At 65.9% G+C, this 56160-nt stretch carries 55 protein-coding genes (2 of these 55 only partly in view); 22 read left to right on the plus strand and 33 right to left on the minus strand.

Annotated features, from left to right (window positions below; all coding sequences use genetic code 11):
• The 8 genes from EMQ25_RS10230 to EMQ25_RS10265 form a co-directional block, all read right to left on the minus strand.
• Positions 1-127, minus strand: partial view of a carbohydrate ABC transporter permease gene (locus tag EMQ25_RS10230; RefSeq protein WP_192895659.1) — the 5' portion only. It extends 875 nt beyond the left edge of the window; the window shows 127 of its 1002 coding nt (coding positions 1-127); the start codon lies at positions 125-127; its stop codon lies off the left edge, out of view.
• An 86-nt stretch (positions 128-213) separates the two neighbouring features.
• Positions 214-1530 (minus strand): ABC transporter substrate-binding protein, encoded by a 1317-nt coding sequence (locus EMQ25_RS10235; RefSeq protein WP_127188476.1) that lies wholly within the window; start codon positions 1528-1530, stop codon positions 214-216.
• A 304-nt stretch (positions 1531-1834) separates the two neighbouring features.
• The gene (locus EMQ25_RS10240; RefSeq protein WP_127188477.1) at positions 1835-3142 is read right to left on the minus strand and encodes a GH1 family beta-glucosidase; all 1308 of its coding nucleotides are present in this window, start codon (positions 3140-3142) and stop codon (positions 1835-1837) included.
• A 65-nt stretch (positions 3143-3207) separates the two neighbouring features.
• On the minus strand, positions 3208-4284 hold the full coding sequence (locus EMQ25_RS10245; protein ID WP_127188478.1) for an Mrp/NBP35 family ATP-binding protein: 1077 nt from the start codon (positions 4282-4284) through the stop codon (positions 3208-3210).
• Positions 4285-4288: 4 nt separating this feature from the next.
• A complete protein-coding gene (gene fsa, locus EMQ25_RS10250) occupies positions 4289-4942 on the minus strand; it encodes a fructose-6-phosphate aldolase (RefSeq protein WP_127188479.1) in 654 nt (217 codons plus the stop codon).
• A gap of 42 nt (positions 4943-4984) precedes the next feature.
• Entirely contained in the window at positions 4985-6178 is a 1194-nt protein-coding gene (locus tag EMQ25_RS10255) for an amino acid aminotransferase (RefSeq protein WP_127188480.1), read from the minus strand.
• A gap of 70 nt (positions 6179-6248) precedes the next feature.
• Positions 6249-7193 (minus strand): electron transfer flavoprotein subunit alpha/FixB family protein, encoded by a 945-nt coding sequence (locus tag EMQ25_RS10260; protein ID WP_127188481.1) that lies wholly within the window; start codon positions 7191-7193, stop codon positions 6249-6251.
• The gene (locus EMQ25_RS10265; protein ID WP_127188482.1) at positions 7193-7951 is read right to left on the minus strand and encodes an electron transfer flavoprotein subunit beta/FixA family protein; all 759 of its coding nucleotides are present in this window, start codon (positions 7949-7951) and stop codon (positions 7193-7195) included. Before EMQ25_RS10265 ends, EMQ25_RS10260 begins: the two co-directional genes overlap by 1 nt.
• Before the next feature lie 213 nt (positions 7952-8164).
• On the opposite strand from EMQ25_RS10265, the gene EMQ25_RS10270 reads away from it, so the two are divergent.
• From EMQ25_RS10270 to EMQ25_RS10280, 3 genes are read left to right on the plus strand one after another with little or no spacing between them, the layout of a single operon-like run.
• The gene (locus EMQ25_RS10270) at positions 8165-9334 is read left to right on the plus strand and encodes a M20 aminoacylase family protein (protein ID WP_127188483.1); all 1170 of its coding nucleotides are present in this window, start codon (positions 8165-8167) and stop codon (positions 9332-9334) included.
• An 11-nt stretch (positions 9335-9345) separates the two neighbouring features.
• On the plus strand, positions 9346-10413 hold the full coding sequence (locus tag EMQ25_RS10275) for an AbrB family transcriptional regulator (RefSeq protein ID WP_127188484.1): 1068 nt from the start codon (positions 9346-9348) through the stop codon (positions 10411-10413).
• On the plus strand, positions 10410-10736 hold the full coding sequence (locus EMQ25_RS10280; protein WP_127188485.1) for a hypothetical protein: 327 nt from the start codon (positions 10410-10412) through the stop codon (positions 10734-10736). Before EMQ25_RS10275 ends, EMQ25_RS10280 begins: the two co-directional genes overlap by 4 nt.
• 63 nt (positions 10737-10799) lie before the next feature.
• Here the strand turns inward: EMQ25_RS10280 and EMQ25_RS10285 are convergent, their stop codons facing one another.
• Positions 10800-11729: a 2-hydroxyacid dehydrogenase gene (locus EMQ25_RS10285; RefSeq protein WP_127188486.1), complete on the minus strand. Its 930-nt coding sequence runs from the start codon at positions 11727-11729 to the stop codon at positions 10800-10802.
• Positions 11730-11920: 191 nt separating this feature from the next.
• On the opposite strand from EMQ25_RS10285, the gene EMQ25_RS10290 reads away from it, so the two are divergent.
• Genes EMQ25_RS10290 through EMQ25_RS10300 form a run of 3 tightly spaced genes read left to right on the plus strand, consistent with a single transcriptional unit; the run spans position 11921 to position 15139 of the window.
• Positions 11921-13342 carry a circularly permuted type 2 ATP-grasp protein gene (locus EMQ25_RS10290; protein WP_127188487.1) on the plus strand — a complete coding sequence of 474 codons (1422 nt, stop codon included), beginning with the start codon at positions 11921-11923 and terminating at the stop codon, positions 13340-13342.
• 2 nt (positions 13343-13344) lie between these two features.
• Positions 13345-14289 (plus strand): alpha-E domain-containing protein, encoded by a 945-nt coding sequence (locus EMQ25_RS10295; protein WP_127188488.1) that lies wholly within the window; start codon positions 13345-13347, stop codon positions 14287-14289.
• Positions 14290-14296: 7 nt separating this feature from the next.
• Positions 14297-15139 carry a transglutaminase family protein gene (locus tag EMQ25_RS10300; RefSeq protein WP_127188489.1) on the plus strand — a complete coding sequence of 281 codons (843 nt, stop codon included), beginning with the start codon at positions 14297-14299 and terminating at the stop codon, positions 15137-15139.
• A gap of 6 nt (positions 15140-15145) precedes the next feature.
• Here EMQ25_RS10300 and EMQ25_RS10305 read toward each other — a convergent pair whose 3' ends face one another.
• From EMQ25_RS10305 to EMQ25_RS10315, 3 genes are all read right to left on the minus strand, one after another.
• Positions 15146-16081 carry an AEC family transporter gene (locus tag EMQ25_RS10305; RefSeq protein ID WP_127188490.1) on the minus strand — a complete coding sequence of 312 codons (936 nt, stop codon included), beginning with the start codon at positions 16079-16081 and terminating at the stop codon, positions 15146-15148.
• Positions 16082-16164: 83 nt separating this feature from the next.
• On the minus strand, positions 16165-16716 hold the full coding sequence (locus EMQ25_RS10310; RefSeq protein ID WP_158626033.1) for a CAP domain-containing protein: 552 nt from the start codon (positions 16714-16716) through the stop codon (positions 16165-16167).
• Positions 16703-17557 (minus strand): aminoglycoside phosphotransferase family protein, encoded by an 855-nt coding sequence (locus EMQ25_RS10315; protein ID WP_127188492.1) that lies wholly within the window; start codon positions 17555-17557, stop codon positions 16703-16705. Before EMQ25_RS10315 ends, EMQ25_RS10310 begins: the two co-directional genes overlap by 14 nt.
• A 162-nt stretch (positions 17558-17719) precedes the next feature.
• Between EMQ25_RS10315 and EMQ25_RS18050 the strand changes: the two genes are divergently transcribed.
• The gene (locus EMQ25_RS18050) at positions 17720-17884 is read left to right on the plus strand and encodes a hypothetical protein (protein WP_158626034.1); all 165 of its coding nucleotides are present in this window, start codon (positions 17720-17722) and stop codon (positions 17882-17884) included.
• Here EMQ25_RS18050 and EMQ25_RS10320 read toward each other — a convergent pair.
• The 4 genes from EMQ25_RS10320 to EMQ25_RS10335 form a co-directional block, all read right to left on the minus strand.
• Positions 17878-18834 carry an MraY family glycosyltransferase gene (locus EMQ25_RS10320; RefSeq protein WP_127188493.1) on the minus strand — a complete coding sequence of 319 codons (957 nt, stop codon included), beginning with the start codon at positions 18832-18834 and terminating at the stop codon, positions 17878-17880. The two genes, EMQ25_RS18050 and EMQ25_RS10320, sit on opposite strands and share 7 nt — an antisense overlap.
• 62 nt (positions 18835-18896) lie before the next feature.
• On the minus strand, positions 18897-19499 hold the full coding sequence (locus tag EMQ25_RS10325; RefSeq protein ID WP_127188494.1) for a DNA-3-methyladenine glycosylase: 603 nt from the start codon (positions 19497-19499) through the stop codon (positions 18897-18899).
• A gap of 17 nt (positions 19500-19516) precedes the next feature.
• Positions 19517-20227, minus strand: a complete 711-nt coding sequence (locus tag EMQ25_RS10330) for a Crp/Fnr family transcriptional regulator (protein WP_244606551.1) — start codon at positions 20225-20227, stop codon at positions 19517-19519.
• Positions 20228-20355: 128 nt separating this feature from the next.
• Positions 20356-21144, minus strand: a complete 789-nt coding sequence (locus EMQ25_RS10335; RefSeq protein ID WP_244606552.1) for a Crp/Fnr family transcriptional regulator — start codon at positions 21142-21144, stop codon at positions 20356-20358.
• A 371-nt stretch (positions 21145-21515) separates the two neighbouring features.
• Between EMQ25_RS10335 and EMQ25_RS10340 the strand changes: the two genes are divergently transcribed.
• Entirely contained in the window at positions 21516-21980 is a 465-nt protein-coding gene (locus EMQ25_RS10340; protein ID WP_127188495.1) for an Hsp20/alpha crystallin family protein, read from the plus strand.
• Positions 21981-21983: 3 nt separating this feature from the next.
• On the opposite strand, the gene EMQ25_RS10345 is transcribed toward EMQ25_RS10340, so the two are convergent.
• Positions 21984-23093, minus strand: coding sequence for a mandelate racemase/muconate lactonizing enzyme family protein (locus EMQ25_RS10345; protein WP_127188496.1), 1110 nt, complete (start codon positions 23091-23093; stop codon positions 21984-21986).
• A 150-nt stretch (positions 23094-23243) separates the two neighbouring features.
• Between EMQ25_RS10345 and EMQ25_RS10350 the strand changes: the two genes are divergently transcribed.
• The 11 genes from EMQ25_RS10350 to EMQ25_RS10395 all read left to right on the plus strand — a co-directional run bounded on the left by EMQ25_RS10350 (position 23244) and on the right by EMQ25_RS10395 (position 35516).
• Positions 23244-23978, plus strand: a complete 735-nt coding sequence (locus EMQ25_RS10350) for a gamma-glutamyl-gamma-aminobutyrate hydrolase family protein (protein WP_127188497.1) — start codon at positions 23244-23246, stop codon at positions 23976-23978.
• 56 nt (positions 23979-24034) lie between these two features.
• A complete protein-coding gene (locus EMQ25_RS10355; protein ID WP_127188498.1) occupies positions 24035-25468 on the plus strand; it encodes an aminobutyraldehyde dehydrogenase in 1434 nt (477 codons plus the stop codon).
• Between the two features lie 326 nt (positions 25469-25794).
• A complete protein-coding gene (locus tag EMQ25_RS10360; RefSeq protein WP_127188499.1) occupies positions 25795-26538 on the plus strand; it encodes a GntR family transcriptional regulator in 744 nt (247 codons plus the stop codon).
• Positions 26539-26551: 13 nt separating this feature from the next.
• Positions 26552-28252, plus strand: a complete 1701-nt coding sequence (locus EMQ25_RS10365; RefSeq protein ID WP_127188500.1) for a M28 family peptidase — start codon at positions 26552-26554, stop codon at positions 28250-28252.
• A gap of 28 nt (positions 28253-28280) precedes the next feature.
• On the plus strand, positions 28281-29849 hold the full coding sequence (locus EMQ25_RS10370; protein WP_158626035.1) for an ABC transporter substrate-binding protein: 1569 nt from the start codon (positions 28281-28283) through the stop codon (positions 29847-29849).
• 18 nt (positions 29850-29867) lie between these two features.
• The gene (locus EMQ25_RS10375; protein WP_127188502.1) at positions 29868-30812 is read left to right on the plus strand and encodes an ABC transporter permease; all 945 of its coding nucleotides are present in this window, start codon (positions 29868-29870) and stop codon (positions 30810-30812) included.
• Positions 30796-31674 carry an ABC transporter permease gene (locus EMQ25_RS10380; protein WP_127188503.1) on the plus strand — a complete coding sequence of 293 codons (879 nt, stop codon included), beginning with the start codon at positions 30796-30798 and terminating at the stop codon, positions 31672-31674. Before EMQ25_RS10375 ends, EMQ25_RS10380 begins: the two co-directional genes overlap by 17 nt.
• 10 nt (positions 31675-31684) lie before the next feature.
• Complete coding sequence (locus EMQ25_RS18055; protein ID WP_158626036.1) at positions 31685-32389, plus strand: aspartate/glutamate racemase family protein; 705 nt, start codon at positions 31685-31687, stop codon at positions 32387-32389.
• Positions 32386-33495, plus strand: a complete 1110-nt coding sequence (locus tag EMQ25_RS10385; protein ID WP_158626037.1) for a mandelate racemase/muconate lactonizing enzyme family protein — start codon at positions 32386-32388, stop codon at positions 33493-33495. Before EMQ25_RS18055 ends, EMQ25_RS10385 begins: the two co-directional genes overlap by 4 nt.
• 15 nt (positions 33496-33510) lie before the next feature.
• Entirely contained in the window at positions 33511-34524 is a 1014-nt protein-coding gene (locus EMQ25_RS10390; protein ID WP_127188505.1) for an ABC transporter ATP-binding protein, read from the plus strand.
• On the plus strand, positions 34521-35516 hold the full coding sequence (locus EMQ25_RS10395; protein WP_127188506.1) for an ABC transporter ATP-binding protein: 996 nt from the start codon (positions 34521-34523) through the stop codon (positions 35514-35516). Before EMQ25_RS10390 ends, EMQ25_RS10395 begins: the two co-directional genes overlap by 4 nt.
• A gap of 4 nt (positions 35517-35520) precedes the next feature.
• On the opposite strand, the gene EMQ25_RS10400 is transcribed toward EMQ25_RS10395, so the two are convergent.
• The 14 genes from EMQ25_RS10400 to araD all read right to left on the minus strand — a co-directional run bounded on the left by EMQ25_RS10400 (position 35521) and on the right by araD (position 51508).
• Complete coding sequence (locus EMQ25_RS10400) at positions 35521-36354, minus strand: substrate-binding periplasmic protein (protein ID WP_127188507.1); 834 nt, start codon at positions 36352-36354, stop codon at positions 35521-35523.
• A 78-nt stretch (positions 36355-36432) separates the two neighbouring features.
• Positions 36433-38196 carry a pyrroloquinoline quinone-dependent dehydrogenase gene (locus tag EMQ25_RS10405; protein ID WP_127188508.1) on the minus strand — a complete coding sequence of 588 codons (1764 nt, stop codon included), beginning with the start codon at positions 38194-38196 and terminating at the stop codon, positions 36433-36435.
• 88 nt (positions 38197-38284) lie between these two features.
• Positions 38285-38902, minus strand: a complete 618-nt coding sequence (locus EMQ25_RS10410; protein WP_158626038.1) for a c-type cytochrome — start codon at positions 38900-38902, stop codon at positions 38285-38287.
• A 316-nt stretch (positions 38903-39218) separates the two neighbouring features.
• Entirely contained in the window at positions 39219-40400 is a 1182-nt protein-coding gene (locus EMQ25_RS10420) for an OpgC family protein (RefSeq protein WP_127188511.1), read from the minus strand.
• Positions 40393-42180, minus strand: a complete 1788-nt coding sequence (gene mdoH / locus EMQ25_RS10425; protein WP_127188512.1) for a glucans biosynthesis glucosyltransferase MdoH — start codon at positions 42178-42180, stop codon at positions 40393-40395. Before mdoH ends, EMQ25_RS10420 begins: the two co-directional genes overlap by 8 nt.
• Before the next feature lie 4 nt (positions 42181-42184).
• Positions 42185-42346: a hypothetical protein gene (locus EMQ25_RS18060; RefSeq protein WP_158626039.1), complete on the minus strand. Its 162-nt coding sequence runs from the start codon at positions 42344-42346 to the stop codon at positions 42185-42187.
• Positions 42347-42356: 10 nt separating this feature from the next.
• Positions 42357-43919, minus strand: coding sequence for an OpgD/OpgG family glucan biosynthesis protein (locus EMQ25_RS10430; RefSeq protein WP_127188513.1), 1563 nt, complete (start codon positions 43917-43919; stop codon positions 42357-42359).
• Positions 43920-44084: 165 nt separating this feature from the next.
• The gene (locus tag EMQ25_RS10435; RefSeq protein WP_127188514.1) at positions 44085-45062 is read right to left on the minus strand and encodes a hypothetical protein; all 978 of its coding nucleotides are present in this window, start codon (positions 45060-45062) and stop codon (positions 44085-44087) included.
• 102 nt (positions 45063-45164) lie between these two features.
• Positions 45165-46655 carry a tripartite tricarboxylate transporter permease gene (locus tag EMQ25_RS10440; RefSeq protein ID WP_127188515.1) on the minus strand — a complete coding sequence of 497 codons (1491 nt, stop codon included), beginning with the start codon at positions 46653-46655 and terminating at the stop codon, positions 45165-45167.
• 3 nt (positions 46656-46658) lie between these two features.
• Positions 46659-47144 carry a tripartite tricarboxylate transporter TctB family protein gene (locus EMQ25_RS10445; RefSeq protein WP_158626040.1) on the minus strand — a complete coding sequence of 162 codons (486 nt, stop codon included), beginning with the start codon at positions 47142-47144 and terminating at the stop codon, positions 46659-46661.
• A 54-nt stretch (positions 47145-47198) separates the two neighbouring features.
• On the minus strand, positions 47199-48140 hold the full coding sequence (locus EMQ25_RS10450; RefSeq protein ID WP_127188517.1) for a tripartite tricarboxylate transporter substrate binding protein: 942 nt from the start codon (positions 48138-48140) through the stop codon (positions 47199-47201).
• A gap of 34 nt (positions 48141-48174) precedes the next feature.
• Complete coding sequence (locus tag EMQ25_RS10455) at positions 48175-48567, minus strand: cupin domain-containing protein (RefSeq protein ID WP_127188518.1); 393 nt, start codon at positions 48565-48567, stop codon at positions 48175-48177.
• Between the two features lie 11 nt (positions 48568-48578).
• Positions 48579-49787, minus strand: a complete 1209-nt coding sequence (locus tag EMQ25_RS10460) for a mandelate racemase/muconate lactonizing enzyme family protein (protein ID WP_127188519.1) — start codon at positions 49785-49787, stop codon at positions 48579-48581.
• Entirely contained in the window at positions 49787-51508 is a 1722-nt protein-coding gene (gene araD, locus EMQ25_RS10465) for an L-arabinonate dehydratase (RefSeq protein WP_127188520.1), read from the minus strand. Before araD ends, EMQ25_RS10460 begins: the two co-directional genes overlap by 1 nt.
• A gap of 124 nt (positions 51509-51632) precedes the next feature.
• Between araD and EMQ25_RS10470 the strand changes: the two genes are divergently transcribed.
• Positions 51633-52559: a dihydrodipicolinate synthase family protein gene (locus EMQ25_RS10470; protein WP_127188521.1), complete on the plus strand. Its 927-nt coding sequence runs from the start codon at positions 51633-51635 to the stop codon at positions 52557-52559.
• A 28-nt stretch (positions 52560-52587) separates the two neighbouring features.
• A complete protein-coding gene (locus EMQ25_RS10475) occupies positions 52588-53313 on the plus strand; it encodes a FadR/GntR family transcriptional regulator (protein ID WP_158626041.1) in 726 nt (241 codons plus the stop codon).
• Positions 53314-53315: 2 nt separating this feature from the next.
• Here the strand turns inward: EMQ25_RS10475 and EMQ25_RS10480 are convergent, their stop codons facing one another.
• Positions 53316-54683, minus strand: a complete 1368-nt coding sequence (locus EMQ25_RS10480) for a cytochrome P450 (RefSeq protein ID WP_192895655.1) — start codon at positions 54681-54683, stop codon at positions 53316-53318.
• A gap of 158 nt (positions 54684-54841) precedes the next feature.
• Here EMQ25_RS10480 and EMQ25_RS10485 point away from each other — a divergent pair, with 158 nt between their 5' ends.
• A complete protein-coding gene (locus EMQ25_RS10485) occupies positions 54842-56017 on the plus strand; it encodes a coiled-coil domain-containing protein (protein ID WP_127188523.1) in 1176 nt (391 codons plus the stop codon).
• Between the two features lie 64 nt (positions 56018-56081).
• Here EMQ25_RS10485 and EMQ25_RS10490 read toward each other — a convergent pair whose 3' ends face one another.
• On the minus strand, positions 56082-56160 hold the 3' end of the coding sequence (locus tag EMQ25_RS10490) for an acetamidase/formamidase family protein (protein WP_127188524.1). It continues 833 nt past the right edge of the window; the window shows 79 of its 912 coding nt (coding positions 834-912); its start codon lies beyond the right edge, outside the window; its stop codon occupies positions 56082-56084.

Below are 56160 nucleotides of genomic sequence, written 5' to 3' on the forward strand. Positions count from 1 at the left end.
TCGCGCCGCCGTTCGGCCCCTCGCCGCTCAAGGTCCTGTCAAGCACCCAATTGGTGCCCCAGAAGTAGAGGACGCAGGCCGCAACGCCGATCACCACGGTCAGCGCCGCATTCAGAAGCTGCGGAATCATCGAGCCCTCCCCGACCTCGACTGTGCAATCAAAGTGCGGCGGCGCGGGCGCATTGCCCGCACCGCCAGATCATCTGGCGATCCTTATTTGATCGCGTCCCAGCTCTGCTGGATGGTGTTGGCCACGTCTTCGGCCGAAGCACCGCCGACATAGTCCACCATGCCGGTCCAGAACGAGCCGGCACCCACTGCGCCGGGCATCAGGTCCGAGCCGTCGAAGCGGAAGGTCGTCGCGTTGAGCAGGATTTCGCCCTGGCCGCGTGCGGCCGCCGAAGCATAGGCGTCCGGATTGACACCGGTATGAGGGGTCAGCATGCCCGCGCGGCCCATCCAGATCTCGTTGGCTTCGACGGTCTTGAGGTAGTCGATGAAGGCGCGAGCGCCTTCGCTGTCCTGGGTGATGGCAAAGAGCGTGCCGGCGCCCAGCACCGGCTGGCCCAGATCGCGCTCGGCAAAGGCGGGCATGTAGAAGAAGTCCGCATCGACGCCGAGTTCAGTGCCTTCGGGGAAGAAGGACGGGATGAACGATGCCTGGTGGTGCATATAGCAGCGCGGGGGCACCGTGAAGAGGCCGCCGGGGCTGTCGCGGAAATCGGTCGAGGCCACTGCGGCGCTGCCGCCGTCGACCCAGTCTTCATTGCGCGCGAAGGTGCCGAAGAGTTCGATCGCCTCGATCACCTTGGGATCGTTGAAGGGCAGTTCGTTCGAGACCCAGGCATCGTAGTCTTCCGGGGTGTTGATGCGCAGCATCAGGTCTTCCACCCAGTCGGTGGCCGGCCAGCCCGTGGCCGCGCCCGAGCCGAGCCCGATGCACCAGGGCGTGCCGCCATCTGCGACGATCTGCTCGGAGAGCGCGAGGAGATCCTCGAGAGTCTCGGGGATCTCGTAGCCGGCATCCGCGAAATTGTCGGGCACGTACCAGACGAGCGACTTCACATCGACCTTGTAGAAGAAGCCGTAGAGGTCATCCTCGCCGGCCGAGTTGGCATAGGTGCCGAGATCGACCCAGGACTGTCCGGCGGCGTAGTTCTCGAGCACCCATTCACGCGTCTCGTCCCCGAGCGGGACCAGCAGGTCGCGGGCGGCGAGATCGGCGGCGAGGCCCGGCTGCGGGAAGATCGCGATATTAGGGGGCGAGCCGGCCTGGGTATCGATGACGATCTGCTGCTCGAAGCTGTCCGAACCGGCATATTGCACGTCCGCGCCGGTCGCTTCCTCGAAAGGCGCGATCACGGCCTCGAAATGCTCCTGATCCTCGGTCAGCCACGGACCGAAGACGGTGATCGTCTGCCCGCTGAGATCCATCGCCTCAAAGTCGGCCATGGTCTGCGCCGAGGCGGCGTTCGCCATACCCAGGACGAGCGCTGCGGCCGAGACACCGGCCAGCATAGTTTTGTGCATATAGTCCTCCCATCGCACAGTTGAGCCGCACTTTGGCGGCCTGTTTGGAGCGGCCGGGCCTGCCCTTGGACGGACGCGGCGCGAATGCCCGTTTCCGCGACCCGAGCCGCGGGGCCCACAACGCAGGCTCCCAAAACGTTTTGGGAGCTGCTTGCCGCCCCGAAACCGGGAGCCAGCGTGGTGGACATGACCGTACGTTGACACAAGAACGGGGACTTGCCAAGCCGGGTCACCCGGCGCAATCCCCCGGTTAAATCGATTTCATTGAGCGGCCCGGCACGGGCGAACCTCGGAGGACTGGCGGTCAGCGCGTGTTGTGAAGGAGACCGCGAAAGGCCGAATAGCTGGGCTTCGGGGTGCGGGCCTGCGTTTCATAATCGACATGCACAAGCCCGAACCGGCTCTCATAGCCTTCGGCCCATTCGAAATTGTCCAGCAGCGACCAGGCGAAATAACCGCGCACATCCGCGCCTGCCTTCCTCGCATCCAGCACTGCACGCAGATGCGCGTCGTAAAAGGCGACCCGCCGCGCATCATTGCTTTCGGACATGCCGTTCTCGGTGACGTAGAGCGGCAGGTTCGTATGGTCTTTCGCAACCCGGACAAGCAGGTCCGTCAGGCCCTGGGGGTAGATTTCCCAGCCCAGATCCGTCTTGTCGAGGTCGCCACGGGACTGCGAAAAGCCGAAGACCGGCGCAGTCGGATCGTCCGCATAGAGGCCGCGGGTATAGTAGTTGATCCCCAGCCAGTCGATGGGACGCGAAACGAGCGCCATGTCGTCCTCGAACCGCTCGGGCAGATAGGGGGCGAGGAGCGAGACGAGCTCTTCAGGATACCGCCCGGCAAAGAGGCCCTCAAGATACCAGCGATTGAAGAGCGCGTCGCCGAGCCCCGCCGCCTTTTCGTCGGCCGGGCTCGCCGTCTTCGGTTCCGCCTTTTCGAGATTGATCACGATGCCGAGGTTCCGCGCGCCCTCGACACGCAGCGCGTCGATCGCGGTGCCATGGGCGAGCAGCACGTGATGCATGGCGCGCGCGGCGGCCCTCAGGTCCCGATAGCCCGGAGCATGGGCGCCCAGATAATGGCTGAGCCAGGCAACGCACCAAGGCTCGTTGAGCGTCGCGATGGTTTCGAGCCGATCACCGAACCGGTGGGCGACGATGGCTGCGTAGTCGGCGAACCAGTTCGCGATGTCCCGGTTCATCCAGCCACCGCGATCCTGCAGCGCGCTCGGCAGGTCCCAGTGGTAGAGCGTGGCAAAGGGCTTGATGCCCCGCTCGAGCATGCCGTCGACCAGCCGGTCGTAGAAGGCGAAGCCCTTTTCGTTGAGTGCGCCACGACCCTCGGGGATCAGCCGGGGCCAGGCAAAGGAGAACCGGTAGGCGCCGAAGCCGGCGTCGCGCACCAGATCGAGATCCTCGGACCAGCGCGTGTAGTGGTCGCATGCGATCGCGCCGGTGGCGCGTCCGCGCACATTGCCCGGGGTTGCCGAGAAACTGTCCCAGATGCTGGCCCCGCGTCCGTCGCCCTGCCCGCCCTCGATCTGATAGGCGGATGTGGCGGTGCCGAAGACGAAGTCGGGTCCGAAGTCCTTGCGCTCGACGGAAAACATGGTGCAGCCCCCTCTTTTTCGGAGGCGTTGGCTTAGCAGCGCCAGGGCTGCTTGTCATCCGGGCCTCAAGGGCGAAGGTGAGGATGCTGCTCGAGCAGTGTGCGGGCGGCCGCGCGATAGGCTCCCGCCTCGGCGCTCTGCGGTGCGGACGCGACGACGGGCCGTCCGGCGTCGGAGGTCTCGCGGATCGCCATCACCAGCGGCACGCCGCCGAGGAAGGGAATGTCGAGCCGATGGGCCGCCAGCTCCGCTCCGCCATGCCCGAAAATGTCGTAGCGGGTGCCGGTATCCGGAGCGATGAAATAGCTCATGTTTTCGACGAGGCCGAGCAGCGGGATATCGAGGCGGCGCAGCATGTCGATCGCCTTCTTGGCGTCGATCAGCGCGAGATCCTGCGGCGTCGAGACGATGACGGCGCCGGTGAGTTCAGTCTGCTGACAGAGCGAGATCTGGATGTCGCCGGTGCCGGGCGGCAGGTCGACGACCAGCACATCGAGACCGCCCCAATTGGTCTCGCGCAGCAATTGGCGCAGCGCCGAGGTCGCCATCGGGCCGCGCCAGACGACGGCTTGGTCGGCGGTCAGCATCGAGCCGATGGAGATGACCCGCAGCCCATGGGCCTCATGGGGCTGGAAAATTCCGTCCGAACGCATGGCCGGCTTGCCTTCGATGCCCATCAGCTTGGGGATCGAGGGCCCGTAGAGATCGGCGTCGAGGAGCCCGACCTGCAACCCTTCGGCTGCAAGCGCGAGGGCGAGGTTGACCGCGGTCGTCGACTTGCCGACGCCGCCCTTGCCCGAGCCTACCGCGATGATGTGCCTGACCCCCGGCACGCCTTCCCGACGCGGGCCCGGCGCGCGCTGGGCGGCTGGCTGGCCCTGGGACGCCTGGGCGCGGTCGGAGGTCACCGAGACCATCACCTTGCGCCCTTCGCCAACCGCTTCGGCGGCGGCCTGGGCGGCGGTGCGGGCGGGGCCGAAGGCGGCTTCCATGCCCGGTGCAACGGCGATCGCAAAGGCGATGGCGCCGGGCGTGACGATGATTTCCGACAGGCCGGCATAGCCCGCAAGGTCGCCACCGCCGGGGATTTCGACGGCGCCGAGCGCGGATTTCACCGCGCCGGCAATGCGTTGGTCGGCCATCGGCTTAGAGGATCGACTGGCCGGTCGACTTCCAGTCCTTGACGAAGTTCTCGAGGCCGCTCGTGGTCAGGGGGTGTTCGGCAAGCTTGCGGATGACGGCGGGCGGCATGGTCGCGACGTCGGCACCGGCGAGCGCAGCCTGGGTGACGTGGTTCGGGGTACGTATAGATGCGGCTAAAATTTCAGTCGAAAAAGCATAATTGTCGTAAATTGCACGAATGTTTTCGATCAGTTCCATGCCATCGAGATTGATGTCGTCGAGCCGGCCGATGAAGGGCGACACATAGGTCGCGCCGACCTTGGCGGCGAGCAGCGCCTGGTTGGCCGAAAAGCAGAGCGTGACGTTGGTCTTGATGCCCTTATCGGTGAAATGCTTACAGGCCTTGAGGCCGGCGAGCGTGAGCGGCAGCTTGATCACGACGTTGTCGGCGATCTGGGCGAGGCGTTCGCCCTCGGCGACCATGCCGTCGAAATCGGTCGAGGCGACTTCGGCCGAGACCGGGCCGGGCACGAGGGCGCAGATTTCCCCGATCAGTTCCTTGAAGTCACGACCGGCCTTGGCCACGAGCGAGGGGTTGGTGGTGACGCCATCGAGCAGGCCGGTATCGGCCAGATCCCTGATCTCGTTGAAATCGGCAGTGTCTACGAAGAACTTCATGTTCCCCTCCTCGATTGCGGTGCGGCTCGCGCCGGGAAAGTCTCAGGCCGACTGACGGGTCGCGGCCAGCAAATGGCTGGCCAGCGCGTCGACGCGGTCTTCGGGAATGCCGGCCACGTTGATGCGGCTGTCATTGATCATATAGACGCCGTCCTCGGTTTTTAAACGCTCGACCACATCACGTTCGAGCCCGAGGAGCGAAAACATGCCCGAATGCTCGGCGATGAAATCATAGTCGGTGGCGTTCGACTGCTTGCGGATCGCTTCGGCGAGCTTGACGCGGAGCCGCTTCATGCGCTCGCGCATCTGGGCGAGTTCGGCTTCCCATTCGGCACGAAGCGCGGGATCCTCGAGGATGACGCGGATGATCTCGGCGCCATGATCGGGCGGCTGGGAGAAAGAGGCGCGGATGACGTTGGACATCTGCGAGCCCACGATGTCGGCCCCGGCCTCGTCACGCGCGATGGCGATGGCGCAGCCGGCGCGCTCGCGATAGAGCCCGAAATTCTTCGAGCCCGAGAAGGCGATCATCATCTCGGGGACGGACGACGCGAGCTTGCGGGCAGCATAGGCATCGGCCTCGAGCCCGTCGCCGAAGCCGAGATAGGCAAGATCAAGCAGCGGGAAGGCACCGGTGCGGGCGAGCGATGCCGCAACCTGATCCCACTGGGCCTCGGTGAGGTTGGCGCCGGTCGGGTTGTGGCAGCAGGCATGGAGCAGCACGATGTCGTCGGGCCCGAGCGTGTCGAGCGTGGCCAGCATGGCATCGAAATCGACCGCACGGGTCTTGGGGTCGAAATAGGGGTAATGCTCGGGCGTGAGGCCGGCCAGTTCCATCATCGGCCAGTGATTGGGCCATGAGGGATCGGAGATCATCACCCGCGCGCCGGGCTTGGCCCGGTTGAGCAGCTGGATCAGGATCCAGAGCGCGCCGGTGCCACCCGGACCCTGCGCGGTGCGGACACGGCTGCGATCGACGCTGTCGGCAAGCACGAGATCGACGATGGCATTGCAGAAGCCGCGATTGCCCGAGACCCCGACATAGGTCTTGGTGCGGGCATTTTCGTGGATGCGCGCCTCGGCCTTGCGGACGGCGCTCATGATGGGCGTGTTGCCGGTTTCATCCTTGTAGACGCCGACACCCAGGTCGATCTTTTCGGAGCGCGGGTCGGCGGCGTACTCGGCCATCAGCACGAAGATCTTGTCGAGCGTGGCCTTGTGGAGGGTCTCAAACATCAGGACGGTTCCGGCGATAAAAGGTCGCCGCCTTTATAGGCGGAAAAAACCCTTTTGCAATCGGCCAAGTCTAGCCCTGCGTTGCCTCGATCCGCGCCGTCAGCAGAGGCACGATTTCAAAGAGATCGCCCACGAGCGCATAATCGGCAAGCTTCATCAGCGGGGCTTCGGGATCGGTATTGATCGCGATGATGCGACGCGCGCCCTGGATGCCGGCGAGGTGCTGCAAGGCTCCCGAAATGCCGATGCCGATATAGAGGTCGGGCGCTACGATCTTGCCGGTCTGGCCCACCTGCCAGTCATTGGGCGCATAGCCGGCATCGACTGCGGCACGGGTAGCGCCGACCGCCGCGCCGAGCGCGCGGGCCAGGGCCTCGATCATCTTGAAGCCCTCGGCAGAGCCGACCGAAATGCCCCCGGCAACCACGATACGGGCGGTGGCGAGATCGGGCCGGTCCCCTTCGGTCCGGGCTTCGGAAAGCTGACGCACCAGCGCCGGCAGGCCTTCGGGCTCGAGCGGCTCGACGGACGCCGAAGTAGCGGCGCTGCCGGCGGGACGGAACGCGGAGGCCCGCACCGTCAGGACCTGGAAGGGCTGCGGGGCATGAACGGTCTGGATCGCGTTGCCCGCATAGATCGGGCGCTCGAAGCGGTCGGGCCCCAGGATGGCGATGATGTCGGTCACCGGCATGAGGCCGAGCTTGGCCGCGAGGCGCGGCGCCACGTCCCGTCCGACTGCGCCGGCAGAGAGGACGATGTGCGTGTAGTCCCCGGCCAGCCGCAGCAGAAGCGGCGTCAGCGTTTCGGCAGGCTGGGCCCGGAGCGCGGCCGCATCGGCGAGCCGCACACGCGCGATGCCATTAAGGGACGCTGCAGCACGCGCGACGATCTCCGCCCCCTCCCCCGCAACCAGCACGTCGACGGGCGCGCCGAGGGCGGCAGCGGCCGAAACCACCCGCGCGGTCGAGGGCGCGAGCATTCCCCGGTCATGATCGGCAACAACGAGAATGGCCATCAATTGAGCTCCAGTTCGGCCCGCTCGCGGACGATGATTGCAGCAAGCGCATCGGCATCGGCCACGCGCTGCCCGGCAGCACGCTCTGGGGGAGCGGTAACCTTCTCGATGGTGAGGCGTGGCGCCAGATCGAGCCCGTAGCTCTCGGCCGGGCGCGTCTCAAGAGGCTTCTGGCGGGCCTTCATCACCATGGGCAGCGCGGTATTGCGCGGGGTGTTGAGCCGCAAATCGGCAGTGACCACTGCCGGCAGGGCGAGCGCGACCGTATCCTGGCCGAAATCGCGTTCGCGCGTGACCTCGAGCCCCTCTTCGGTGCGCGCGATGGCAGAGGCGAAACAGGCCTGCGGCCAGTCGAGAAGCCCTGCAAGCATCTGTCCCACATGATTGGAATCATCGTCGACCGCCTGCTTGCCGAGCAGCACCAGATCGGGCGCCTCCTCGGCGACAATTGCCGCCAGAAGCCGCGCGATGGCCAGGGTTTCGAGGGTTTCGGGCGCCTCAACCAGCAGCCCGCGATGGGCGCCCATGGCAAGGCCGGTGAGGATCACGTCGGTCGCCTGCCTGGGGCCGATGCTGACCACGACGATCTCGCTCGAATGGCCGGCCTCGGCCAAGGCCACCGCCGCCTCGACTGCGTGCTTGCAGAACGGGTTCATCGAAAAACGCACATTGGCGGTATCGACGCCGGTCTCGTCGGCGCGGACGCGGATGCGCACGGTGTGGTCGACGACACGCTTGACGGCAACGAGGATCTTCATGCCGGCCTCCAGGCTTGTTGAGGCGTCTCAATCGCAAATCCCCGGACGCCCGACAAGTTGAGGCGGGAACAAAATCGGCCAAACCTTGCCCGAAGGACGCAAAACCCTGCCCCCATGCCGGCCGGGCCTAAGGGCGGAACGAGTTGACGCGCGCCGACCAGGGGGCGACACTGGCCCATCCAAATCACCTCTGATCACCTTCAGGACCCCGGCATGCCCGTTATCAACCGCATCGCGGACCTTCACGCCGACATCACGGCGTGGCGGCACGATCTCCACGCCAATCCCGAGCTGCTCTACGACGTGCATCGGACGGCGGGGAAAGTCGCGGAGATGCTGCAGAGCTTCGGGGTGGACGAGGTGGCGACCGGCATCGGACGCACCGGCGTGGTCGGCGTGATCCGCGGCCGCAATGGCGGGGCAGGCAAGGTGATCGCGCTCAGGGCCGACATGGACGCGCTGCCGATCACCGAAAAGAGCGGCCGCCCCTATGCCAGCCGCAACCCCGGCAAGATGCACGCCTGCGGCCATGACGGGCACACGGCGATGCTGCTGGGCGCGGCGCGCTATCTCGCCGAGACGCGCAATTTCGAAGGCACCGCAATCGTCATCTTCCAGCCCGCCGAAGAGGGCGGCGCCGGAGCGCGCACGATGATGGAAGACGGGCTCATGGAGCGGTTCGGGATCGACGAGGTCTATGGATTGCACAACATGCCGGGGATACCGGCGGGACAGTTCGCCATCCGCGAGGGTGGGATGATGGCCGGGACCGACGAATTCGCCATCGAGATCGAGGGCGTCGGCGGACATGCCGCCATGCCCAACCGCACGGTCGACCCCATCGTGGTCGGCGCGCAGATCGTCACGGCGCTGCAGACGATCGTCTCGCGCAATGTCGACCCGCTGCGCTCGGCGGTGGTCTCGGTCACGACCTTCAATGCCGGCTCGGCGCACAACGTGATCGCAAGGACGGCACGGCTCTCGGGCACCGTGCGCACGCTCGACGAGGCGGTGCGCGACCAGGTGGAAGCGCGGCTGCGCCAGACCGCAGAGCAGATCGCCGCAGCGTTTGGCGCAACCGCGCAGGTGAGCTATCGGCGCGGCTATCCGGTGACGGTGAACGCGCCGCACCAGACCGCATTCGCCGCGCAGGTGGCGGGGGACGTCGCGGGCGTCGAACGGGTCGAGATCGGGGTCGACGCCACGATGGGCGGGGAGGATTTCGCCTACATGCTGCAGGCCCGGCCCGGCGCCTACATCTTCCTCGGCAATGGCGACAGCGCGCAGCTGCACACCGAGACCTATGATTTCAACGACGAGATCATTCCGGCCGGGGTCAGCTATTTCTGCCGGCTCGTGGAGACGGGGCTGCCGGTCCGCTGAGGGCCGGGGCGGTGTCGGCCTTCGAAACCCTCTGGCGCATGGCCCTGACGCTGGCGATCTCCGCCGGCGGCGGCCTCATTGCCGAAGCGGCGGGACTGCCGGCGGGGTTGCTTATGGGCGGGGCGCTCAGCGTCACCATTGCCAGCCTCATCGGGGTGCCCGTGGCGATGCCGCGGCGCCTGCGCGATGTGGGGTTCGTCCTTGTCGGGCTTTCGATGGGGGCGAGCGTGGCGCGGGACAGCCTGGCGCTGATCCCGCAATGGCCGGTCACCATGGCCGGGCTCATCATCGAGCTCGTGATCATCGTCTGGGCGACCGGCTACATGCTGAAGCGGCTGTTCGGGCTCGACAGCGGCACGGCCTATCTCAGTTCCTTTCCCGGCCATCTCTCCTTCATCATGGGCATCGCCTCGGCGGGGGTCGGCAATTCGCGCCAGATCATGGTCATCCAGACCATCAGGGTGATGATGCTGACCGTATGCGTGCCGATCGGAGCGCTGTTCCTGCCCTCGGGGGCAGGGTTCGAGACGGCGGCCGAGCCGATGGTCGCGCTGCCGCGGCTCGCGGCAGTGGCGGCGGCCTGCGTCGTTGCCGGCTGGATCTTCGTGCGGCTCAAGGTGCCCGCAGGCTATGTTCTGGGCGCGATGGCCGCCGCGACGCTCGCCAAGCTGACCGGCAATTTCGACGGGTCCCTACCCCAGCCGATGCTGACGGTGACGTTCATCCTGATGGGCGCGCTGATCGGCTCGCGCTTTGCCGGCATCACCTATGCGGAGTTCAGGCAGGCGAGCATAGGCGGGCTGATCGCAACGGCGATGACGGTCGGGATCGTGACGGCCATCGCCGCGGCCTCGACGCTTCTGGTCGACATGCCGTTCGGGCAGATCTGGCTGGGGCTGGCACCGGGCGCGCTCGAGGGCATGGGTGCGCTCGGAATCGCGCTCGGCTATGATACTGCCTTTATTGCGGCACATCATGTGACGCGATTGCTGTTGCTGAGCTTTGCCATCCCGCTTGTCGTCTGGCTGGTCGGACGGCAGGAGCGCAGGCTGGACCTATCGATGCGGAGCGAAAAATGATCAAGACAATGCTGCTGACCGGCGCCATCGCGCTCGGCGCGCTGAGCCTCGCCGCCCCGGCGCAGGCGGCCCCCTTCTGCACCAATTCCCCCGGCGGATTCGGGGTGGGCGTCGAGTTCGGGGTGGGCACGGGCTTCCGCGACCGCTCGGCGGAGCGCTACAACGACCGTCTCGAGCAGTACAAGCGCGAATTGCAGCGCCGCGGCGTCAACGCCACGAGCGTCGAAATCTGGAACGGGTGCCTGCAGGCCTTCGTGCGCAATCCGGACGGCACCAATGGCATGGAGTTCTACGACCCCTCGACCTATCGCCGCGTGTTCTGAGGGCGAGGCGCCCCGAGACGATAAGAGAAGGCCCGCTCCTTATGGCGCGGGCCTTTTTTGCGTTCAGACGACGGCGCTGGGGAGCGGGTCGCCATTGGCCCAGGCGTCGAGATTGGCGACGACGAGCGCGCCCATGGCCTGGCGGGTCTGGTGGGTGGCGCTGCCCTGATGGGGGGAAAGCACGACGTTCTCGAGGGCAAAGAACGCATCCGACATCTGCGGCTCCTTTTCGAAGACGTCGAGCGCGGCGCCGGCGAGGCCGCCGTTCTGGAGCATTTCGAGCATGGCGGCTTCATCGACGAGCGTGCCGCGGGCGACGTTGACGAGGTAGCCGCGCGCGCCCAGCGCCTCGAGCACTTCGCGCGAAACGATCTTCTCGGTGCCCTTGCCGCCCGGCGCGATGACGACCAGCCAGTCGCTGTCGCGTGCCATCTCGACGAGGTTGTCGTAGTAGATGTAGGGCTGGCTTGGCTGCTCGTTGCGGCCGAAATAGACGACGCGCATCTTCATGGCCTGGGCGCGGATGGCGATTTCCTTGCCGATGCGCCCGAGCCCCAGAATGCCCACGGTCTTGCCGGTGAGTTCGGACTGGAGCGGGAAATTGGCGGACGGCCAGCGCCCCTCGCGGACATAGCGATCGGCCTGCGGCAGGCGGCGCGCGAGCGCGACCATCAGCCCGATGGTGATCTCGGCCATGGCGTCGTTGAGGACATCCGGGGTGTTGGTGACGCGGATGTTGCGGGCCTTGGCGGCCTTGGCATCGATCGAATCATAGCCGACGCCGAAATTGGCGATGATCTCGAGCTTGGGCAGCTTGTCCATCAGCGCCGCATCGACATTGCCGCCGGCGATGGCGCGCACATTGGGCGCGACGCGGGCGATCAGGGCTTCCTTGTCCTCGGCCTCGTGCAGCTTGTGGACGGTGAAGCGCTCGGCGATCGCCGCCTCGCAGCTATCGAGAAGCTTGTGGGTCTGTAGAAGCTCGATGGTCATGTGGCGCTCGCTCGCGGCAGTGGACGGATGGGTCTTCATAGCGGCGCAGGGATGGCCTGTCGACGCCCGGGCCCAGAGCGCGGATCGAACTGGCCCGTTCGCGCGTTCGCTGATGCCGACTGGACGTCACGTCACAAATGTGCAGCAATGGCAACGCAGTGGGATCGGCCGCAAACGCCGCGCAGGAGTATATGAGCGACAGTGCCCCTTTCGACGAAATGTACAATGCGGACGGTTCGGTCCGTGACCCTTATCTCGAACTGGATGCCTGGCTGAAGGAGCAGCCGGCCCAGGCACTGAAACTGATGTCCGCCGATGCCGAGGGCCTGTTCAGGCGGCTCGGGATCACCTTTGCGGTCTATGGCTCGAACGAATCCACGGAACGGCTCATCCCGTTCGACATCATCCCGCGCATCATCTCGGCTGCCGAGTGGCGCAGGCTCTCCAAGGGCATCGAGCAGCGCGTGCGTGCGCTGAATGCGTTCCTGCACGACATCTATCATCGCCAGGAAATCCTGAAGGCAGGGCGGGTGCCCGAAGCGCTGATTCTCCAGAACAGCGCGTTCTGCCCCGAAATGATGGGGCTGGATCCGGCCAAGGGCATTTATTCGCACATCATCGGGGTCGACATCGTGCGGGTGGGCCCGAACGATTTCTACGTGCTCGAGGACAATGTGCGCACGCCATCGGGCGTCTCGTACATGCTCGAGAACCGCGAGGCGATGCTGCACCTGGCGCCGGACCTGTTCCAGCGGCACAAGGTGGCGCCGGTAGAGACCTATGCGGAGAATTTGCGGCGCACGCTCGAAAGCGTTGCGCCCGAGAACAGGCAGGGCGCCCCGACGATCGCGGTGCTCACCCCCGGCATCTACAATTCGGCCTATTTCGAGCATTCCTTTCTTGCCGACCAGATGGGGGCCCAGCTCTGCGAGGGGCCCGATCTCTTCGTTGAAGGCGGCAAGGTCTACATGCGCACGACCACGGGCCCCGAGCGCGTCGACGTCATCTACCGCCGGATCGACGACGATTTCATCGATCCCCTCACCTTCCGGCCGGATTCGCTCCTTGGGGTACCGGGGCTGTTCGATGCCTATCGGGCGGGCAATGTCACGCTCGTCAATGCGCCGGGCACCGGTATTGCCGATGACAAGGCGGTCTACACCTACGTTCCCGAGATCATCGAATTCTATCTCGGGGAAAAGCCGCTGCTCAACAATGTGCCGACCTACAATTGCACAGACGAGGAGCAGCGCAATTACGTGCTGGCCAATATCGAGGAGCTCGTGGTCAAGGAAGTGCATGGCTCGGGCGGCTACGGCATGCTGGTCGGCCCGACCTCGACCAAGGCGATGCGCGAGGAATTCAAACGCCGGATTCTCGCGCGCCCCGACAATTACATCGTGCAGCCGACGCTGGCCCTATCGACCTGCCCCACTTCCGTGAAGGCCGGGATCGCACCGCGCCATGTGGACCTGCGGCCCTATGTGCTCGTGGGCGACAAGATCCGCATCACGCCTGGCGGGCTAACGCGGGTGGCGCTCAAGAAAGGCTCGCTGGTCGTCAATTCGAGCCAGGGGGGTGGCACGAAGGACACCTGGGTGCTCGAAGAATGAGGATGCTGGGCAGGACTGCGGCCAATCTCTTCTGGCTGTCGCGCTATGTGGAGCGCGCCGAAAACATGGCCCGGCTTCTGGAAGTCGGCTACCGCATGTCGCTGACGGCGCGGCGCGAGGGAGGTGCGAGCGAGCACCTCGTCTCGATGCTGCAGGCGGCGGAAATGGACGAGGCGTTCAACGCCAAGCACGAGGTGGCGGACGTCGCGACGGTCAGCCATTTCATGCTGTTCGACGAGGAGAACCCCTCATCGGTGCGCTCGTGCCTTCTGGCAGCGCGCACCAATGCGCGCTCGGTCAGGACCGCGCTGACCCGCGATGTGTGGGAAACGATCAATGCGGCCTGGCTCGAATTCTCGCAGATCAGGCCCAGGGATGTCACCGGCGCCCGCCTGCAGGACGTGCTGCAATGGGTCAAGCAGGTGTCCAACCAGTTCCGCGGGGCAATGACCGGCACGGTTCTGCGCGGGGACGGCTACATGTTCTCCACGATCGGGGGATATGTGGAGCGGGCGGACAACACCGCGCGCATCCTCGACATGAAGTATTACGTGCTCCTGCCCCGGGCGACGCTGGTGGGCGGGGACGTCGACATCCAGCAATGGACGCTGATCCTGCGCGCAGCATCCGCGCATCGCAGTTACCGGCACGTCTATCATGACCGCTACAAGGCCGCGAACATCGCCGACTATCTGATCCTGCGGCCCGAAATGCCGCGCTCGCTGCGGTTCTGCATGATCCACATCAACCGCTCGCTCGATGGGCTCTCGGAGATCTACGGCACGCGGCAGGACTGCCATCTGGCCGCCGAAGAGGTGACCGCCATGCTCGTCGGGAACACCATGGAGCGGATCTTCCAGCATGGCCTGCACGAATTCCTCACCGAATTCATCGCCCGCAACAACCGCGTGACCGAGACGCTCTCGGACAGCTACAATTTCTATTAGGGCCAGGATGAAGATCGAGATCCGCCATCACCTGCGCGTCGCCATAGGCCCGGACCTGACCCGGGCGATCGAGCACCTGCTTTTGACCCCGCAGAGCGGGACGACGCAGACCGTGGACGCGTGGAGCATAGAGATGCCGGGCTTCGCCGAAGCGGCCCGCTTCAAGGATGCTTACGGGAACGTCGCCCACCTCGTCTGCCAGACCCATCCCGAGCCCGAACTCAGCGTCCTGGTGGCCGGCAGCGTCGAGACGCACGACACCCATGGGGTCGTGGGCAAGCCCGATGGCGCACCTGTACCGACGCTCTACAAGCGCCAGACGGCGCTGACCCGCTCGCCGGTGACCGTACATGGCAAGTTCCGCCATGCAGAGCGATCGGGACAGGCGCGGATCCCGCTGCTGCACCAGATCATGGAGCGGGTGGGTGAACTCTACCGCTTCGGGCTTGCCGAGGACGACGCTCCGGAAGCCGAGGGGCCGAGCCAGAGCCAGACCATGGGCACGATGACGCAGAGCCAGACGATGGGCACACCTGCACGTCCGGAGGGCAAGGCGGAAGATTTCGCGCATGCCTTTATCGGGGCGGCGCGGGCGCTCGACATTCCGGCACGGTTCGTCACCGGCTATCTCGCGGCCGAAGACGATCGCCCGGCGGTCTTTCACGCCTGGGCGGAAGCCTGGGACGATGCGCTGGGCTGGATCGGCTTTGATGCGGCGCTCGGGCTCTGCCCCGCCGAACGGCATGTGCGCGTGGCGGTGGGCCTCGATGCGGCAACCTGCCCGCCGATCCGCACCGTGCCGGCCACCGGCGCACCCGAAGTGCTGGCGCTTTCCGTCACGCCGGCCTGAAATCCGTCAAAGGCTCAGGAGCGCGAGCCAGATCGGGACGGTCACGACCGAGGCGACGGTCGAGATCAGGATCGTGTTGGTCGCGACGTCCACCGCCCGATTGTAGTAGGTCGCAAAGACGTAGACGTTGATGCCCGCGGGCATGGCGGCCAGCAGCACCGCATAGCGCGCCAGATCGGGGTCGACACCCAGCATCGGCACCATGATCACCCAGGCGATGGCAGGCTGGACGATGAGCTTGAGGATGGACATGGCAAGAGCCTGGGTCCAGTTGTCGGCCAGCCTGTAGGCGTTGAGGGCGCCCCCGAGCCCGAAAAGGGCAGCCGGGAACACCGCCATGGCGAGCATGGTAACCACCGCCTCGGCAGGCTCGATCAGCGTGATGCCGAGCGCGTTGAAGGCGAGACCGGCGGCAACACCCCAGAGGAGCGGGTTCATCACCACGCGCTTGGTCGCAATCAGCAGTGTGCCGCCAAGCGAGGTGCCATCCCGGCGCACGAGTTCCATGATGACCATAGAAAGCGAAATCAGCACCGGGGCGTGTAGCGCCACGATCGAGTAGACGATCGGCATCGCCTCGTCGCCATAGGCGCGCTGCAGGATCGGCACGCCGACCAGAACGGTATTGGTGAACATGGCCGAGAAGCCGGCCGAAACCCCCTCGCCCGGGCGCCGCTTGAAGATGCGCACGGCAATAATCGCGCCCACGGCGAGCGAAACGATCGCACCGAAATAGAATGGGAGGATCAGGCCGGGCATGAAGGCGGTGCCGAAATCGACGGTCAGCATCGCATTGAAGAGCAGGCAGGGCGTGGCGAAATTGTTGACGAAAGCGACGAGGCCGGCGACGCCCGAAGCCGGATAGAGCTTGTGGCGCACGGCGAAATAGCCCAGCGCCATCAGGGCGAAGACGGGCGCGACGACGTTGAGGATATCGAACATGAAGCTGGGCCGGCGAGGATAGGGTCAATCGACCTTGCATGGCCGGCCTGCCCCGTCAAGGAAACAGGGCTCGGGCGGCTGCCTCAGGCGCGCCAGGCGTCGAACGATCCGCCCATGACGAGGGCCCAGAAGGTGCCATAGCGCGACCGCGTACCCTCGGCCGTGTTGGCGGTCGCCAGCCCGAATTCGACGAAGTTGGGGCTCAAAAGCGTGAAGCGGTGGCTCGGGGAGTTGAGCCAGCCCTCGATCGCGTGCTCGAGCGTCTTGTGGCCGGCAGCGACGTTCTCGCCGACGGCCCCCAGATACCCCGCCTCGGTGACACGCTGGCGGAGCGTCGTGCCCAGATCATGCGAAAGGGTATCGCGCGAGGCCATGCGTTCGGCCTGGAAGCGGGCGGCGGAGGCGAGCTGCGCATTGTAGGCGAGCGCGGGGGCGCCATTGGCGCGCCGGACGGCGTTGATCGTCTGCGTCATGGTCGCGACGCTGAGCTGGCCGGGCGGGGTCCGCGTCTCGATCCGCGGCATTGTGGGGCTGCAGGCGGCGAGGAGGGCGGCGCCCCCGAGCATCAGCACGGTGCGGCGCGAGAGGCTGGTTGCTGCGGGCACGATGGGTGCGGCGGGATCAGGCAAGGTCATGGGCGGCCAGCAGGTTGGGGAGCATGGTGAGCTGCAGGGTGATCGGCCGACCGGCCGCGACATCCCAGCAGGCGGTGAGCGCGGTATGGGCGGCGGCAAAGGCGAGGATGCGCTTGCGGCTGTGGCCAAGTCGGGAAGAGAGAATGTCGGCAAGCGCGTTGACGCGCGCCGGATCGGTGACGCGCTTGGTGTCCCCGGCGGGATTGAGGAAGACTGGCGCCAGTTCGTAGACCGGATCGCCGACGAGCCCGATGGGATCGATCGCGAGCCAGCCGCGCGGGGAAGAGAGGATGGTGTCGTGGTGCAGATCGCCATGAAGCGGGATCTGCGGGGCGGGCTTGTCGAAGAGACGGTGGGCGATGCCGAGGGCGCGCGCGAGGAGATCCTTGCTCATGGCGGGCCAGGCGCCGGGGCGGGAGCCGAACAGCGCCTCGAAACGCGCCCGGACCGGAAGGAGATCTTCGGGCATGGGCAGTGCGCGCGGGCGGTGCAGTTCGCTCACCACATGCGCAAGCGCGATGGTCGCTTCCTCGTCGCGGCCCGCGCGAGCGGGTGCGCCGAGGGTATCCCCGTCGAGCCATTCCATGAAGATGATGCCGTCGGTGGCATCGAACACGGTGGCGGCGCCCTCCCCGCCATACCAGGCCATGAGGCCCGCGCCGCGCGCTTCGCTCTCATCGGCATCGGGCTTGAGCTGCTTGAGCACCGCGGGGCTGCGTCCATTCTGGTCGACGCGATAGATCCAGCTCGTATCTGTTTCCGCGAGCAGCGTCGCCTTGGACAGCGACCAGCGGATCATGGCCTTGCTGAGGGCGGTTTCGGCGGGGGAGCGATTCATCATGGGCGCGATTAAAGCAGAGCTGTGCACAAAGTGCGACCGGCAAGAGATGAAGAGCGGTTATACCGGAAATGACGGCATTTGAACTAAATTAAGCCTGTTCGCGGATGCCGCTGGTTCGCCACCCGGGTTCGCCGCACTCTTGCCGCAAAGCAGGAGGGACGGATGGCCAATATCGATATCGGCGGCGTTAGACCCCAGGTGCGGGCACGGATCGATGCACTGATCGCGCTGCGGCTGCGGCGGATCCAGACCATGCTTTTGGGCAGCGCGTTTGCCTCCGCAGCGATCGTCGGGGCGGCGGCCGCGTTCGTCCTCGCGCTCTACTGAGGCGCAGCGGGCGGCCGGCCCATCCAGAGGGCGAGCGCAAGAGTTGCGAGCAGAGCGAGGGCGGGCGCGAGGAAGGTCCAGGGTCCGCCAAGCCCGGCAAGGCCCGCCAGGGGCAGGAGCACGAGAAGGCTGGCGAGGAACCACGCCGTCATGCGCCGCTTGTCTGTGCGCAGGATGGCGGGGGCGGCCCGCTGGACGGGCAGGAGATCGGCAGTCGCGAGGGCGATCGGAACTGCGCCGAGCACAAGGGCCTGCTGGGGATCGAACCAGCCCAGGACGATGCCGTTGAGCGCGAGGAAAACCAGCATCAGCCCCAGATAGGAGGTGCCGAGCCGGCCCATGGCGAGACGCGCCGGCGGCCAGGCGAGGACGAGGAAGCCGCCAGACGCCGCGGCGAGCCCGACCATCCACCAAAGGCCCGGCTGATCGAGGCTGGCGCGGCCCGAAAACAGGGCGAGCGCGGCAGCAGCCGAGAGCATGAGCGCGGCCTGGCTTGCTGCAAGTCCGGCGATCCGGTCCATCCGCGCGAAGGCCGAAATCCATCCGAGCGCGCCGATGACGACGATGCCGAGCAGTACCGGCGCAGGCAGGGCGATGCCCGTTTCGGTGCGAAGCAGAAATAGCGGTATCCCGAGCCCGATGAGGAGCGCGAGGAGCAGCGCCGTGACGCCGAGGCGCCAGGGACGGCCAAGCGCCCGGCGATCGGCGAGATAACCGAACCCGGCGGCAAAAAGCGAGACGAGGAGCACGAGCGCTGCAGGCCAGGGCGCGTGATAGGCGACAAAGAGCGTGACCAGAACGCCGCCAAGCGCGATGCCGAGCCCGCCAGCCAGAGGCGAGCCGGCTGCGCCAATCGTGGAGGACTGGCGCGCCTGGCGGAGCACGAGGGCGGTCGCGACGAACGAAACGATCGCGGCGAGTGCGCTGAAGGCGAAACCGGCGACGAGCATGCCATACCCCTTCGAGATGCCGGCGGGAGGGCCATGTCTTATCTAGCGCGTCCGCAGCGCAGTTAGAACCGGTGTTGACTCGGCTGTGAACCGGTTTGTTCGGGCTTTGCGGGGCGATGGGGGCGGCTCAGCCAGGGCGAGCCCGAAAGGACGAAGCGCCATGGCGTTTCGACTCCGCGGGTGATGCCGATGCGGGGGCCGCTCAGGCTCTCGAACGTCTCGTCGGGCATACCGATTGCGAAGGGTGGACGATCGAGCGGGGCGGCATCGTGGCTCCGGTCGACGCCGAGGGCCGCGCAAAGCCGGCCCGGGCCCGAGCAGAGCTGCCTGTCGGGCATCTCCCCGCGCCGATTGCGCATGATCTCGAGGCCGCAGAGGGGCTCGAGCGCCCGGATCAAAACTGCGCTGCCGGGATGACAGACGACATTGAGGCACCAGTGAATGCCGTAGGAACGGTAGACATAGGCATGACCGGGCGGGCCGAACATGGCACGGTTGCGGGGCGTGGGGCCGCGGAAACTATGGGACGCGGGGTCTGCCGCGTCATAGGCCTCGGTCTCCACGATGCGGCCACCCACCCCATCGACGGTGAGGAGCGCGCCGATGAGGCTGCGGGCGATCTGCTCGGCAGGAGCGTCGAAATCGGCGCGGTCAAGCGAGCGCATCGTGCTCCATCGGTCGATCAGGTCGGAATCAGGCGGCGATACTCGGCTTCTGCCGCACCGTACGAGCCATTGGCCTGGCGCTCCAGCCCGCTGCGATCGAGAATGACCAGTTGCCCGCGCCGCGCCCGGATCAGCCCCTTGCCCTCCAGGATGTGGATGGCGACGGTCACGCCGGGCCGGCGTACCCCGAGCATGACGGCAAGGAATTCGTGGGTGAGGCTCACCTCCGCCCCATCCATGCGATCATGGGTCATGAGGAGCCAGCGCGCGAGCCGTTCCTCGAGCTTGCTGTGGCCATTGGCGAGCGCGGTGCAGGCGGTCTGGTGCAGCATGGTGTGCACATAGCGCAGCAGAAGATCCCGCAGCGTGCGGCTCTGCTCGAAACATTCGCGCAGGATGGCGCCCGGGACCCGCCAGCCCCAGCCGCCAACCTGCATGAACGTAACGTGCGGGGTGGTTTCGGCTCCCAGCAGCAGTGCCGTGCCAGTCATGCCGTCGCGGCCGGCGATGCCGACCTCGATATCGCGACCGCCCTGCATGTGGGCCACAATCGAAGCCAGGCCCGCCTCAAAGAAATACCCATACTCCACGGGCTCGTTGGCCCGTTCCAGCTCGTGACGCAAATCCAGCGTGACCCGTTCAAGATGCGGGGCAACCAGCGCAAAATCAGCCGGCGTCATGGCCTTCAGCAATGCATTACGCGAGCCATCCTGCCGAATACCGTTCATAGTTTCCTCTAAACCGGGCAATGACTTAACGCACAGCGCGACAGCCCGCGCCGGCAAATTAGCCGATCACGCGCCCCCTGCAACGCAAGGTCCGTAAGCGTACCGTCCGGTTCGGAGCGGCCTCCGGGCTAGGATCGAATGCCCAGAAGACGCCGATATTCACCCTCGGCCATGCCGTAGGCTCCATCTGCCAACTCGATCAGGCCGTCCCTATCCTTGATCTGGACCGCGCCGCGCACCGAGCGGATGAGCCCCTTGCCCTCGAGGATGTGCATGGCGACCGTCACGCCCGGGCGACGCACACCCAGCATGACCGAGAGAAACTCATGGGTGATCGCAAACCGATCAGTGTCGAGCCGATCCTGCACCATGACGAGCCAGCGCGCGAGCCGCTCCTCGAGTTTCGAGCGGCCATTAGCAAGCGCGGTCGAGGCGATCTGCATGGTGAGGGCGCGGGCATAGCGATGGAGGAGCGCGGTGAGGGTCGGGCTGCGGTCCATGGCGTCGCGCAAAGCGGCAGGCTCCATGACGAGTGCTGCGCCAGGGGCCTGAACGATGGTGGTGTGTGGGCTCCGATCATCGTGCTGCACGAAGGCGGTGCCGGTCATGCCGTCGCGCCCGATGATGCCAACCTCCATGTCGCGCCCGCGCGGCAAGGTGGCGACGACCGATACGAGGCCATCCTCGGGGAAATAGACCCGCCGGATAGGCTCGTGGGCAGCCTCGAGCACTTCGCGCGTTTCGAGCATCACCGGCTCGAGGTGAGGACGCAATAGGTGCACATCCTCCTCCGTCATCAGCTTCAGGAGACGGTTCGCATAGTGCAGGGACTGTTCGATCAGATCCTCCAGCGGCGCTTCAGCTGCCTGTTTGATGGTGGTCTTGCCGACATTTGCGAAGGGTAATCGCAAGTTCATTGCGGATCAACCAGCCGAGGCCCGTTGGGGTTGCAGACGGATGCGGGCGGCCGGAATTCCGGTCGCCCGCACGGGTCAGACTAGACGCGACGTTCAGCGGCCGCCGCCGGGACCACCGCTGCCGCCACCGGGACCACCGCTCGGGCGCCAGGTCTGACGGTGTCGGAACCAGGTTCAAAGACATGATGTTACGCGCTCCGCGTGACCATCGCATCCTCTGTCGGCGCATGCGCGCGGCGATCCCCGGGACGCGTTCGGCACACTGACATGTTACGCCTTCGGCAACCTTCCGTCTTGATGGATATCAAATCGTAAATGCGGGGTCGGGGTATGTTCGAATCCGCACCGTAGCGGTGCCGGAGGCTCATGACATGGCACGCCTGAAGCTCGTCGGACAATCGGCGCGGGCAATGGCGATCGGACAGCGCGGCGGGCGCCGGCAGGGGCCGCCCAGCGCCATGCGCGCGGCCGGAGCCTGGGCCAGCGAAGCCAGTTTCGGCTGGACTCCTCCGATGGATATTACGGATAGCAACGGGGCGATACGCATCGCGATCGACCTGCCCGGGCTCGCGCCCGAGGCCATCACGATCGAACTCGCAGGTGCGCTGCTGGTGGTCCGGGGCGAGCGCACCACGGCGCCGTCGGCCAATGTCGGCGCGCCCTATCAGGGCGAGAGGCAGTTCGGCGCGTTTTCGCAGGCGGTCTACTTCGCCGACCCGCCCGAGCCGGACGCCGTGCGCGCCGAACTCTCGCGCGGGGTGCTCACCATCACCGTGCCGCGCCCGCCCGGGCCGGGCGAACGCGTGCAGATTGCGGTGGTTGAAAAGCTTACCTGAAGATCAGGCGGCCTTCTGCGTGCTGCGGCCCACGATGTGGGGCTCGAGCGCCTCGAAATCCCAGTCGATGCCGAGGCCCGGGGCTTCGGAGGGATAGGCGAGGCCGTTCTCGATCCTGATGCCCGAACGGGTCACGAGGTCGAGCTGCGGGATGTACTCGAGCCAGCGGCTGTTGGGGACCGCGCAGCAGAGCCCCAGATGCAGTTCCATGAGGAAATGCGGGCAGATCGGCACGTTGAAGGCCTCGGCCATGTGCGCGACCTTGAGCCAAGGGGTGATGCCGCCGATCCGGGCGACGTCGGTCTGGACGATCGAGCAGGCGCCGGCCTGCAGATAGTCCTTGAACTGGGAGATCGAATACATCGATTCCCCCACCGCGATCGGGATCGAGGTGGAACGGGCGAGCCGCTGATGGGCGCCGACATCGTCGGCGTGGATCGGCTCCTCGAACCAGGCGATGTCGAAGGGCTCGAAATGGCGGGCGCGGCGGATTGCCTCGTCCACAGTGAAGCCCTGATTGGCATCGGTCATGATGTCCCAATCCTCGCCAACCGCCTCGCGGACGGCGCGGATGCGGCGGGCATCTTCGGCGGCATGGGGACGGCCGAGCTTGAGCTTGGCGCCCCCAAAGCCCTGTTCCTTGGCCCAGAGCGCGCCTTCGACGAGTTCGGCCTCGTCGATATGCAGCCAGCCATGTTCGGTATTGTAGAGCTTGATCGCGGACTTCGCCCCGCCCGCCAGCCGGTGGAGCGGCAGGCTGGTGCGGTGACCGCGCAGATCCCAGAGCGCGGTGTCGATCGCGGCGATGGCGAGCGCGCTGACCGCGCCGACGGTGAGCGCATGGACGCGGTAAAGGAGATCGCGCCAGATCTGCTCGATGTCGTCGGCTTCGCGGCCAAGAATGACCGGGACGAGGTGATCCTCGAGGAGCTTGATGATGGAGGATCCGCCGGTGCCGATGGTGTAGCTGTAGCCGGTGCCCACGACGCCGTCGGCATCGGTGATGCGGACCATCGGCGTTTCCTGGCTCTCGAAGCTCTGCACCGCGTCGGTGCGCTTCACCTTGGGTTTCAGATCCGCCATCAGGATCTCGACCGAAACTATGCGTGCCATATGCGTCCTCCCTATTGCCTCACCCATCAGGTCGTTCGGTTAAAACGTATATTGCATGCATTGTCCAATATGAAGTGAGCAGGTGATTGCGCATAAGGCCGGGGCGCGGCAAGCTCAGCCCAGTTGATTGAAGGAAGGCCCTGCCCCGCCATGTCGCCCACGGACCGCCCCCTGATCGGGATCATCGCCTGCAACCGGCCCGTCGAAGGGGAGCCGGCACAGATCGTCAAGGCACGCTACATCGATGCGGTGATACGGTTTGCCGAGGCGGTGCCCGTGCTTTGCCCGAGCACGGATCGTCCCGAGGATGCCGAAATCCTCGTGCGACGGCTCGATGCGGTGCTGCTGACGGGCAGCAACTCCAACATCGAACCCCACAGATATGGCGGCGCGGGCGCGGGCGCCCCGCCTCATGATGCCGAGCGGGATGGCATGTCGGCGGCGCTCGTCAAGGCCGCGATCGCCGCGGGCAAGCCGGTCTTCGGGATCTGCAGGGGCCTGCAGGAGATCAACGTCGCGCTCGGGGGTAGCCTTTTCGACCAGCGCGAGAAGGGACACGGCGTTCATCACGCGCCCGATGGAGTGAGCCTTGAAGAAATGTTCGGTCACGGCCATGTGGCAAGTCCGGTGGAGGGATCACAACTCTCGGACTTTGCCGGAGGGGCGCCGCTTCAGGTCAACAGCGTCCACTACCAGACGATCGAGCGGCTCGGGGATGGGCTCGTCATCGGCGCGACAGCAGAGGACGGGGTGATCGAAGCCGTCGAAAGCCCCCGCGGGACGACGCCGGTGCTGGCGGTCCAGTGGCACCCCGAATGGCGTCCCGAAACGCGCCCGCACGACATGGCCTTCTGGAGGGAAGTCGGCCGGCTGGCGCGGCGCTGAGGTCGACCCGGCCCCCGCCCCGTGCTAGGCCGGAAACCAGATCCGAGGAGCCGAGCATGCCCGAATTCGAAACGCGCCTATTCATCGATGGCCGATACGAGGCCGGACAGGACGCCGAAGAGCCGGCGCATGAACCTGCGCGCGCGCGCGTGCTCGCAAACGTCGCCTCAGCCGATGCCGGACAGGTCGATCGGGCCGTAGAGGCCGCCGCGAGCGCGTTTACGGGCTGGGCCCGGACCACTCCGCGCGAACGCAGCCGCGCCCTGCTCGAGATCGCAAGCGCGATCGAACGCGAGACGGAGCCGCTGGCGCGCATCGAATCGCGAAATGCCGGCAAGCCCTTCCGGTTCGTGCTGGGCGGCGAGATCGGCAACGTCGCCGATGTCTTCCGCTTCTTCGGCACGGCAGCGCGGAACGTGCCCGGGATCGCCGCGGGCGATTATCGCGGGGCGGGCTTCACCTCGATCCTCAAGCGCGACCCGGTCGGGGTCGTGGCGTCGATCGCGCCCTGGAACTATCCCCTGCTGATGGCTGCCTGGAAGATCGCCCCGGCGATCGCCGCGGGCAATACCGTCGTCATCAAGCCATCGGAGAACACGCCACTCAGTCTTCTCCCTCTCGCGGGGCTGCTCGGAGAGATCCTGCCGGCCGGCGTGGTCAACGTGATCGCCGGGAACGGCGCCGATGTCGGCGCGCGGCTCGTCGCCCACCCCAAGGTGCGGATGATCTCGCTCACCGGGGACGTGCGGACGGGACGGGCCGTGCTGCAGGCTGCTGCGGGCGAAAGCATCAAGCGCACCCATCTCGAGCTCGGCGGCAAGGCGCCGGTGATCGTCGCGGCCGATGCCGACCTCGACAAGCTGGTCGGGACGCTTCGCGAGGCGAGCTTCTACAATGCCGGGCAGGACTGCACCGCTGCCTGCCGGATGCTGGTCGCGAACGAGATCGCCGATGCGGTGACGGAAAAGATGGCCGAAATGGTCGAAAGCCTCGTCTATGGCGCGCCCGAGCGCGAGGATGTGGAGTTCGGCCCGGTAATTAGCGCGAGGCAACTGGAGCGGGTGACGGGGTTTGTCGAGCGGACGGGCGCGGATGGTGGCACGATCGTGGCTGAGGGCAGAACCTCGGAGACCGCCGGCTATTTTCATCCCCCCACGCTCGTCCGTGCACCGGCGCGTGCCGAAATCGTACGCAAGGAAGTCTTCGGGCCGGTCGTTTCGATCACCCCCGTCGCGGACATGGACGAAGCGGTCGCGATTGCCAATGGCTCGGAATACGGGCTCGCCTCTTCGGTATGGTCGAGAGATGCCGGGCATGCGCTGGGGATCGCAAACCAGCTCGAATACGGGGTCACCTGGGTCAATACCCATGGGGTCTTTGCGACCGAAATGCCGCATGGTGGCACGAAGAATTCGGGCTATGGGTCCGACCTCTCCATGCAGTCGCTGCTCGACTACACGCAGGTCCGGCACGTGATGATCGCCACCTGACCGGGCACCGCATCATCCCGGACGCCCTCTTTCAGTAAACTTTTCAGGCCGTTCGACCCGCGCGCGTGGCGGCCGCTCGCACGCGTGCGCGCCCTATTTTCGGCAACGCAGCGCTGCATTTTTGACAATTGTCCGTACAAGGAAAATCCTGCCTTTGTGGCGAGCAAATCGAGCGCCTGCCCACCGAACGACCGCAATTTTGGGCAGGTTTGCTTGACAGCGCCCAAGGTTTGGGGTCGAATTGCGCCAGTTTGACGCGGCGCCTGCCTTCGCTGACCGGTCAAACTCGCCAAGAATGGCGCAGACTGGGAGGTTTGTTCGTACAAATGGTCGCAACGCTGAAGATGCCCTTGCTGCCGGTGCAGTCGCAGCTTCCGCTCTACCAGCAGGTGGAGTCGGTTCTGCGCAAGCAGATCCAGTCCGGACACTATGCGGTGGGGACGATCATCCCCACCGAGCACGAATTGACGCGCGCCTTTGGCGTGAGCCGTGCGACGGTTCGCAACGCGATCCGCTCCCTCACCCAGGACGGGTTCGTGAAATCCAAGCCGGGCGTGGGGACACTCGTCATCCGCTCCCAGAAGCAGGTGCGCGCAGCGACCCTGCGTGGGCTGACCGAGGATCTGCGCCTGCGTGGCGTTGCAACCCGGGCGCGAACGCTTAAGGCCGAATTCGAAGTGGCCACGCCCGCCGTGCGCGCCAAGCTCGAGCTCTACAAGGACGAACGCGTCCTGCACCTGTTGCGCCTGCGCGAGATCGCAGGGTCACCCTTTGCGCTGATCCGGTCCTTTGTTCCCGAATCCGTGGGCCTGACCCCCGATGACGATTTCTCCGGGCCGCTTTACGAGACCATCGAGCGCTCGCACCGGCTCCACATCATCTATGGCGAGGACGCCATCGGCGTGCGCGCGCCGACCGAGCGGGAAGCCGAGCTGCTCCAGATCGAGCGCACGACGCCAATCCTCGCCATACGCCGTACGGCCTTCGTCGAATACGACCGGCCCATCGAATATGTAGAGTGCTCGATCAGGAGCGATCTCTACGAATACAACGTCACCTTGAGTAGATAGAGGAACCTGATTGATGGGAAACCTGCAAGATAAGCTTCTGGCGAGCATCTCGGTCGACGAGATGTGGAAGCATCTTGAAAAGCTGTGCGAATGGGACCGCAGCACCGGGACCGAGGGCGAACTGGCCGCGGTCGATTATGTGAAGTCGGTGCTGGAATCCTATGGCCTTCCGGTCACGGTGCACGAGTATCGCGCCTATATCTCGCATCCGATCTCGGGCGGATTGACCGTCGAAATGGGCGGGGAAACCGTCAAGATCCCCGCCAAGACCCGCGCGTTCAGCGCCAATACCCCTGAAGCGGGGCTCTCGGGCGCGCTCGTCTCGATCCAGGGCGGCAAGAACATGTTCAAGGCCGACAATGCCGTGAACCTGATCAGCCCCGAGACCGTGGGCGGCAAGATCGTCCTTTCCGAAAGCGGCTCGCGCGGCTCCATGCTCGCGGCCAAGAACGCGGGCGCGGTTGGCTACATCCACATGTGGCCCAGCGACGAGGACGTGATCCACGAGGGCATCGTGACCCCGGTCTGGGGTACGCCGACCCCCGAGAGCGCAGGGAACATCCCGAACTTCCCCATCATCTCGATCAAGCACAATGACGGGGTCCGTCTCCGGGCCGCGCTCGAAAAGGGCGAAGTCAAGGGCACGATCCATTCGGTGACCAAGACCGGCTGGGCGAACGTCAAGATGCCGGTGACCGAGATCAAGGGCCAGGACGACGACTTCGTGCTCGTCGCCGGCCACATCGACTCCTGGCATTATGGTGCGACCGACAACGCCACCGGCAACGTCTCGTGCATGGAGCTGGCGCGCGTGCTGAAGGCCCATGAGGGCGAACTGCGCCGCGGCGTGCGGATCGCCTGGTGGGTCGGGCACTCGACCGGCCGCTATTCGGGCTCGACCTGGTATGCGGACCATCACTGGGCCGAACTCGATGCCAATTGCGTCGCCTATATCAACATCGACTCCCCCGGCTCGCTCGGCGCCACCGATTATTCGGAAGTGACCGCAGTGCCCGAGACGGCAGCGCTCGTCACCAATGCGGTCAAGGAACTGACCGGGCAGACGCCGAACATCGACCGGCCGATGCGCGCGGGCGACCAGTCCTTCTGGGGCGTCGGGCTTCCCTCGCTCTTCATGCTGCTCTCGAACCGCCCCGAAGGCCAGCGCGCCGCCGTCGGCGGGTGCGGCATGGGCTGGTGGTGGCATGCCGAGGAGGACCTCGTCGACAAGGCCGACCGCGACGTGCTGCTCAAGGACACGCAGATCTATGCCCATGCGCTGCTGCGGCTGACGCAGGACGAGGTGCTGCCGCTCGATCTGAAGGCGCAGATCGCCGATCTCAAGGCGCAGATTGCCGAGGTCAGGGACGCCGCGGGCGAGCATTTCGACGTCTCGAGCGTCAACGCGGCCCTCGGTACGCTCGATGCGGAGATCGCGGTGATCGGCTCGCTGCCGGCGGACAAGGCCAATGCACTCATCAAGACGGTCTCGCACCGGCTGACGGCGTTGTCCTTCACCTATGGCGACCGGTTCGACCACGACCCGGCCATGCCGCTGCCGATGTTCCCGGCGCTCGACGGCGCGCGCAAGCTCGCCAAGCTCGACCCCGAGAGCAATGATTACGGGTTCCTCCAGACCCGCCTCGTGCGCAACCGCAACATGGTCAACCACGAGATCAACACGGCCATCGCGGCCTGCCGCGCCGCCAAATGAACGCCAACCGGACATGAAAGGACTGACTATGCGTGGATTAGCCGTAGCCTTTACTGCCCTCGCGCTGATGGTGCCCGGCCTGCTGCCTGCCCAGGCGCAGACCGAGGGCGGCACCTTCAGCCTGCCGATCAATGACGACCCGCAGATCTGGCCGGTGGCCGGCGGGCTCTACAACATCCTCGTCAACAAGACCGTCTATAGCGGGCTCGTGCGCTACGACCTCGAGACCCTCGAGCCGGTCGGGGATCTCGCCGAATCCTGGGAAGTCTCCGAGGACGGGACGACCTACACCTTCAAGCTGCGCGAGAACGTGACCTGGCACGACGGCGAGCCGTTCACCGCGGACGACGTGGTCTACACGCTCCTCGAGATCTGGACGAACCCGGACGTTCCGTTCTACCTCGCCAACAATTTCCGCCTCATCGAGGACGTGACCAAGGTCGACGATTTCACCGTCGACATCACGCTCTCGCGTCCGCAGCCGGCCTTCCCGGTGCTGCTGGGCTACAATGCGGCGATCCTGCCCGAGCACCTGCTCTCGAGCCTCACGGCCGAGCAGCTGGTCAACCCGGCGGACTTCCTGCGCAATCCTGTCGGCACCGGGCCGTTCAAGTTCGCCGAATACAATCCGGGCGCCTTCGTGCGGCTGGAGCGGCATGAGGACTATTTCGACGGCGTGCCACATCTCGACCAGATGGTCTTCCGCATCGTGCCCGATGCGAATTCCCAGCTGGCGCTGCTGCAGGCGGGCGAAGTCGACCTCGTGGTCATCGAGCCCTTCCAGCTCGCCTCGATCGAGAACAACCCGGCCGTGCAGATCCAGAGCGTGCCGGTCACCCGTCACGAGTTCATCGGCATCAACAATGAAGTGCCGGGCCTCGACGACGTGGCCGTGCGCACCGCGCTCACCATGGCACTCGATCGCGAGCAGCTTCTCGCCACGGTGTTCGGCGGCCGCGGCACGGTCGCGACCGGCCCCTTCGCGCCGTCCGTCGGCTGGGCCTATGACGACAGCATCGAGCCCCTGCCCTACGACCCCGAACAGGCCGCGAGCCTGCTGGAGGAAGCCGGCTGGACGATGGGCGGCAATGGCGTGCGCGAAAAGGATGGGGAGCCGCTGAGCTTCACCCTCCTTTACGATCCCGCCAATCCGACCCGCGCCCGCACCGCGCTCATCGCGCAGCAGCAATGGGCCGAGATCGGGGTGCAGGTCGAGTTCGAGACCTCCGAATACCGTGCGATCGTCGAGCGTATCCGGCAGAGCCCGCCCAATTACGAGCTCAACCCGAATTATCTGATCGCTCCGCCCGATCCGGATGGGATCGCGAATTTCTACCTCTCGCAGTCGCTCGCCAATTCCTGGGCCTATCGGAACCCGGAGATCGATGAGCTGCTCAATGCAGGCGCAACGACGGTCGATCAGGCCGAGCGCGCCGAGATCTATGCGCAGGTGCAGGCGATCATCCATGAAGACCAGCCCAACGTCTTCACCGTCTATCCCGACGAGATCCAGGCGCTGAGCGCAGCGGTCGAGCGGTTCCCCGAAGCGGGCTATCGCGACGCGCTGGGCTGGGCTCATCTGATCTCCAAGCAATAACGACCAAGGAGGGCGACGGTGACCGGTTACATCCTGCGCAGGCTCGGCGAATCCATTGCGCTGATCCTCGTGATCACCATCTTCACCTTCGCCCTCATCAGCTCGGCCCCCGGGGGGCCGAGCATCCTTCTCGATCCCAATATGAGCCCGGAGGACACTGCCCGTCTCCGGACGCTCTACGGCTTCGACCGCCCGGTCTACGAGCAGTATCTGCTCTGGCTCTGGCAGGTCCTGCAGGGCAATCTCGGATTTTCCTTCGGCGTCGGCCGCCCGGTGAGCGAGCTCATCGCGAGCGCCCTGCCGGCGACGCTGCTGCTGTCAGGCGCGGCGCTTCTGGTCGCAGCGATCATCGCCATTCCGCTCGGCATCCTGGCGGCGGTGAAGCGCAACAGCTGGATCGACCAGACCCTCACCACCGTCAGCTTCTTTGGCTTGTCGCTCCCCGTCTTCTGGTACGGGTTGATGCTGATCATCCTCTTTGCGGTCATCCTGCGCTGGCTGCCGGCCGGCGGCATGTTCACGCCCGGGCAGAATTCGATCGGCAACCTCCTGCTGCATCTCATCCTGCCGGTGGTCGCGCTCTCAACCTCGATCATGGCGGAACTGGTGCGCTACACGCGCTCGGCGATGATCGGGGTGCTGCGCCAGGACTATGTGCGCACGGCGCGCGCCAAGGGCGTCGCAGAACCCGTCGTCATCACGCGGCACGCCTTCCGCACCGCGATGATCCCGGTCGTGACGCTGCTCGGCATGCTGATCCCGCGCCTCGTCGGGGGAGCGGCGGTGACCGAAAGCGTCTTCTCCTGGCCCGGCATGGGGCGGCTCGCCGTCTCGGCAGCCTTCAACCAGGACTATCCCACCATCATGGGCATCACGCTCGTCATCTCGGTCGTCGTGGTCGTCTCCAATCTGATCGTCGATCTCCTCTACGCAAAGTTGGATCCCCGTGTCAGCTACAGCTAGCCCCCCCGCAAAGCCGGCGCGCAAATCCATCTCGCCGCTCGCCCGCACCTGGCGCAGTTTCTGGCGGCGCCCCGCGACGCAGATCGCGAGCGTGGTGCTCGGGCTCATGGTGTTCGTCTCGATCTTCGCGCCGTGGATCGCGCCCTACAGCCCCGCGACCATCGACATGTTCAACATGCTCGCGCCCCCCTCGCCGCAGCACTGGCTGGGGACGGACGAGAACGGTCGCGACATCCTCACCCGCCTCATCTATGGCGGACGGGTCTCGCTGTCGGTCGGGCTAGCAAGCGTGGCGGCCGCCGTCGTCATCGGCGCGACGCTCGGCGCGCTTGCGGGCTTTCTCGGGGGCTGGGTGGATTCGCTGATCAGCCGCATCATCGACGGCATGCTCTCGATCCCGCTGTTCTTCTTCCTTCTGACGACGCTGGCGCTCTTCGGCTCGTCGCTGCCCAACCTCATCCTCGTCATCGCGCTGACGACCTGGATGCCGGTAGCGCGCATCGTGCGTGGCGAAATCACCGCCAATCGCGAACTGCAATATGTGGAAGCTGCGGCCGCCCTCGGCGTGCCCAAGATGAAGATCCTCTTCCGGCACGTGCTGCCGCAGTCGACGCCCTCGATCATCGTCGCGGCGACACTCGGCATCGCCGAAGCGATCATCGTGGAATCGGCGCTTTCCTATCTCGGCTTCGGCGTGCGCCCGCCCACCCCGTCCTGGGGGAACATGCTGGCGGAGGCCCGCGGCTACATCTTCCAGAACCCGCTGCTGACCGTCTATCCCGGCGCGCTCATCTTCATCAGCGTGCTCGCCTTCAACACCATCGGCGACGCCATGCGCGACGCCACCGACCCCCGCAAATAGGAGCCATACCATGCGCATCTGCTTTCTCGGCACCCAGGAGCGTCTCGACTATCTGCGCGGTTTCGCCAGCCCCGGCGTCGAGCTCGACAACATGGCCGACTTCAAGGGCAAGGCAAGCCGTCCGGTCAGCATCGAAAGCCGCGTCGAAGAGATCGAACTGGCGGGCTGGATCATCGAGCGCACGATCGAGGCGGAAAAGCGTGGCTTCGACGCGGTGATCACCGGGTGCTTCGGCGATCCCGGGGTCGATGCGGCGCGCGAGATGGTGCGGATCCCCGTCATTGCCCCGGGGGAGGCCGCGCTTCTGACCGCGCGCATGCTGAGCCATCATTTCTCGATCATCAGCCCCCTGCCCGGCACCGTGCCCATCGCACGCGAGCAGACCCACAAGATCGGCGTCTCGCCCTATGTCGCCTCGATCCGCGGCTTCGGCGTGCCCGTCGAGCGCATCCGGGATCGCGATCCCAAAACCATCGATGACCTCGTGGCGCTGGGACGCAAATGCGTCGAGGAAGATGGCGCCGAACTCATTGTCTTTGCCTGCGCGAGCATGTCGCTCCTGACGGACATGGTCGAGCCGCGGATCGGGGTCACCTGCATCAACTCGGTGCGGCTGTCGCTCAAGACCGCCGAAATGCTGGTGGGCGCAGGGCTCCGCCACAGCGCCGTCACTTTCCCCACGCCCGCCAAGCTCGCCCATGGAGTGGCCGCATGAGCATCGTCTCGGTCACCGCACGCATCGCGCAGCTCGAGAACGTCACGCTGCGCACATCCTATGGCGCCAATGTCACCCGGCGTGCCCATGTCTTCGTCGCCATCGCCGACGATGAGGGGCATGTCGGACATGGCGAAGGCTCGCCCCTGCCCCATTTCAGCGGCGAACGCGCCGGCGAGATGAAGATCGTGATCGAGGAGGTCTTCGGGCCGGCGCTGGTCGGGATCGACCCCAACGACATCGAGCAGGCCCATCAGGCGCTCGAGAGGGCACTGCCCCACCACCACGCCTCCAAGGCCGCCCTGATCAACGCGCTGCATGACCTGCAGGGTAAGCGCGCGGGCCTTTCGGCGGGCGCATTCCTCGGCGGCAAGCTCAGGACACGCGTGCCGGTCGGCGGGGCCGTCGGCATCGAGGACGAGGAGACCGTGATCTGCCGGGTCCGGGCGCTCTGGGAACAGGGTATCACGACGGTCAAGTTCAAGATCGGCGCCGACCTCGACCGGGATATCCGCATCATCAAGCGGCTTCGCGACGAATTCCCCTCCGAGCTCGAGATCCGCGCCGACGCCAATGCCGGGTTCGGCTTTTCGCAGGCCCAGCGCTTTTTACGCGCGATTGCGGACTGCCGGCTGCAATATCTCGAACAGCCACTGCCCGGACATGACTGGAAGGGGCTTGCGCGCCTGCGCGGGCTCGGTACGCCCATCGCCGCGGACGAAAGCCTGTTCGGGCTTTCCGATGCGCTGGGGCTGGTCGCCGCCGAAGCGGTGGACGTCTTCATCATCAAGCTGATCAAGCTCGGCGGGCTTCATCAGGCCCGCAAGGTGGTAGGGCTCGCCGAAGCGGCGGGTATCGCCTGCGTTGCGGTCAGCCCCTATGAGACCTCGCTCGGCGTTTCGGCCAATCTGCACCTCGCCGCGAGCTCGAGCGCTTTCCGTTTTGCGGCCGAGCTCGGGGTCGGGGTGTCCTCGGTCCACCTCGAGGGCAGCGATGCGGTGACGGTGACGCAGGGCGAAGCCCTGGTGCCCCAGGGGCCCGGCCTCGGCATCGGCATGCCCGCGGGCTTCTTCGCGGACACCCAGGCCCGCGCCCGCGCGGTCTGAGACAACGGAGAGAAGATGGCCTCCCCCACCCCCCTTCTGCAGATCGAGGACCTTCGGACCCATTTCACCTCCGATGGCGAGATCGTGCGCGCCGTTGACGGCGTCAGCTTCTCGATCGGCCGGGGGGAAACCCTTGCGGTGGTGGGCGAGTCCGGTTCGGGCAAATCGGTCACCAGCCTGTCGGTGATGCGCCTGCTCGATCCGGCTGCCGGCGGCATTGCCGGTGGACGCATCCTCTTTGAAGGGGTCGACCTCGTCACCAAATCGGAAGCCGAGATGCGCCGCATTCGCGGCAACGACATCTCCATGATCTTCCAGGAGCCGATGACCTCGCTCAACCCGGTCTATACCGTGGGCGAGCAGATCGCCGAAGCCGTGCGCATTCACCAGAAGCTGGCGCCGAAGGCCGCGCTGACACGTGCGACCGAAATGCTGGAACTCGTGGGCATTCCCGAGCCGGGCCGGCGCATCCACAGCTTTCCTCACCAGATGTCTGGCGGCATGCGCCAACGCGTGATGATCGCGATGGCGCTCTCCTGCAACCCCAAGCTCCTGATCGCGGACGAACCGACGACCGCCCTCGACGTCACCATCCAGGCGCAGATCCTCGATTTGATGCGCAGGCTGCAGGCGGAGATCGGGATGTCGATCCTGTTCATCACCCATGATCTCGGCGTCGTCGCCGAGATCGCCGACCGCGTCGTCGTCATGTATGCCGGTCGCGCCGTGGAGGAAGGGCCGGTGCGGGACATCTATCGGCATCCGCGCATGCCCTATACGGCCGGGCTGATGCAGTCGGTGCCGCGGGTCGATCGTGGCGCGACGCAACAGGAGCGGCTTTACGCCATTCCGGGCAACATTCCCTCCCCGCTCGACCTGCCGGAGGGCTGCAGTTTTCACCCCCGCTGCGCCCATGCCGAGCCAAGATGCGTCGCGCAGGTGCCGCCGCTCGAGCCGGTCTCGGATCAGCATCGGGTGCGCTGCGTGCGCTGGCGCGAGCTCGATTTCAGCCAGAAGAGGCCGGCATGACCATCACCCCGCCGCCCGCCGCGGACGACGTGCTCGTCAGCATCCGCAATCTGAGAAAGCATTTTCCGGTCAAGACCGGCAATTTCTCGCGCTTGCGCTCGCGCGAGACGGTGAAGGCCGTCGAGGATTTCTCGCTCGACATCAAGCGTGGCGAGGTGATCGGGCTCGTCGGGGAATCCGGCTCGGGCAAGACGACCATGGGCCGCGCCGTGCTGCGCCTCATCGAGCCGAGCTCGGGAGAGGTGCGCTTCGAGGGCGTGGACATCACCAAGCTCTCCCAGCGCGACATGCGCGCCTATCGGCGCAAGATGCAGATCATCTTCCAGGATCCGTTCGCGAGCCTCAACCCGCGCTTCACCGCCGAAGCGATCATCGGGGAGGCCATCGACACCCATGGGCTTGCCAAGGGGCCGGCGCGGCGGGCGCGGATCGTCGAACTGCTCGAAAAGACGGGGCTCGGGCCCGAGCACCTGACGCGCTATCCGCACGAATTCTCGGGCGGGCAGCGCCAGCGCATCGGGATCGCGCGCGCCCTTGCGGTCGACCCGCAATTCATCGTCGCCGACGAGCCGGTGTCCGCGCTCGACGTCTCCATCCAGGCGCAGGTGCTGAACCTGCTGCAGGATCTGAAGCGCGAACTCGGGCTGACGCTCCTGATGATCGCCCATGATCTGGGCGTGGTCGAATATATCTCGGACCGCGTGGTCGTAATGTATCTGGGCCGGATCATGGAGGTGGCGCCGGCCAAGGCGCTCTATGCCAACCCGGTACATCCTTATACCGAGGCGCTGCTTTCGGCCGTGCCGGTGCCCGACCCCGATGCGCGGCGCGAGCGGATCCCGCTCGCCGGCGAGATTCCGAGCCCCATCCACCCACCCTCAGGCTGCGTCTTCCGAACAAGATGCCCGCTTGCGACGGCCGAATGCGCGCAGGTCGTGCCGCCACTCGAGGAAGTGGCGCCGGGGCATCTGAAGGCCTGCATCCACCGCTGAGCGGTCAGCCTGGCCGGCCCTCATAGCCCAGTTCCTCAAGGAGCCGGGCGATCGTGCCGTCGTTAACGAGCGCGCCGATCGCCTCGTCGATCTGGGTCCGCAGAAAAGCATCGCGGCTCGAGACCAGAGCCCCGAGCGACACGACCGAAACGGGCACCGGATCGGTCGGCACGACGCGCAACTGGGCGACCTCGGATTGGGTCTCCCCGAGCGCCCGAAGGGCCGGCTGCCAGATCAGCATACCGCCAAGCGAGCCATCCTGGACGCGCCGCAGCATGAGCGCGGGGTCAGCATAGGGCAGCCGGCGCCACTGCCGGGACTGGGGCTGCTGGGTGTTGTAGATGATGAATTCGCGTTCGCCCCTACTGCCGAGCGCAGTGCCGATGGTGGCCTCGGGCGGGAGGTCGCCCAGACGCTGATAGCCGGACGCTGCGTCCACAGCGAAGACGAAGGGCACCTGGGCATAGGGGCGCGTGAAGACGAGCCAGTCCGGAAAGACCGAGCCTGGCTGCAGGGAAATGCCCATCATCACGTCGCAGCGATTGTTCATCGCGATCTGGAGCTCTTCCATATAGCCCGCGCCATCGAGCGCGAAACCCGAGGGCGCGTCGGCAAAGCGCGCGTTGAGCAGGAGCGCACCCGCGATCTCCTTGGCCACGCGCCGGTCGAAGGGCGCGCCGACGCTGGTGGGATCGAGGCAGAAGGTGAGGGAATCGATCTGCGCGCGGCGCGTGTTGTCGAGCAGCTCCTGAGGCACGCTCTGCGCAAAGGCGGGTGCGGCGAGGGTCATGGCGCAGAGGAGCGCGCCGAGGCTGCGGGAAAGCGTGCGGAAGATCATGGCCGGGCTCCTTGCGACGGAAACGAGAAAGGGGCGCGAGCGCCCCTTTCCCAGTGCGATAACTTTGACTGACCGCGATCAGTTGCCGGAATTGGCCGGCAGCTTGAACACGAAGATCGAGTTGCCCGAGCCGCTCGGCACCGGCACTTCAGGATACATGGAGGCCGAGCTGCCCGCCTGTGCGCTGAAGCCGGCCGGGATCACGACATACTGCTCGCCGTCGATCTGGTAGGTCATCGGGTGACCACCGATCGGGGCGTTGAGCCGCTGCTCCCAGAGGACCTCGCCGGTCTCGTCGTCAAAGGCCTTCACGAAGCGCCCGGCGTCGCCGCCGAAGACGAGCCCGCCTGCCGTAGCCAGCAGCGAGCTGGTCGGAACGGTGCGCTGCTCATGGCGCCAGACGTCTTCGCCGTCGATCACCGAGAAGGCGTCGATCACGCCGGCATTCTCGATGCCTTCGGGCAGGACGCGCGGGCCGAAGCGCATGGCGCCAACCGCGTTACCCGCGGTGAACTCGCTCTGGCTCGCAGAGACGGTATTGCAGGCCTCGGTGAGCGGCACATAGAAGGCCTTGGTCTGCGGGCTGTAGGCACCCGCCTGCCAGAGCTTGCCGCCGGAGACGGACGTACAGATGTACTTTTCCTCGCCGATTGCAGTCGGAATCAGGTCTTCGTTGATGTTGACCCGGCCATCGGCGTCGATGCTGGTCACGACGTTCTGGTAGACCGTCTCCTTGGACCAGAGGTATTCGCCGGTGTCGCGATCGAGGGCGAAGGCGATGCCGTTCTTGCCTGCCACGGTGACGAGGAGATGGCGCATCTCGCCATCGACTTCCTCATCGATGAGCACGCGCTCGAACGGGCTGTCGAGATCCCAGTTGTCGCGCGGCAGGTGGCTGTAGTGCCACTTGCGCTCGCCGGTATCGGCATCGAGTGCGAGGGTGGCGTTGGTGTAGAGGACATCGCCGTCACCCGAACCACGGACCAGCTCCGCATAGGGGCCAGGCATGCCGATGCCCCAGAAGGTGGTGTTGGTGCGCGGGTCGTACGAGCCGGTTGCCCAAGGCGTGCCGCCCCAGCGGTTCTCGGGGGGCACGTCGCCCCAGGAGGCCTGCTGCTCGGGATTGTTGGGATCGTCCAGCGTGTTGAAGCGCCAGATTTCCTCGCCGGTGTTCACGTCGTGCGCGGCAATGTAGCAGCCGCCGGCGGTCTGGGCGATCGAGCAACCCGAGATCGCCGAGATGATCTTGTCGTTCACGACGATCGGGCCGACGGTGTAGCTGTAGCCGAGCGAGCTGTCATAGACCTGGGTTTCCCAGACCACCTGGCCGGTCGCCGCATCGAGGGAGACGAGCTTGGCATCGACGGTGGCGAGGATCACCTTGTCGTCGTAGAGCGCGATCGAGTTCTTCTGGCGACGCGCCTGGTTGAGCTGGTAGCCATAGGAGGCGGGCAGCTCGGGCAGGACGTGGCGGTATTCCCAGATCAGGTCGCCAGTCTTGGCGTCGAGCGCCTGGACGATGTTCTGGTTGGTGGACAGGAACATGATGCCGTCATGGACGAGCGGAGCGGTTTCCTGCTGGCCGACTTCGGCCATCGGCCAGGCCCAGGCAAGGGTCAGCTGATCGACATTGTCCTTGTTGATGGTGTCGAGCGGGCTGAAGCCCTGATTGTCGAGGGTGCGGCGCCACATCAGCCACTCTTCGGCCGGCGGGTTCAGGATCATGTCGTTGGTGACGGGCGCGTAGCTGCGCGCGCCGCCCGCATCCTGCGCAAGCGCAGGCAGGGTGAGCACCGAAAGGGCGGTGACCGCCAGCAGTGCATGTTTGAACGGAACGTTCATCAAGTCCTCCGTAGTCGTTTCTTGAGCGGCGGCACGGGATGCCGCCTTTGACATGGGGCGGGGGCGCTGGCGTCCCCGCAACAGATCCTTAGGGGGTCACCGTCGGCAACTGCTGGCCCCAGGTATAGGCCTGGGGAATGGCAGGACGCTCGGGGGCGGCCGGCGCCGCAGGGGTGGCGGCCGTCTGTCCGCCAACCGTCGGCAGCTGCTGGCCCCAGGTATAGGCCTGCGGGATGCCGCTGGGGGCCGCAGGCGCGGCCTCGGCAGCCGGCGCTTCGGCCGGAGCCGCTTCGGGAGCGGCGGCCTCGGGGAGTGCCGCCATGTTGACGCTCGGCAGATCTTCGAGGGTCAGCTCGGCATCACCGGCGGGAAGGCCGTTGAAGTTGAGGATATGGGCCATGATGTCGAGATAGGCCTGCTCGCTGAGCCGGCCCGGCGCCTGGGGAGGCATTGATACCGAGAAATAGCCGTGCACTGCCGCTGCGGTGCCCCAGTTCGTGCGGAACTCGGCACCGGCGAGCACTGGGCCCACGCCACCTTCAAGCTGGAAGCCGTGGCAGGCGCCACACTGCGAGTTGTATTCGGTCTGGCCGCGCGCGGCCTGCTCGGCCGTGAACGAGCCCTGTGCCATGGCATGGCCAGCGCCGGCCAACGCCATCGCGGCCGCGATGGCGCTGCGCGCCAGCATGGTTGCTTTGCGGTTCACGAGAGTCCTCCTGGGATCGATTTTTATGGGGGGCGGTCCGTTGGAAAACCGGCGGCTGCCCACATGGTTGCGACAATCTGCCTCCTGCATCACGTAAGCGTCAAGCTTCAAAACTGTTGCGCGGCAGCAACACGCAATTGACAAATCGAGCAACGAAATCCCGTAGCGCCTCTAGAGTATAATGCCGTCTGGAAGCCCGGCATGGCCGCATGAACGGTGGAGAAGCGCGCTGCATGCAGTGCTCATGCATGCAGATGACATGTTTTACCGATGTCGAGTTGTCGGTGTAGCCCAGTCTACGGCGCAGAATAGCGCATTACTGTAGAGTAGCCTGCCGCTGCCGCTTCTGTTCAGTCGAACGGCGCGTTGCCTCAAGAGAAAGCGCCAGAAGCACCTGAATGCCGAGACCGGCAAGCAGGAGGAGGCCATCTCCGGCAATGCCTGTCTCCACGCCCGCGCGAATAGCCTGGATCAAGATCGACAGAACCGAGCCCGTAGCGAAGACGGCGAGACCGTTTCGGCCTATCAAGGCGAGGGGCTCGACGAACCGGCTTCTCGCGAACTGCAGGACGACCGGCAGGCTGACGAGCACATAGGCCAGGGCGAGTGCATGCAGGAGGCGTGGAAGCGACAGGAACGTCTTGTCGAAGCTGACGAGGTAAAAGGGCACGCCCAGATCCCGAAGCCACCCAAGCGTTGCCCCGGCCGCCCGCCCCACCGGCGGCACCTTCATCCAGACGAGCACGAAGAGCAGGATGAAGGCGGACAGCCAGAAGAGGAGCCGGCTTTTTGGATAGAAGCTTCGCCCGCTTTTCATGGCAAGCCCGCCGATGAGGCCGAGGACGAAGATGAGCTGCCAGGAAAAGGGGTTGAAGAACCAGCCGCCCGGATTGGGATAGGCCGGAACGTTGATCCGGAACTGCCCCGCAAGCACCCAGCCAAGAATGGCGAGCGCAAGCAGGACGAGAGGCTGGCGCAGGCCAATGAGGATCATTGCCGGCGTCACGAGCAGGAGCGCGGCATAGAGCGGCAGGATGTTGAAATAGCCCAGCTGGTGCCCCAGCGTGCCGAGGCCGATGACGGCGCCCAGCGGATCACGGATCGCCGGCGCGATGTTGATGGTGAGCAGGAGCTCGTAAAGCCCGAAGAAGCGTGCTGCGATCGCGAAGATTCCGAGGGCGAGGACGCTCGTCACGATGTGCATGAAATAGAGCTGGCGGGCGCGCGCCCAGATCCGCGCAATGCCGGGCCAGAACGGGCGGTGCCTGAGCCCGCTCGAATAGGCGAGGCCCGCGGCGATCCCGGACATCAGCACGAACCCTTCGGCGGCATCCGAGAAGCCGAAATTGCGGCTGGTGAAGCGCTCGAAAACCGTGCCGGGCACGTGATTGATGAAGATCATGACGAGCGCAATGCCGCGAAAGACATCGAGGCGCGGGTCGCGGCCCGCCGGACGCGGGGACATGGCGCCTTGATCGGCGCGGGACGGCTCAGGCATGTCGCGCTGCAGCCTCGAAACCGGCGGTGGATGCGGAGGACGCAGGCTCGTGCCCGGCGCCGGTCCAGCGCTGCAGCACCTCACGCCGCAAGAGCATGACCGCGGTGGGCGACTGTTCGAGCTCGACCTGCCAGAGACGCGGCGAGACGACGCCCGCGCGCGAGCTTACGACCAGCACGGCCGGGGCGAGGACCATGGGCACCAGAACCGGGATCAACCACACAATGAGCGCCGGGGAAAAGACGCTGGAGGCGACGAGGCCGGCAATGCCCGTCCCGACGATCCAGAAGCTCGCTGACACGGCTTCAGACCATGTGAGCCGCCCATCGCTGCGGCTCGTTGCGGGCCAACCCCCATCGGCACCCAGCACGATCTGCGCGACGGCCCGGGTCTGGTACATGAGGAGGAGCGGCGCGATGGCGCTCGAAAAGAGGATTTCGGCGAGGACGGAAACGAGAGCCCTCGGCGTGCCGCCAGCCGCGATGTTGCTGCCATCGACCGCGCCCCGCAACACGATGAGGAGCTTCGGCAGCACCAGAAGGGCGAAGACGCCTGCAATCAGCATGATCGCCTTGTCCGTCTCTAGCACCGGGAAAACGGGGAAAAGCTGGTCGGGCTCGGGGAAGTAATTGGGCGCAGGGGCGAAATAGGGCGCGAGGATCGAGGCGATCATGAAGGCGAGCCAGAGGGGCGATGTGACATAGGCCATGATGCCCTGGAGAAAAGTATAGCGGCTCCAGGCCTTGAGACCGGGCGCGGCGAGCAGGCGGGCGTGCTGAAGATTACCCTGTGCCCAGCGCCGATCGCGCTTGGCATGTTCGATGAGATTCTCCGGACCCTCCTCATAGGACCCGACGAGGTCGGTATCGAGCCGGACGATCCAGCCCGCGCGCGCCAGCAGGGCAGCCTCGACATAATCATGGCTGAGGATGTGACCGCCAAAGGGCGGCCGGCCCGAGAGTTCCGGCAGCCCGCAACTGGCCGCGAAGGCCCGCACCCGCACCATGGCGTTGTGCCCCCAGAAGGGCCCCTCCCCGCCTTGGAGCGCCGCGACCCCGCGGGCGAAGGTCGGCGAGAAATACCCGGCCGAGAACTGCATGGCGCGCCCGAACAGCGAGCGCGCATTGATGATGCGCGGCAGGGTCTGCAGCAGGCCGAGCCGGGGCTCGGCCTCCATGCGCCGGGTCATCTCGAGAATGGTCCGGCCTTCCATGAGGCTGTCTGCATCGAGGATCAGCGCGTAGTCGTACGCACCGCCCGACTGCGTGATGAAGTCCTCGATATTGCCGGCCTTGCGACCGCGATTGTCGAGGCGACGGCGATAGAAGATGCGCCCTTCGCCATCGGTTTCGGACAGCAGAAGGGCAAACCACGCCTCTTCGTCGCGCGCGATGGCCTCGCTGCGGGTGTCCGACAGGATGGCGAAATCGAAGCGCGCCGCGCCGCGCAGGGGCTGCAGGCTGCGATCCATGGCGGCGACGCGGGAAAAGGTCGCGACGGGATCCTCATTGTAGACTGGAACGAGGATGACCGTGCGGCCCTCGAGCGCGCGATCGGGCGCGAGGCGTGGCACGGGGGGCTGACGGTAGACGAGCCCCATCAGCGAGAGCGATGCGCCCCAGCCGAGCCCGAAGCTCGTGATGGCAATCAGTCCGCCGCGGACGAAATCCATTGGATCGAGCCCGTCGGAGGCGGCGAACTGAAAAAAGAGCCAGCAGGCCAGCGCGCTGACGGCGAAGCTTGCCGCAAAGGCGGCAGCGCGGCGCGCACCGGCATCCATCCGATCAGCGCCGGATCAGGGTCTGACGCTGGCCCAGATCGAGCAGCCAGGCGATCAGCCGCACGCGCGGACGCTCGAGGGTCTGGGGGGGCATGGCGAGCGGCGCGCCCGGGGGCGCAAAACGCAGCGGGTCAGCTGTGCGGACGTCTTCTTGTTGGTCTTGCATGGCGTTCAGCTCACGCCCTCCACTGGTAAAGCCAGGTTTCGCTCAGTCTTTGCTCATAGCCCCTCAGGAAGGCGACGAGCTCCACCGGCGCGTCGCCGCCGACCCGGACTTCGAGGACGAGCCTCCAGGTGTCGTTGGCCTCGACCTTGTAGAGCACGGACTCCACGAGCTCGGCATTGTGCACGGACGCCTCGACTTCGAGTTCGGCATCCGGGGGCAGTTGGGCCAGTCTGGTGCCCGCAAAGTCGATCACGAACTTCTTGAGGTTCGGATCCGGTTCGCCACCGGCAAAGCCGCCGGGCCCGATCCGGGTTTCCCTTACGTAGGCGAGCCCCGCATCGGGCGAGACGGGCAACATGCCCCAGACCAGCTGGTACCGGTACTCGCGCGTGTCGCCTGCCCGAACAGGCTCCTGCGGGACCCAGAACGCGACGATGTTGTCGTTGGTTTCAGAGCGGGTCGGAATTTCCACGAGCCGCACCGTGCCCGGCCCCCAATCGCCGATCGGTTCTACATCAAGCGAGGGGCGACGCTCATAGCGCGCCTCGGCGTCCTGATAGGCCTCGTAGTCCCGATCGCGCTGGTGAAGGCCGAAGCGGCGCGGATTGGTCTCGAAGAAATAGGAGCTCGCCAGCTGGCGCGGATTGCTGAGCGCCCGCCACAGTCGGTCGCCCGATGCGCGGGTGATCGCCAGCCCGTTGCTGTCATGCACCTGCGGACGGTAATCCTCGAAATCGGACCGGTTGTTCTCCGCATAAAGGAACATCGAGGTCATCGGCGCGACGCCGAGTTGAGCGACGTCTGAGCGGAAGAAGAGCCGCGCGGTGACCTCCATCTCGGTCGGATCGCCCGGCGTCACGACGAAGCGGTAGGCCCCGGTCACGCTCTGGCTGTCGAGGGCGGCATGGATGACGACGGTGCGGCTGCCCGGAGCGGGCCGCTCGAGATAGAATTCGGAGAAGCGGGGAAACTCCTCCCCCACGTTGAGCGCGGTATTGAGCGCAAGGCCGCGCGCGCTGATGCCGTAGAGATTGCCGCGCCCGAGCGCCCGGAAATAGCTCGCGCCAACGAAAGCCAGCACCTCGTCGCGCCAGTCGGGGCGGTTGAGCGGATGGTTGAGGCGGAAGCCGGCAACACCCGGAAACTCGGCAAGTTCGCCAGCACGCTCCTGCAGCGGTCCGCGATAGTCGAAATCCGCCGAGGAAAACGCGAAGGGTCGCGCGACGCCATCGACGACCTCGTAGAGATCGACGGGGTCGGGATAGAGCCAACCGGGATGGAAGGCGTGGAGACGCCAGCCGGTCTGGGATTCGTCCCAACGCGCGCGAAGCGGATTGAACTGGATAAAGCGGTAACCATCATAATCGAGGTCACGCAGGAATTGCGGCAGGTCGGAACTGGGCGGTGCGAAGGGTTCGGCCGCCCGCGCCTGCATGCGCTCGGTCAGCCAATCGAAGGAAAAGGCCATGCCGTCTTCGGCCACATCCTGAGCGAAAACCCCGCGCGGCAGCGCCACGGTCCCCAAGAGCGCGCCAAGCATGGAAATCCGGAGCAGCGCGCCGCGCCGCGTCATCGGATCAGTCAAAAGAGAATTGTGCACTACGCCTTACCCATTACCCGCCACGAAGAGAGACATAGATCAGCTACGTGGCGGCAATGAGAGATATCGCGCAAGGGTTGCGGCATGGCAGGCATGCAGAGAGCGCAATTGTGAGAATCACGATTTGGTGACTGCGGGTTACCGATGGAGGCGCTCTTCCTGCAGGCCGTGACCGTCCTCTGTCCAGCGAAGGCAAGTTTCACCCTGCCAGGCCAGTGGCAGGGTACCGGCAAACTCGACTAATAGCGGTGCAGTTCCGGGATTCCAGAAAAAGGTCCGCCCATCCCTGAGGCGGACAAGGCAGGCAGTTGCATCAAGGCTCGGACGAACCCCGGTGATGACGCCGTAGGCGTGGGGCACGTCGAGGGGAAAGACGATGATGTCACTCCACCTGGCATTGACCGCAAGAAGCCGCGAGCGGCCCTGGTCCAGCGCATAAACGAGTGCCCAGTCCGGCGTCGGGAAGACCGGGCCAGGACGCGCAAAGTCGACGGGGTCGTAGGGCAGCGGTGCGCTCGAGAAGGTAAAGGCTTCAGCCTCGGGCCACGACGTCGAGAGCCCGCGAACGGCGGCATAGCCGATTTCGCCATATCCGCCGATGACGAGTGCCAGCGCGTCCTCCTCGCCCCCTTCGCCGGGAAGGACGAGCACGTCCGAGGGTGAATCGAACGGACTGAGGGCCAGCGGTTCGAGACCGGCCGCGAAAGGCGGCTCGCCTTCGCCGGCGCTCCACACGCTCATTGAGAGGAGCCCACGCGAGGCGACGCTGATGAGACGCGTACCGGCCAGATTGGTGATGGTCGGGTTAAGACGTGTAGCAAGCTCTCTTGTGCGGCCCGTCGTCAGATCGAGGAGCCGAACGCTCTCGTGACCACTCATGACGAGCAGATGACCGCCAAGCGATGCCAAAAGATGCTCGGGCATCGGATCTACCAAGGCGACAGTGCGGGCAACACAGCCCGCACCCGGCACCCAATCGACCAGCGTCAGAAGCCCGGCCTTCGCCGCCAGAAAGCCGAGAACGACCGTGCCGGAGGCGGCCGGGGGCGGCGCGGGCCATGCCCCCAGAAACGTCACGTCACCCTCGGCCAGCCCCGGCATTTCGATCCTGGCCATGAAGTGCCCCAGCCTGTTTTCGCTCCACCCATGCGTGCCCAATGAAGCGCGAACAGATGCCGGGCGTGCAAGGCCCCGTTCCGGGTACGACAGCGGCAGGCCTCAGGCGAGGCGCGCGGAGCGTCTCTGGCTGACGAGGCTGTAGACACCGTAGGCGAGCAGCAGCAGGGCGACCACGAGGAGCACCGCCGAAATCGGGCGCGTGACGAAGGTGGTAAGATCTCCGTTGGCAAACATGATGGCGCGCCGCAGATTGGTCTCGAAGATCGGGCCGAGCACGAAGCCGAGCACCATCGGGCCGAGTGGGAATCCGTAGCGCTCCATGCCATAGCCCAGAACGCCGAAGCCGAGCATGAGCCAGACCTCGAACAGGCGGTTGCCCGAAGCATAGGTGCCCACCACCATCAGCACGACGAGGATCGGCAGCAGCAGATGGCGCGGCACAAGCAGAACGCGCGGGAAGAGCTTGATGGTCAGGAGCTGGATGACCAGCAGCATGATGGTGGCCAGGAAGAAGGACGCATAGATCATCCCGATCAGGTCGGGCTCGTTGCGAAAGAGCAAGGGCCCGGGCTGGAGCCCGTGAATGGTGAACCCACCGATGAGGATGGCCGTCACCCCATCGCCGGGGATGCCGAGGGTGATGAGCGGCAGCAAGGCTCCGCCGACGCTCGCATTGTTGGCGGTCTCGGACGCATAGATGCCGTTGACGTGACCGGTGCCGAATTTTTCCGGTGTCTTGGAGGCCTGCCGCGCCGCGCCATAGGCGACGAGGTTCGACGCAGAGCCGCCAATGCCCGGCAGGATGCCGATGGCAATGCCTATGAGGCCCGACCGCAGCATGTTCCAGCCATTGCCGACGAACTCGGCAAGCTTCACCCCGGTGCCGCGGATGTCAAAATTGGGCTTGATGCGCACCGATGGCTCGACGGTCTGGCGGATCATCTCGGAAATGGCGAAGAGCCCGACCATGAAGGGCACGATGCCGATGCCGGCCATGAGGTCGATCGAGCCGAAGGTGAAGCGCTGCGCGCCACCGATCGGCGCGAACCCGACCGTGGCGATGGCTAGCCCGACCGCCGCCGAAAGCAGGCCCTTGACCACATTGGCCTGGGCGAGAACGACCACGAGCATCAGGGCCGCAATCGTCAGTGCCGCGAATTCATGCGCGCCGAAGCGGATGGCGAAGCGGGCAAGGGTGGGCGCGAAGGCCACGAGCACGATGAGGCTCATCAGCCCGCCGACGGCGCTCGCAATCATGCCGGTAGCGAGAGCCTTGGTCGCCTCCCCGCTGCGGGCCAGCGGATAGGCATCGAAAGTGGTTGCGATCGAGGATGGCGTGCCGGGGATGCGCAGCAGCGTCGCCGAGACGAGCCCCCCGGTGATGCCCCCGATATAGGTGGCGATCAGCATGGCGATGGCGACGTCGGGCTGCATCGCAAAGGTGACCGGCAGGAGCAGGGCGAGCGCCATGGTGGCGCTGAGGCCGGGCAAGGCGCCGAAGAAGAGCCCGACCATCAGCCCGCCGACCATGATGGCCAGCACCTGCGGGGACATCAGCTGTGCGAGATTGTCGAAAAAGAGCGCGAACATGGCCTAACCGAAAATCACACCAGGGAGGGGGACGCCGACCAGCGTGCTGAGGCCGGTGCCGACGATGAAGGTGACGAGGAGCGACCAACCGATGGCGATCGCCGCGCCGCGCGCGCTGCGCTGGCCAAGAAGGAAGATGGCGACGGCGAGGAAAAGGAAGGTCGACACCGAAAAGCCGAGCCGCTCGAAAAGCGCCGCATAGGCCACGAGGTTGACCAGATGCACGACCCGCAGGATCGGGGGTTCGGCCGGCACGATGGTGGCCGTCTCGAGATTGCCGTCGGGTCCGTCCGAAGCGACGGTGGCAGCGGGGCGCCGGAGCGCGAGGATCGCGCCCAGGACGGCGATGACGATGCCGAGACCCATGGGCAGGATGACGGGCCCGGGATCGCCGGGGCCGAGATTGGGGAAGGTCAGCTGGCTCATCGACCAGATCATGGCCATGCCCAGAACGACGAAGCCGGTTCCGATCAGTCTGTCGGCTGCCATCATATTCTCCTGAGGGAAACCGGGCGGCGGTGGTGCCGCCCGGCGCAGAAGCGGTCAGTCGGCCATCAGGGAGCGCACGAAGTCGAGTTCGCTCGCGAGGAACTCGGCAGTCGCGGCGGATGCGCGGATCGCCGGGACCTGCGCGCCGGCCTCGAGGGCCGCGAGATATTCGGGATCGGCCTCCATGGCGGCGAGCACCTCCTCGAAGGCGGCGATCGTCGCATCGTCCATGTTCGGAGGACCATAGACGGTGAATACCAGCGGGAAGGAGATGTCGACACCCTGCGACGCGGTGGTCGGGAAATCGGGCGCGAAGGGATCGGCGCGCTCATTGATCACCGCGAGCACCTTGATCTGGCCGTCCTCGGCATATTGCCGGGCGTTGGCGACGCTCATCGAGATGACGTCGACCTGCTCGCCGAGAAGCGCGATGATGCGATCCGATTCACCGCCCGCATCCACGACCCGCATGTTGCCGTCCGAGAGCGCATTGATGGCGTCGCCCTTGATCTGCGTCGTGCCGCCGAACTGCGAGCCGATGGTTACGGCCTGCGGGTTGGCGCGGGCATGGTCGGCGAGCTCGGGAAGCGTCGAATAGGGCGCGTCGGCGCGCACCGCGTAGACGTCGTTGTATTCGGCGGTGGTCGCGAGCGGGGTCAGGTCGGTATAGGCGAAGGGAGACTGGCCCGAGAGATTGGTCGTGTGCACGGCGGCGTGCCAGATATAGAGCACGCTGCCATCGGCAGGAGAGGTCGCGACGGTCTGCGCGGCGACGACGCCGCCGCCTGCGGCCTGATTGACGATGGCGGTCGATGCGGTCGAGTGCTTCTGGAAATATTCCCCGAAGATGCGGGCATTGACGTCGGTCGAGCCGCCGGGATTGGCCGGCACCATGATGCGGACGGAATCGACGGGATATTGCACCTGCGCGATGGCGGCGCCGGTCGAAAGCAAGGTGGCGAGCGCAAGGGCGGTCGCGGTATAGAGCGGTTTCATCAGAACTCCTCCTTTTGCAGTCCGTGACGGGGCGTCAGCCCACGTCGGTTTCCGAGAACGCGCCGGTATCCGGCTTGTCCTCGTTGAAGTCGTGTTCGAGCCCGTTGACGTTGAACACCGCCACGATCGTGCCCTCCTCGAGCGCGATGGGGGAATGGCGGTGGCCCTTGGGGATCATCGTGCCTTCGAACTGGCGCATGACGATCGGCTCGCGCCCTTCGATGTCGATCTGCAGGCCGCCCTTGAGGATCAGCCAGCCCTCATCGCCATTGGTGTGGCAATGCCAGGGGAAGCGGCCGGTCACTTCGGCGATGCGCAGATTGTAGGTGTCGTCGAGCCGGAAGACGTTGAAATTGGTACGGGGCGGATGGCCCTCGAGCGTCTTGATGACGTTGAAGTGCTTGAACGCGCCGAGCTGCTCGCTCATCGGTCTTTCTCCTAATCCGAAACGTAGTTTGCGCCGTGGGCGGGGCGGTCCCATTCGACGAGCGGACCGCGCAGGGCCTCCAGCTTGTCGCGATCGAGGGTAAAGCCGAGGCCGGGCTTGGTGGGGATGATGAGGCGGGAATCCTCGTATTGCAGGATCTCGGTCGTCACATCCTCGGTGTAAAGAAGCGGGCCCACCGGATCGCCGGCATAGTGCAGCTGCGGCACGACGGCGGCGAGATGGGCGTTGGCCGCGGTGCCGAGGCTCATTTCCTGGGTGGTGGAGATGAGGCATTTGAGGCCGGCCGCCTCGGCGAGGTCGAAGAGCTTCTTGGCCTGATAGATACCGCCCGACTGGATGGTGATGTTGAACACGTCCACCGCATTGGCGCGGATCATGCGCATGGCCTGCGCAAAGCTCGAGATGTGCTCGGAAATGTCGACGTCGATGCGCTTCCTGAGCTCGGCCATGCCCTCATAGTCCTCGGCGAGGACGGGGCTTTCGATCAGCTCGAACCCATATTGCTTGAACCGGTCGTAGATGCGCAGCGTGTCGCGCCAGTGGTGGTGGCCCTGGAAGTCGAGCGCCTTGAGCCGCACCTTGTCCCCGAAGCGGTCGCGGAAGGCGATGAGGAAGCGCTCGTCCTGCTCGAAATTGACCCCGACATAATAGCGGAAGCGCGTGACGCCCTCGGCGACGAGGTCGTCCATGTAGCCGAGATAGCGCTCGGTATCGCTTTCCTTCTTGGCCTGGAACACCGGATAGGTGATCTCGAAGCTGTCGCGCTGCTTGCCGCCGAGAAGGTTGTAGACCGGCGTGCCGAAGGCCTTGCCGACGATGTCGTAGAACGCCATCTCGACGCCCGCCGCGATCTGGGAGGCGGGGGTGAAGGGGGGATAGGTGTTGGCGTAGCGCATGTAGGAGGGCATGTAGGCGAGGAGCCGTTCGTGGAGTGCGGCGATCTCGAACGCATTCTGGCCGAGCGCCACCTTCTCGATGCCGACGCGCACGGCTTCAGGATCGGGCATGTACATGCGATAGCAATCGACGTCCGAGATCTCGCCCAGCCCGGTGATGCCGGCATCGGTTTCGAGTTCGAGCACCATGTGCGAGCTGATCGCCCCGGTGCGCCGGCGGGTGCGCACGGTATGCAGCGTCACCTTGGTGATCCTGATCGTGTCTCGGGCTGAAATGTCGGCGTGCAGCATGTCGTTTTCCATCAATTGATCTCGGGCTCGGGCAGCGGCGCACCGGCCGCGAGGAAGTCGAAGTCGCAGCCCTCATGGGCCTGGCTGACATGGCGGGCAAACATCGCGCCATAGCCGCGCGGGAAGCGGTCTTCGGGCCGCACCCACTCGGCGCGGCGCCGCGCCAGTTCCTCCTCAGGCACGTCGAGGTTGAGGGTGCGTGCAGCGACGTCGATCTCGATCATGTCGCCATTGCGCACCAGCGCCAGCGGGCCGCCGACATGGGCTTCGGGCGAGATGTGGAGGACGCAGGCGCCGTAGGAGGTGCCACTCATGCGCGCGTCCGACATGCGCAGCATGTCGCGCACGCCCTGGCGGACGAGCTTGCCGGGGATGGGGAGCATGCCCCATTCGGGCATGCCGGGACCGCCCTGAGGGCCGGCATTGCGGAGGATCAGCACGTGCTCGGTGGTGACCTCGAGATCCTCGCTGTCGATCACCGCCTTCATCGCCTTGTAGCTGTCGAAGACCAGCGCCGGCCCGCGATGCTTCAAAAAGCGCGGCTCGGCGGCGGATGGCTTCATCACCGCGCCTTCGGGGGCGAGATTGCCGCGCAGGATGGCGGTGCCGCCGCGCGGATAGACGGGGTTGGCGAGGGGACGGATGACCTCGTCATTATAGACATTGGCCGCCGCGATCCCCTCCCCGATCGGCCTGCCGCTGACGGTGAGGCAGGAGGGATCGAGAAGCTCGCCCAATTGCTTCATCAGCGCGGGAAGGCCGCCGGCATAATAGAAATCCTCCATCAGGAGCGTGCCCGAGGGACGGATGTTGGCCAGGACGGGAACCCGCTGGGAGATCTCGTCGAAGCGTTCCAGCGTCATGTCCAGGCCGGCGCGGCGCGCCATGGCGAGGATGTGGATGATGCCATTGGTCGACCCGCCCATGGCCTGATGGACGGAGATGGCATTGTCGAAGGCTTTGGGCGTCGCGATCGCGGCGGGCAGCAGGTCTTCCCACACCATTTCGACGATGCGACGGCCCGATTCAGACGCCATGCGCGGATGATTGCTGTCGGGCGCCGGGATCGAAGAGGCGCCCGGGAGCGTGAAGCCGAGGGCCTCGATCACCGACATCATGGTGGCCGCCGTACCCATGGTCATGCAGGTGCCGTGCGAACGGGCGATGCCCTGCTCCATCTCGCGCCAGTCAGCCTCCGAGATGTTGCCGGCGCGCTTCTCGTCCCAGTATTTCCAGGTGTCCGAGCCCGAGCCCAACACCTTGCCGCGCCAATTGCCGCGAAGCATGGGGCCGGCGGGCACGAAGATGGCCGGCACGGCCGCACTGATCGCGCCCATCATCAGCGCGGGGCCGGTCTTGTCGCAGCCGCCCATCAGCACGGCGCCATCGATCGGGTAGGAGCGGACGCCCTCCTCGACTTCCATCGCAAGGAAGTTACGATAGAGCATGGTGGTGGGCTTCTGGAAGGGCTCCGAAAGCGTCATCGCCGGCAATTCGAGCGGGAAGCCCCCCGCCTGCCAGATGCCGCGCTTCACCTCCTCGATCCGCACCTTGAAGTGGGCGTGGCAGGGATTGATGTCGGACCAGGTGTTGAAGATGCCGATGACCGGCTTGCCGGTGAAGTCGGCACGCTCATAGCCCATCTGCAGGAGCCGCGAGCGATGCCCGAACGAGCGCAGATCGTTCACGCCGAGCCAGCGATGGCTACGCAGATCTTCAGGACGTTTGGTCATCTTTCCTCCCCGGCGACGGCAATGGTCCTACCACAGCCATTTGCATCATACAATCCAGTCAGTCATTTACAAATTCATTATACAAATTTATGAGGAAGGCATGATGGAAATGAGGAGTGCCGCAATGTCCGCAGAGATCGCCAGCCGCCTGGGCCGGACCGTCGTCGCCGTGCCACCGGTCGCATGGACCGACCGTCTCGAGCTGGCCGAGGGGGAAAACCGCAAGCTGATCGCCCATATCGAGGCAGGCGGCGTCGGGGCCCTGCTCTATGGCGGCAATGCCAATCTCTATCATTTCGACCTCGGGCGGTTCGATGCGCTGATGGCGCTGCTGGCCGAGGCGCCGCGTGCAGCGACCGACGTCATCGTTTCGATCGGCCCGGATCTGGGCAAGCTGCTCGACGAGGCGGACAGGCTAAAGGATCACAGCTTTGCCGGCGTGATGGCGCTGCCGATGACGTTTCCGACCCATCCCGAAGGGATCGAAAAGGGGCTGAGGCTGGCGGCCGACCGGCTGGGCGGCCCGCTGATCCTCTACATCAAGCGCGAGCACTATCTCGCGCCCGACCGCGTCGCTTCGCTGGTGAAGGACGGCGCCGTCAACTTCGTCAAATACGCGGTCGAGCGTACCGATCCGCGTGGCGACGCCTATCTTTCCGACCTCTGCAGTGCGATCGGCCCCGACATCATCGCGAGCGGCATGGGCGAGACGCCGATCCATGTGCACCTGCCCGAATACCGGGTGCGCACCTATACGTCAGGCGGGGTCTGCATTGCCCCGCGCGCGGCCATGGCGCTGCTTGCCGCGCATCGGGCCGGCGATATGGCGCGTGCCACCGCGCTCGCCGCCCCGTTCCTTGCCTTCGAGAAGGTTCGGGCCGCGATCAACGGCTTTTCGGTGATGCACGACGCGGTGACGCTGTCGGGCATCGCGAACATGGGGCCGATCCTCCCGATGGCGGGCAATGTGCCGCAGGGCCGGCTTTCCGAGGTGCAGGGTGTAGTGGATGGCCTTGTCGCCCTCGACAAGACCTGCCAGAACCCGGGGTGATTGGTCCGACAATGGAGCGCCCGACGCGATGATTGAATTCGCCCCCCCAAATCCACCCCTCAAGGGGAGCGGCGGTGGGCGAACGCTGAGCGATACGGTCTATCAGCAGATCTATGAGCGGATTTCCGCCAATGAATGGCCCCGCGGCACGCGGCTGCCCACCGAAATCGAGATGGCCGACCAGTTCGGGGTGTCCCGTACGGTGATCCGCGAGGCGCTGTTGCGCCTCAGGATCGACGGCCTCATCGCCTCGCGGCAGGGCTCGGGCACGCATGTGATCGGCGCCCCGAGCCAGCGGGTGGTCGATTTCGCGGAGCCCGGGAGCGTCGCGGACCTGCAGCGCTGCTACGAGTTTCGCGTCGGGGTGGAAGGGGAAGCGGCTTACCTTGCCGCCTCGCGCCATACCCGCCCGCGGATCGGGGAGATCGAGCAGACGCTGGTCGCCATGCGGGCCTGCATCGACGAGAACCGGCTCGGGGCGGACGAAGACATCTCGTTCCACCTCGCGGTCGCGCGCGCGACCGAGAACGATTACTACCAGCGCACCATCGAGTCGGTGACGCGGGCCATCCGCGTCGGCATGTCGATCGCCGCGACCCTCTCGCACCGCCCTACCCCGCAGCGGCTCGGCATTGCTATCTCAGAGCATGAAGGCATTCTCGAAGCGATCCGGAATTCCGATCCCGAGGCAGCGCGGGCACGCATGCGGGCCCATATCGAAGGCGCGCGCAAGCGGGTCTTCGTCGGCCAGTAGCCTCAGAGCGGGGCAACCCGGAGCGTCACGCCCGGCTCTGGACGCACGGTCATCGACATGGTGGGCAGCGGAAGCGGGCCCTCGCCCATATCGAAGGCGAAGCGCGCAAGCAGCGTCGCCAGAATGATCTGCGCCTGCATCATCGCGAAATTGGCGCCGACGCAGACGCGCGGCCCTGCGCCGAAGGGCAGGTAGAGATAGCGGTCGCGGCCGGCCCTCGCCTCAGCTGAGAACCGATCGGGGTCGAAGGCGTTGGGGCGTTCCCAGTAGAGCTCGTGCCGATGGAGCGCATAGATCGGCAGGAAGAGCACGTCATTGGCGTGGATGTCCCGGCCCGCAAGTCTGTCGTCGGCCAGAACCTCGCGGGCGAGCATGCCGACGGGCGGGTAGAGCCGCATCGCCTCCTCGAGCACCTGGCTGATGAATGGCATATGCTCGAGATCGTCCGCACCTGCGGCCCGGTTGCCGAGGACGCCTCGTGCCTCCTCCCGTGCGCGAGACTGCAGTTCGGGGTGCTGGGCGAGCATCAGGAGCGACCAGGAGAGCGCCAGCGCCGTCGTCTCATGCCCGGCAACGATGAAGAACTGCATGTTGTGCAGCAGGTCCTCGGGGGTCATGGTGCGGCCCGTCTCCTTGTCCCGCGCCGAGAGCATATGGTCGAGCAGATCGTCCGCACCACCTTGCACCTGTCGGCGGCGCTCCTCGATGGCGCGGGCGACCATGTCGTGCATGGTGCGGACCGCCCCCGCCCCGAGCAGTTCGCCCGGACGTGGCACCCAGCCCGGAACGCGGAGAAAATCGAGGAGCGATGCCTTGCCCGCGGTTTCAAAATACCGAAGGATCGCCGCGCCATAGGTCTTGGCATCGAAATGCTCGCGGCCCGAGAGGGCGACCTCGCAGATGACGTCGAAGGTCGCCGAAAGCATCTCCTCGACCATTTCGGCCTGCCCGCCGGCCGCCATCAGGCGCGCGGTGGCGCGCTCGGCGGTCGCAGTCATCACCGGCGCCAGCGCCACCACGTTGCGCTGGGCGAAGACCGGGGCGACGGCGCGCCTCTGCCACCGCCATTCCGCGCCCTCGAGCGTAAAGAGACTATCGCCCACTGCGGGACGCAGCATGCGCAGCATCACCTCGGATTTGGGGTAATTCGCGACATTGTCCAGAAACACGCGACGCAGCGCCGCCGGTTCCTGCACCATGTGCCAGCGCGCCATGGCCATGCGGCCGGTGACGATGGGCTGCCGGTAAGCGATGGCCGGAATGATCTCGAGGACGTTGCGCCGGGCCGCCTTGATCGATTGTCCGATCGATAGCGGCTTGGTGTGCGGCGCAATCGTCGGGGGTAGCGGCTGACGCAGGGGCAGGTTCATCGGGCAGATCCTCGCAGTGTCGCCCCTAACCTAGAGGCTCGTTTGGGGAATGCGAGGGGATCGCCTCGAAATGATCGACCGGGGGCCCGAATGCGGCGCAACCAAGGCCATGGACAAGCCGTTGCCCAGGCTGTTACCAATTTGGGATGGCAAATTCGATGATGTCTCGCCTACGCGAACCGCTTCCGCTGAGCCTCTTGATCCTGGCCGCCATCGGCTGGCTCGCCTTTGTCATCATGTGGGCAAATTCGAACGCCCAGAGAGGCGACGCCGAAACCCGGCTCGCCGCCGCCGAGGCGCAGCGGGCAGAGCTCGCCTCGCAATTGCAGACACAGGGAGAAGCCTCCGCTTCGCTCGAAGGCCTGAGGGCGGAGATCGCTTCGGCCGAGGAAGCGCTTGCAAGCGTCACCGCCGAGCGCGATGCCGCGCAGGCCGAACTCGAGACCGCGACGACCGCGCTTGCAGAGCTCGAGGAGACCCTTGCAGCGCGCCAGGGCGAACTCGACACCGCGGCGAGCGAACTCGAGACCGCCCGGGCGAACCTCGGCGAGGCCAATGAGAGCCTTGCCGCTTCGCAGGATGAAGTGGCGCAGCGGGCTTCCGAGTTGAATGATGTCGGAGCGCGGCTCGAAGCCGCACGTGCCGACGAAGCCGCGGTCCGCCAGACCATCGCACAGCTGACCCAGGAAGCTTCGGCAAGCTCCGAGCAGGTCGCGTCGCTTGAGCAGCGCCTGCAGGAAGCACGGTCGGCCGAGGCCGCCGCGCAGGAGCAGATCGCCGAGGCGCGCCGTGTGGAGGCCGAACTTTCCGAAAGCCGCGTCGGGCTAGAGACCGCCGTTGCCGAACTGGAGGAGCGCAACACCACGCTGACCGAGGAAGTTCAGCGCTCCGAGACCCAGCGGGCCCAGTTGCAGCAGCAGATCACCGAACTTGCGGCGAACCTCGCCACGCGTGGCGAAGAGCTTGCCGGGCTCGAAGATCAGATCGCCGCAGCGCAGGCCCGCACCTCCAGCATCGCCGTCGCCACCGAAGCGGGTCTTGCACCCGGCCGCTATGTCGGACGGTCAGCCAGTGGCCGCATGATCAGCGCGAGCTTTGCAGCCGATGGCACCTTTACGATGAGCCAGGGTTTTGCGGCCGCCGCGGATGGGGACGTCACGGGCAGCTACACGCTCGAGGACGATACGCTGGTTCTCGATCAGGCCGAAGGCAGCCTCGGTACGGCGAGCTTCCCGATGAGCTGCGAGATCGAACCGAGCGAGGCCGGCTTCACGGTCGGCAGCGGCGGCGAGAACTGCATCCTTTCGGGGCTCGAGTTCTCCCGCCTCAACTGAGCGGCAGACACCTCAAACGCCAAAGGCCCCGCATGCGGGGCCTTTTTTGTGCGAGACCGGCGGTTCAGCGCTTCGGCAGCCAGCGTTTGGCGACGCGGCAGACCATGGTGTAGGCCGGATCGTAGACGTTTCCGACGTCGTAT

The organism is Arsenicitalea aurantiaca (assembly GCF_003994485.1).
Classification (GTDB): domain Bacteria; phylum Pseudomonadota; class Alphaproteobacteria; order Rhizobiales; family Devosiaceae; genus Arsenicitalea; species Arsenicitalea aurantiaca.

Coding starts and splice junctions, on each gene's coding strand:
- EMQ25_RS10235 (WP_127188476.1), bottom strand. CDS start 1,530: ATGCACAAAACTATGCTGGCCGGTGTCTCGGCCGCAGCGCTCGTCCTG.
- EMQ25_RS10240 (WP_127188477.1), bottom strand. CDS start 3,142: ATGTTTTCCGTCGAGCGCAAGGACTTCGGACCCGACTTCGTCTTCGGC.
- EMQ25_RS10245 (WP_127188478.1), bottom strand. CDS start 4,284: ATGGCCGACCAACGCATTGCCGGCGCGGTGAAATCCGCGCTCGGCGCC.
- fsa (WP_127188479.1), bottom strand. CDS start 4,942: ATGAAGTTCTTCGTAGACACTGCCGATTTCAACGAGATCAGGGATCTG.
- EMQ25_RS10255 (WP_127188480.1), bottom strand. CDS start 6,178: ATGTTTGAGACCCTCCACAAGGCCACGCTCGACAAGATCTTCGTGCTG.
- EMQ25_RS10260 (WP_127188481.1), bottom strand. CDS start 7,193: ATGGCCATTCTCGTTGTTGCCGATCATGACCGGGGAATGCTCGCGCCC.
- EMQ25_RS10265 (WP_127188482.1), bottom strand. CDS start 7,951: ATGAAGATCCTCGTTGCCGTCAAGCGTGTCGTCGACCACACCGTGCGC.
- EMQ25_RS10270 (WP_127188483.1), top strand. CDS start 8,165: ATGCCCGTTATCAACCGCATCGCGGACCTTCACGCCGACATCACGGCG.
- EMQ25_RS10280 (WP_127188485.1), top strand. CDS start 10,410: ATGATCAAGACAATGCTGCTGACCGGCGCCATCGCGCTCGGCGCGCTG.
- EMQ25_RS10285 (WP_127188486.1), bottom strand. CDS start 11,729: ATGACCATCGAGCTTCTACAGACCCACAAGCTTCTCGATAGCTGCGAG.
- EMQ25_RS10290 (WP_127188487.1), top strand. CDS start 11,921: ATGAGCGACAGTGCCCCTTTCGACGAAATGTACAATGCGGACGGTTCG.
- EMQ25_RS10295 (WP_127188488.1), top strand. CDS start 13,345: ATGCTGGGCAGGACTGCGGCCAATCTCTTCTGGCTGTCGCGCTATGTG.
- EMQ25_RS10300 (WP_127188489.1), top strand. CDS start 14,297: ATGAAGATCGAGATCCGCCATCACCTGCGCGTCGCCATAGGCCCGGAC.
- EMQ25_RS10305 (WP_127188490.1), bottom strand. CDS start 16,081: ATGTTCGATATCCTCAACGTCGTCGCGCCCGTCTTCGCCCTGATGGCG.
- EMQ25_RS10310 (WP_158626033.1), bottom strand. CDS start 16,716: ATGACCTTGCCTGATCCCGCCGCACCCATCGTGCCCGCAGCAACCAGC.
- EMQ25_RS10315 (WP_127188492.1), bottom strand. CDS start 17,557: ATGATGAATCGCTCCCCCGCCGAAACCGCCCTCAGCAAGGCCATGATC.
- EMQ25_RS18050 (WP_158626034.1), top strand. CDS start 17,720: ATGGCCAATATCGATATCGGCGGCGTTAGACCCCAGGTGCGGGCACGG.
- EMQ25_RS10320 (WP_127188493.1), bottom strand. CDS start 18,834: ATGCTCGTCGCCGGTTTCGCCTTCAGCGCACTCGCCGCGATCGTTTCG.
- EMQ25_RS10325 (WP_127188494.1), bottom strand. CDS start 19,499: ATGCGCTCGCTTGACCGCGCCGATTTCGACGCTCCTGCCGAGCAGATC.
- EMQ25_RS10330 (WP_244606551.1), bottom strand. CDS start 20,227: ATGAACGGTATTCGGCAGGATGGCTCGCGTAATGCATTGCTGAAGGCC.
- EMQ25_RS10335 (WP_244606552.1), bottom strand. CDS start 21,144: ATGAACTTGCGATTACCCTTCGCAAATGTCGGCAAGACCACCATCAAA.
- EMQ25_RS10340 (WP_127188495.1), top strand. CDS start 21,516: ATGGCACGCCTGAAGCTCGTCGGACAATCGGCGCGGGCAATGGCGATC.
- EMQ25_RS10345 (WP_127188496.1), bottom strand. CDS start 23,093: ATGGCACGCATAGTTTCGGTCGAGATCCTGATGGCGGATCTGAAACCC.
- EMQ25_RS10350 (WP_127188497.1), top strand. CDS start 23,244: ATGTCGCCCACGGACCGCCCCCTGATCGGGATCATCGCCTGCAACCGG.
- EMQ25_RS10355 (WP_127188498.1), top strand. CDS start 24,035: ATGCCCGAATTCGAAACGCGCCTATTCATCGATGGCCGATACGAGGCC.
- EMQ25_RS10360 (WP_127188499.1), top strand. CDS start 25,795: ATGGTCGCAACGCTGAAGATGCCCTTGCTGCCGGTGCAGTCGCAGCTT.
- EMQ25_RS10365 (WP_127188500.1), top strand. CDS start 26,552: ATGGGAAACCTGCAAGATAAGCTTCTGGCGAGCATCTCGGTCGACGAG.
- EMQ25_RS10370 (WP_158626035.1), top strand. CDS start 28,281: ATGCGTGGATTAGCCGTAGCCTTTACTGCCCTCGCGCTGATGGTGCCC.
- EMQ25_RS18055 (WP_158626036.1), top strand. CDS start 31,685: ATGCGCATCTGCTTTCTCGGCACCCAGGAGCGTCTCGACTATCTGCGC.
- EMQ25_RS10385 (WP_158626037.1), top strand. CDS start 32,386: ATGAGCATCGTCTCGGTCACCGCACGCATCGCGCAGCTCGAGAACGTC.
- EMQ25_RS10390 (WP_127188505.1), top strand. CDS start 33,511: ATGGCCTCCCCCACCCCCCTTCTGCAGATCGAGGACCTTCGGACCCAT.
- EMQ25_RS10395 (WP_127188506.1), top strand. CDS start 34,521: ATGACCATCACCCCGCCGCCCGCCGCGGACGACGTGCTCGTCAGCATC.
- EMQ25_RS10400 (WP_127188507.1), bottom strand. CDS start 36,354: ATGATCTTCCGCACGCTTTCCCGCAGCCTCGGCGCGCTCCTCTGCGCC.
- EMQ25_RS10405 (WP_127188508.1), bottom strand. CDS start 38,196: ATGAACGTTCCGTTCAAACATGCACTGCTGGCGGTCACCGCCCTTTCG.
- EMQ25_RS10420 (WP_127188511.1), bottom strand. CDS start 40,400: ATGCCTGAGCCGTCCCGCGCCGATCAAGGCGCCATGTCCCCGCGTCCG.
- mdoH (WP_127188512.1), bottom strand. CDS start 42,180: ATGGATGCCGGTGCGCGCCGCGCTGCCGCCTTTGCGGCAAGCTTCGCC.
- EMQ25_RS18060 (WP_158626039.1), bottom strand. CDS start 42,346: ATGCAAGACCAACAAGAAGACGTCCGCACAGCTGACCCGCTGCGTTTT.
- EMQ25_RS10430 (WP_127188513.1), bottom strand. CDS start 43,919: ATGACGCGGCGCGGCGCGCTGCTCCGGATTTCCATGCTTGGCGCGCTC.
- EMQ25_RS10435 (WP_127188514.1), bottom strand. CDS start 45,062: ATGGCCAGGATCGAAATGCCGGGGCTGGCCGAGGGTGACGTGACGTTT.
- EMQ25_RS10440 (WP_127188515.1), bottom strand. CDS start 46,655: ATGTTCGCGCTCTTTTTCGACAATCTCGCACAGCTGATGTCCCCGCAG.
- EMQ25_RS10445 (WP_158626040.1), bottom strand. CDS start 47,144: ATGGCAGCCGACAGACTGATCGGAACCGGCTTCGTCGTTCTGGGCATG.
- EMQ25_RS10450 (WP_127188517.1), bottom strand. CDS start 48,140: ATGAAACCGCTCTATACCGCGACCGCCCTTGCGCTCGCCACCTTGCTT.
- EMQ25_RS10455 (WP_127188518.1), bottom strand. CDS start 48,567: ATGAGCGAGCAGCTCGGCGCGTTCAAGCACTTCAACGTCATCAAGACG.
- EMQ25_RS10460 (WP_127188519.1), bottom strand. CDS start 49,787: ATGGAAAACGACATGCTGCACGCCGACATTTCAGCCCGAGACACGATC.
- araD (WP_127188520.1), bottom strand. CDS start 51,508: ATGACCAAACGTCCTGAAGATCTGCGTAGCCATCGCTGGCTCGGCGTG.
- EMQ25_RS10470 (WP_127188521.1), top strand. CDS start 51,633: ATGTCCGCAGAGATCGCCAGCCGCCTGGGCCGGACCGTCGTCGCCGTG.
- EMQ25_RS10475 (WP_158626041.1), top strand. CDS start 52,588: ATGATTGAATTCGCCCCCCCAAATCCACCCCTCAAGGGGAGCGGCGGT.
- EMQ25_RS10480 (WP_192895655.1), bottom strand. CDS start 54,683: ATGAACCTGCCCCTGCGTCAGCCGCTACCCCCGACGATTGCGCCGCAC.
- EMQ25_RS10485 (WP_127188523.1), top strand. CDS start 54,842: ATGATGTCTCGCCTACGCGAACCGCTTCCGCTGAGCCTCTTGATCCTG.